Origin of the sequence: Aestuariimicrobium kwangyangense DSM 21549, from assembly GCF_000421525.1 — a bacterium.
GTDB lineage: Bacteria > Actinomycetota > Actinomycetes > Propionibacteriales > Propionibacteriaceae > Aestuariimicrobium > Aestuariimicrobium kwangyangense.
The window spans coordinates 340,446-397,683 of the sequence record NZ_ATXE01000002.1 but is presented as its reverse complement, the minus strand read 5'-3'; the positions used below and the strand labels follow the sequence as shown (position 1 = coordinate 397,683).

At 68.3% G+C, this 57,238-nt stretch carries 55 protein-coding genes and 1 tRNA gene (2 of these 56 only partly in view); 40 read left to right on the top strand and 16 right to left on the bottom strand.

The window, feature by feature from the left end:
- Both H507_RS0108500 and aroB read left to right on the top strand, forming a co-directional pair.
- Positions 1 to 190 carry the end of a shikimate kinase gene (locus H507_RS0108500; RefSeq protein ID WP_022910293.1) on the top strand. It extends 326 nt beyond the left edge of the window, so the window shows 190 of its 516 coding nt (coding positions 327-516); its start codon lies off the left edge, out of view; the stop codon is at positions 188 to 190.
- Complete coding sequence (gene aroB, locus H507_RS0108495; protein ID WP_022910292.1) at positions 187 to 1,296, top strand: 3-dehydroquinate synthase; 1,110 nt, start codon at positions 187 to 189, stop codon at positions 1,294 to 1,296. Before H507_RS0108500 ends, aroB begins: the two co-directional genes overlap by 4 nt.
- Here aroB and H507_RS17325 read toward each other — a convergent pair.
- The 4 genes from H507_RS17325 to H507_RS0108475 are packed head-to-tail and all read right to left on the bottom strand — an operon-like array spanning position 1,280 to position 5,024.
- Positions 1,280 to 1,948 (bottom strand): pentapeptide repeat-containing protein, encoded by a 669-nt coding sequence (locus H507_RS17325; RefSeq protein ID WP_022910291.1) that lies wholly within the window; start codon positions 1,946 to 1,948, stop codon positions 1,280 to 1,282. The genes aroB and H507_RS17325 overlap by 17 nt on opposite strands.
- Positions 1,949 to 1,952: 4 nt before the next feature.
- On the bottom strand, positions 1,953 to 2,831 hold the full coding sequence (locus H507_RS15715) for an amidohydrolase family protein (protein WP_022910290.1): 879 nt from the start codon (positions 2,829 to 2,831) through the stop codon (positions 1,953 to 1,955).
- Complete coding sequence (locus H507_RS0108480) at positions 2,828 to 3,754, bottom strand: aldo/keto reductase (RefSeq protein WP_026377988.1); 927 nt, start codon at positions 3,752 to 3,754, stop codon at positions 2,828 to 2,830. Before H507_RS0108480 ends, H507_RS15715 begins: the two co-directional genes overlap by 4 nt.
- On the bottom strand, positions 3,747 to 5,024 hold the full coding sequence (locus tag H507_RS0108475; RefSeq protein WP_022910288.1) for an enolase C-terminal domain-like protein: 1,278 nt from the start codon (positions 5,022 to 5,024) through the stop codon (positions 3,747 to 3,749). The genes H507_RS0108480 and H507_RS0108475 overlap by 8 nt, the downstream gene beginning before the upstream one ends.
- A 72-nt stretch (positions 5,025 to 5,096) precedes the next feature.
- On the opposite strand from H507_RS0108475, the gene H507_RS0108470 reads away from it, so the two are divergent.
- The 5 genes from H507_RS0108470 (at position 5,097) to H507_RS0108450 (ending at position 8,599) form a co-directional block, all read left to right on the top strand.
- Entirely contained in the window at positions 5,097 to 5,852 is a 756-nt protein-coding gene (locus H507_RS0108470) for an SDR family NAD(P)-dependent oxidoreductase (protein WP_026377986.1), read from the top strand.
- 1 nt (position 5,853) lies between these two features.
- On the top strand, positions 5,854 to 6,555 hold the full coding sequence (locus tag H507_RS0108465; protein WP_022910286.1) for a FadR/GntR family transcriptional regulator: 702 nt from the start codon (positions 5,854 to 5,856) through the stop codon (positions 6,553 to 6,555).
- An 84-nt stretch (positions 6,556 to 6,639) separates the two neighbouring features.
- Complete coding sequence (gene efp, locus H507_RS0108460; RefSeq protein WP_040438193.1) at positions 6,640 to 7,176, top strand: elongation factor P; 537 nt, start codon at positions 6,640 to 6,642, stop codon at positions 7,174 to 7,176.
- Positions 7,173 to 7,685 (top strand): transcription antitermination factor NusB, encoded by a 513-nt coding sequence (nusB, locus tag H507_RS15710; protein ID WP_022910284.1) that lies wholly within the window; start codon positions 7,173 to 7,175, stop codon positions 7,683 to 7,685. Before efp ends, nusB begins: the two co-directional genes overlap by 4 nt.
- A complete protein-coding gene (locus H507_RS0108450) occupies positions 7,682 to 8,599 on the top strand; it encodes an ADP-ribosylglycohydrolase family protein (protein WP_022910283.1) in 918 nt (305 codons plus the stop codon). The genes nusB and H507_RS0108450 overlap by 4 nt, the downstream gene beginning before the upstream one ends.
- A 3-nt stretch (positions 8,600 to 8,602) precedes the next feature.
- Here the strand turns inward: H507_RS0108450 and H507_RS0108445 are convergent, their stop codons facing one another.
- Positions 8,603 to 10,075 (bottom strand): 13E12 repeat family protein, encoded by a 1,473-nt coding sequence (locus tag H507_RS0108445; protein WP_022910282.1) that lies wholly within the window; start codon positions 10,073 to 10,075, stop codon positions 8,603 to 8,605.
- Between the two features lie 142 nt (positions 10,076 to 10,217).
- On the opposite strand from H507_RS0108445, the gene H507_RS0108440 reads away from it, so the two are divergent.
- Positions 10,218 to 11,051: a class I SAM-dependent methyltransferase gene (locus tag H507_RS0108440; RefSeq protein WP_022910281.1), complete on the top strand. Its 834-nt coding sequence runs from the start codon at positions 10,218 to 10,220 to the stop codon at positions 11,049 to 11,051.
- Here H507_RS0108440 and H507_RS0108435 read toward each other — a convergent pair.
- Entirely contained in the window at positions 11,021 to 12,757 is a 1,737-nt protein-coding gene (locus tag H507_RS0108435) for a heparinase II/III domain-containing protein (RefSeq protein ID WP_022910280.1), read from the bottom strand. The genes H507_RS0108440 and H507_RS0108435 overlap by 31 nt on opposite strands.
- Positions 12,758 to 12,873: 116 nt before the next feature.
- Between H507_RS0108435 and carA the strand changes: the two genes are divergently transcribed.
- From carA to H507_RS15700, 11 genes are all read left to right on the top strand, one after another.
- A complete protein-coding gene (gene carA, locus H507_RS0108430; protein ID WP_022910279.1) occupies positions 12,874 to 13,986 on the top strand; it encodes a glutamine-hydrolyzing carbamoyl-phosphate synthase small subunit in 1,113 nt (370 codons plus the stop codon).
- On the top strand, positions 13,987 to 17,319 hold the full coding sequence (gene carB, locus H507_RS0108425) for a carbamoyl-phosphate synthase large subunit (protein WP_022910278.1): 3,333 nt from the start codon (positions 13,987 to 13,989) through the stop codon (positions 17,317 to 17,319).
- Positions 17,306 to 18,400: a quinone-dependent dihydroorotate dehydrogenase gene (locus tag H507_RS0108420; RefSeq protein ID WP_022910277.1), complete on the top strand. Its 1,095-nt coding sequence runs from the start codon at positions 17,306 to 17,308 to the stop codon at positions 18,398 to 18,400. Before carB ends, H507_RS0108420 begins: the two co-directional genes overlap by 14 nt.
- Positions 18,400 to 19,212, top strand: coding sequence for an orotidine-5'-phosphate decarboxylase (gene pyrF, locus H507_RS0108415; RefSeq protein ID WP_022910276.1), 813 nt, complete (start codon positions 18,400 to 18,402; stop codon positions 19,210 to 19,212). Before H507_RS0108420 ends, pyrF begins: the two co-directional genes overlap by 1 nt.
- An 88-nt stretch (positions 19,213 to 19,300) precedes the next feature.
- On the top strand, positions 19,301 to 19,612 hold the full coding sequence (gene mihF / locus H507_RS0108410; protein ID WP_022910275.1) for an integration host factor, actinobacterial type: 312 nt from the start codon (positions 19,301 to 19,303) through the stop codon (positions 19,610 to 19,612).
- Between the two features lie 42 nt (positions 19,613 to 19,654).
- Positions 19,655 to 20,251 carry a guanylate kinase gene (gene gmk / locus H507_RS17860; RefSeq protein WP_051139724.1) on the top strand — a complete coding sequence of 199 codons (597 nt, stop codon included), beginning with the start codon at positions 19,655 to 19,657 and terminating at the stop codon, positions 20,249 to 20,251.
- 9 nt (positions 20,252 to 20,260) lie between these two features.
- Entirely contained in the window at positions 20,261 to 20,605 is a 345-nt protein-coding gene (rpoZ, locus tag H507_RS17855; RefSeq protein ID WP_026377984.1) for a DNA-directed RNA polymerase subunit omega, read from the top strand.
- Positions 20,606 to 20,749: 144 nt separating this feature from the next.
- Positions 20,750 to 21,940, top strand: a complete 1,191-nt coding sequence (metK, locus tag H507_RS0108395) for a methionine adenosyltransferase (protein WP_022910274.1) — start codon at positions 20,750 to 20,752, stop codon at positions 21,938 to 21,940.
- 33 nt (positions 21,941 to 21,973) lie between these two features.
- Entirely contained in the window at positions 21,974 to 24,004 is a 2,031-nt protein-coding gene (locus H507_RS0108390) for a primosomal protein N' (protein WP_022910273.1), read from the top strand.
- 6 nt (positions 24,005 to 24,010) lie between these two features.
- Positions 24,011 to 24,952, top strand: a complete 942-nt coding sequence (fmt, locus tag H507_RS0108385) for a methionyl-tRNA formyltransferase (protein WP_022910272.1) — start codon at positions 24,011 to 24,013, stop codon at positions 24,950 to 24,952.
- Positions 24,949 to 26,310: an RsmB/NOP family class I SAM-dependent RNA methyltransferase gene (locus tag H507_RS15700; RefSeq protein ID WP_040438041.1), complete on the top strand. Its 1,362-nt coding sequence runs from the start codon at positions 24,949 to 24,951 to the stop codon at positions 26,308 to 26,310. Before fmt ends, H507_RS15700 begins: the two co-directional genes overlap by 4 nt.
- Here the strand turns inward: H507_RS15700 and H507_RS0108375 are convergent.
- The 3 genes from H507_RS0108375 to H507_RS17845 are packed head-to-tail and all read right to left on the bottom strand — an operon-like array spanning position 26,302 to position 28,291.
- On the bottom strand, positions 26,302 to 26,832 hold the full coding sequence (locus H507_RS0108375) for a hypothetical protein (protein WP_022910270.1): 531 nt from the start codon (positions 26,830 to 26,832) through the stop codon (positions 26,302 to 26,304). The genes H507_RS15700 and H507_RS0108375 overlap by 9 nt on opposite strands.
- 30 nt (positions 26,833 to 26,862) lie before the next feature.
- Positions 26,863 to 27,732: a chymotrypsin family serine protease gene (locus H507_RS17850; RefSeq protein WP_157438936.1), complete on the bottom strand. Its 870-nt coding sequence runs from the start codon at positions 27,730 to 27,732 to the stop codon at positions 26,863 to 26,865.
- Positions 27,623 to 28,291 (bottom strand): hypothetical protein, encoded by a 669-nt coding sequence (locus H507_RS17845; protein WP_157438935.1) that lies wholly within the window; start codon positions 28,289 to 28,291, stop codon positions 27,623 to 27,625. The genes H507_RS17850 and H507_RS17845 overlap by 110 nt, the downstream gene beginning before the upstream one ends.
- 67 nt (positions 28,292 to 28,358) lie before the next feature.
- Between H507_RS17845 and rpe the strand changes: the two genes are divergently transcribed.
- Positions 28,359 to 29,033 (top strand): ribulose-phosphate 3-epimerase, encoded by a 675-nt coding sequence (gene rpe / locus H507_RS0108365; RefSeq protein ID WP_022910269.1) that lies wholly within the window; start codon positions 28,359 to 28,361, stop codon positions 29,031 to 29,033.
- 62 nt (positions 29,034 to 29,095) lie between these two features.
- On the opposite strand, the gene H507_RS0108360 is transcribed toward rpe, so the two are convergent.
- Positions 29,096 to 29,968, bottom strand: coding sequence for a PAC2 family protein (locus H507_RS0108360; protein ID WP_022910268.1), 873 nt, complete (start codon positions 29,966 to 29,968; stop codon positions 29,096 to 29,098).
- Positions 29,969 to 30,043: 75 nt separating this feature from the next.
- Between H507_RS0108360 and metH the strand changes: the two genes are divergently transcribed.
- The 5 genes from metH to arc are packed head-to-tail and all read left to right on the top strand — an operon-like array spanning position 30,044 to position 38,550.
- Entirely contained in the window at positions 30,044 to 33,547 is a 3,504-nt protein-coding gene (metH, locus tag H507_RS0108355) for a methionine synthase (RefSeq protein WP_022910267.1), read from the top strand.
- Positions 33,548 to 33,562: 15 nt separating this feature from the next.
- Positions 33,563 to 35,269: a hypothetical protein gene (locus tag H507_RS0108350; RefSeq protein WP_022910266.1), complete on the top strand. Its 1,707-nt coding sequence runs from the start codon at positions 33,563 to 33,565 to the stop codon at positions 35,267 to 35,269.
- A gap of 58 nt (positions 35,270 to 35,327) precedes the next feature.
- The gene (locus H507_RS18285; protein WP_051139723.1) at positions 35,328 to 36,023 is read left to right on the top strand and encodes an HAD family hydrolase; all 696 of its coding nucleotides are present in this window, start codon (positions 35,328 to 35,330) and stop codon (positions 36,021 to 36,023) included.
- A gap of 5 nt (positions 36,024 to 36,028) precedes the next feature.
- The gene (locus tag H507_RS0108340) at positions 36,029 to 36,970 is read left to right on the top strand and encodes a tRNA (adenine-N1)-methyltransferase (RefSeq protein ID WP_026377978.1); all 942 of its coding nucleotides are present in this window, start codon (positions 36,029 to 36,031) and stop codon (positions 36,968 to 36,970) included.
- Positions 36,970 to 38,550: a proteasome ATPase gene (arc, locus tag H507_RS15695; RefSeq protein WP_022910265.1), complete on the top strand. Its 1,581-nt coding sequence runs from the start codon at positions 36,970 to 36,972 to the stop codon at positions 38,548 to 38,550. Before H507_RS0108340 ends, arc begins: the two co-directional genes overlap by 1 nt.
- Here the strand turns inward: arc and H507_RS0108330 are convergent.
- Positions 38,519 to 38,881, bottom strand: a complete 363-nt coding sequence (locus tag H507_RS0108330) for a DUF3054 domain-containing protein (protein ID WP_022910264.1) — start codon at positions 38,879 to 38,881, stop codon at positions 38,519 to 38,521. The genes arc and H507_RS0108330 overlap by 32 nt on opposite strands.
- Positions 38,882 to 38,918: 37 nt before the next feature.
- Here H507_RS0108330 and dop point away from each other — a divergent pair, with 37 nt between their 5' ends.
- From dop to H507_RS0108295, 7 genes are all read left to right on the top strand, one after another.
- A complete protein-coding gene (dop, locus tag H507_RS0108325) occupies positions 38,919 to 40,415 on the top strand; it encodes a depupylase/deamidase Dop (RefSeq protein WP_022910263.1) in 1,497 nt (498 codons plus the stop codon).
- On the top strand, positions 40,412 to 40,639 hold the full coding sequence (locus H507_RS0108320; RefSeq protein ID WP_022910262.1) for a ubiquitin-like protein Pup: 228 nt from the start codon (positions 40,412 to 40,414) through the stop codon (positions 40,637 to 40,639). Before dop ends, H507_RS0108320 begins: the two co-directional genes overlap by 4 nt.
- On the top strand, positions 40,636 to 41,706 hold the full coding sequence (locus tag H507_RS0108315; protein ID WP_022910261.1) for a prephenate dehydrogenase: 1,071 nt from the start codon (positions 40,636 to 40,638) through the stop codon (positions 41,704 to 41,706). Before H507_RS0108320 ends, H507_RS0108315 begins: the two co-directional genes overlap by 4 nt.
- 100 nt (positions 41,707 to 41,806) lie before the next feature.
- Positions 41,807 to 42,538 (top strand): (d)CMP kinase, encoded by a 732-nt coding sequence (gene cmk, locus H507_RS15690; RefSeq protein WP_022910260.1) that lies wholly within the window; start codon positions 41,807 to 41,809, stop codon positions 42,536 to 42,538.
- Positions 42,539 to 42,549: 11 nt separating this feature from the next.
- Complete coding sequence (locus tag H507_RS15685) at positions 42,550 to 43,269, top strand: lysophospholipid acyltransferase family protein (protein ID WP_022910259.1); 720 nt, start codon at positions 42,550 to 42,552, stop codon at positions 43,267 to 43,269.
- Positions 43,270 to 43,307: 38 nt separating this feature from the next.
- Positions 43,308 to 44,807, top strand: a complete 1,500-nt coding sequence (der, locus tag H507_RS0108300; RefSeq protein WP_022910258.1) for a ribosome biogenesis GTPase Der — start codon at positions 43,308 to 43,310, stop codon at positions 44,805 to 44,807.
- 140 nt (positions 44,808 to 44,947) lie between these two features.
- Positions 44,948 to 45,021 (top strand) — tRNA-Pro (locus tag H507_RS0108295).
- Between the two features lie 149 nt (positions 45,022 to 45,170).
- Here H507_RS0108295 and H507_RS0108290 read toward each other — a convergent pair.
- Positions 45,171 to 45,992 carry an oxidoreductase gene (locus H507_RS0108290; RefSeq protein WP_022910257.1) on the bottom strand — a complete coding sequence of 274 codons (822 nt, stop codon included), beginning with the start codon at positions 45,990 to 45,992 and terminating at the stop codon, positions 45,171 to 45,173.
- 157 nt (positions 45,993 to 46,149) lie between these two features.
- On the opposite strand from H507_RS0108290, the gene H507_RS0108285 reads away from it, so the two are divergent.
- Positions 46,150 to 47,130 (top strand): aldo/keto reductase, encoded by a 981-nt coding sequence (locus tag H507_RS0108285; protein WP_022910256.1) that lies wholly within the window; start codon positions 46,150 to 46,152, stop codon positions 47,128 to 47,130.
- Positions 47,131 to 47,155: 25 nt separating this feature from the next.
- Here the strand turns inward: H507_RS0108285 and H507_RS0108280 are convergent, their stop codons facing one another.
- Positions 47,156 to 48,013 (bottom strand): helix-turn-helix transcriptional regulator, encoded by an 858-nt coding sequence (locus H507_RS0108280; RefSeq protein WP_022910255.1) that lies wholly within the window; start codon positions 48,011 to 48,013, stop codon positions 47,156 to 47,158.
- Positions 48,014 to 48,148: 135 nt separating this feature from the next.
- Between H507_RS0108280 and H507_RS0108275 the strand changes: the two genes are divergently transcribed.
- From H507_RS0108275 to H507_RS0108255, 5 genes are all read left to right on the top strand, one after another.
- Complete coding sequence (locus H507_RS0108275) at positions 48,149 to 49,000, top strand: aldo/keto reductase (protein ID WP_022910254.1); 852 nt, start codon at positions 48,149 to 48,151, stop codon at positions 48,998 to 49,000.
- Between the two features lie 13 nt (positions 49,001 to 49,013).
- Positions 49,014 to 49,391 (top strand): aldo/keto reductase, encoded by a 378-nt coding sequence (locus tag H507_RS18385; RefSeq protein ID WP_281166933.1) that lies wholly within the window; start codon positions 49,014 to 49,016, stop codon positions 49,389 to 49,391.
- Positions 49,340 to 49,990: an aldo/keto reductase gene (locus H507_RS15680; RefSeq protein WP_281166932.1), complete on the top strand. Its 651-nt coding sequence runs from the start codon at positions 49,340 to 49,342 to the stop codon at positions 49,988 to 49,990. Before H507_RS18385 ends, H507_RS15680 begins: the two co-directional genes overlap by 52 nt.
- 158 nt (positions 49,991 to 50,148) lie before the next feature.
- The gene (gene eda / locus H507_RS0108260; protein WP_022910252.1) at positions 50,149 to 50,778 is read left to right on the top strand and encodes a bifunctional 4-hydroxy-2-oxoglutarate aldolase/2-dehydro-3-deoxy-phosphogluconate aldolase; all 630 of its coding nucleotides are present in this window, start codon (positions 50,149 to 50,151) and stop codon (positions 50,776 to 50,778) included.
- Positions 50,779 to 50,791: 13 nt separating this feature from the next.
- Positions 50,792 to 51,895 (top strand): sugar kinase, encoded by a 1,104-nt coding sequence (locus tag H507_RS0108255; RefSeq protein WP_022910251.1) that lies wholly within the window; start codon positions 50,792 to 50,794, stop codon positions 51,893 to 51,895.
- Between the two features lie 9 nt (positions 51,896 to 51,904).
- Here the strand turns inward: H507_RS0108255 and H507_RS18460 are convergent, their stop codons facing one another.
- The 3 genes from H507_RS18460 to H507_RS17320 form a co-directional block, all read right to left on the bottom strand.
- A complete protein-coding gene (locus H507_RS18460; RefSeq protein WP_084707723.1) occupies positions 51,905 to 53,230 on the bottom strand; it encodes a GmrSD restriction endonuclease domain-containing protein in 1,326 nt (441 codons plus the stop codon).
- Between the two features lie 162 nt (positions 53,231 to 53,392).
- Positions 53,393 to 53,869, bottom strand: a complete 477-nt coding sequence (locus H507_RS15675) for a hypothetical protein (RefSeq protein WP_022910249.1) — start codon at positions 53,867 to 53,869, stop codon at positions 53,393 to 53,395.
- Positions 53,870 to 54,030: 161 nt separating this feature from the next.
- A complete protein-coding gene (locus H507_RS17320) occupies positions 54,031 to 54,717 on the bottom strand; it encodes a hypothetical protein (RefSeq protein WP_157438933.1) in 687 nt (228 codons plus the stop codon).
- Between the two features lie 618 nt (positions 54,718 to 55,335).
- Between H507_RS17320 and H507_RS15665 the strand changes: the two genes are divergently transcribed.
- Both H507_RS15665 and H507_RS0108230 read left to right on the top strand, forming a co-directional pair.
- Positions 55,336 to 56,163, top strand: coding sequence for an ABC transporter ATP-binding protein (locus H507_RS15665; RefSeq protein ID WP_051139722.1), 828 nt, complete (start codon positions 55,336 to 55,338; stop codon positions 56,161 to 56,163).
- A 1-nt stretch (position 56,164) separates the two neighbouring features.
- Positions 56,165 to 57,238 carry the 5' portion of an ABC transporter permease gene (locus H507_RS0108230; protein ID WP_022910245.1) on the top strand. The gene runs 1,527 nt beyond the window's last position, so only the first 1,074 of its 2,601 coding nucleotides appear in the window; the start codon lies at positions 56,165 to 56,167; its stop codon lies beyond the right edge, outside the window.

Below are 57,238 nucleotides of genomic sequence, written 5' to 3'. Positions count from 1 at the left end.
CACCCGGCGGGTGGGCATGAACGTGATGCGACCGCTGGTGCTGGGTGACGTTCGGGCCAATCTGGAGCGATTGCAGGCCGAGCGCGAACCCCTCTACCGGGAGGTCGCCCGCCATGAGATCGACACCACCGACCGTCGGCCCGAGGCACTGGTCGACGCGATCCTCGAGCTGCTGGGCGGGTCCCGGTGACCCGGAGCCTCGAGGTCAATGCCGAGCGGCCCTACCGGGTCGAGATCGGCCCTGGTGTCTCGGCTCGCCTGGCCGAACTCGTCGGATCGGCGGCTCGGGTGGCCATCGTCCACCCCGAATCACTGACGACACGTACCGCAACGCTGACCCGTGACCTGGAAGCCGGCGGGAGGCGCGTCCTGCCGCTGCTGGTCCCCACCGGCGAACAGGCCAAGTTCGCCGACGTCCTGGTCTCGTGCTGGGAACAGCTGGCCGAGGCCGGGTTCACCCGCAGCGATGTCGTGGTCGGTCTGGGTGGGGGAGCGACAACCGATCTGGCAGGTTTCGTCGCCGCCAGTTGGCTGCGTGGGGTGGGCTACGTCGCCATGCCCACCTCGGTGCTCGGGATGGTGGACGCCGCCGTCGGCGGGAAGACCGGTATCAACCTGCCCGCCGGCAAGAACCTGGTCGGTGCCTTCTGGGAGCCGCTCGGGGTGATCTGCGACCTCGACACTCTGGTCGACCTGCCGCCGGCCGAGGTGGTCAACGGGCTCGCCGAGGTGATCAAGTGCGGGTTCATCGCCGACCCCGGCATCCTCGACCTGGTCGAGGCCGATCCCCGCGAAGCGCTCGACCCCACCTCGGAGGTGCTGGCCGAGCTGATCACCCGCGGGATCGCGGTGAAGGCGCGCACCGTGTCGTCCGACCTGCGTGAGCAGACCTCCGTCGGTGCCAGCGTCGGGCGGGAGGCGCTCAACTACGGCCACACCCTGGGACATGCCATCGAGAAGGCCGAACACTTCGGCTGGCGACATGGCGAGGCGATCAGTGTGGGCATGGTCTTCGCTGCCGAACTGTCGGCCCGCACCCTCGGGTTGGACGAATCCACCCTCGCCCGACACCGGGCAGTGCTGGCCTCGGTGGGGCTGCCGATCGGCTACACCGGTGCCGACTGGGCGGAGCTCCGGGCTGCCATGAGCCTGGACAAGAAGACCCGAGGCTCGGCCCTGCGCTTCGTCGGCCTGCCCGAGGTCGGTCGGGTGCAGATCATCGACGCCCCCGACGAGGCCCTGCTGGCAGAGTGCTTCGGCCACCTGCTGACGAGCGGGGTCAATCCTCGGGATTGAGCAGGATTCCCAGCTCGGCGGCCAATTGGTGGCTCAACTCGACGATGTCGAGCGGGTCGATGGCCATGCCTCGTAGACCAGAGATCGTCTTCGCACCGGCGAGTTGACTGGCGCGGATGCGACCCCTGGTGGTGCGCAGACCATGGAACTGCACCTCGGAGAGGTCGCAGCCCTCGAAGCTGACATCGATCAGTTGCGCGGACGAGAGGTCGGCACCCCGAAGTCGGCAGTCGACGAAACGCACCCGGGAGAGCTTGGCGAAGCGGAGGTTCGCCAAGTCGAGCAGACACCCGGTGAACAGTGCGTCCTGCACCACGGCCTGGGACAGGTCGAACCCGGTCATGCGGCAGTCGGTGAAGACGACGCGTCGCAACCCCGCCTCGGTGAGTCGGGCGTTGGCGAGGTCGGCGTTGGCCACCGTCAGGTCGTACCAGCTTGGTTTGAACCACTCGGAGTTGGCGGCGGTGCCACCGTCCACCGTGCTCGTACCCCACTCGACGAATTCGCAGGCGTGCCATTCGAGGGCCAGTGCCTGCACGGCCAGGCCTTCGACGAGGGAGTCGTCGGCCAAGTCGGAGCCGGAGAGTTCGGCCCGCCCGGTGAGGTTGTCGTGGCGAGGGGGGAAGGGTGCCCGAGGCGCGGTGGAGGCCATGGCTTCAGCCGAGCCGGTAGACCCGGCAGGCGGTTGCGTGCCACAGGTCGTCCTGCTGGGCGGACGAGAGCGTGCCGGCCCAGCCCCTGATCGCCTCCAGGTGGGGTGCGTATCCGCCGTCGAAGCGGGTGGTCATCGGCCAGTCGCTGCCGTACATCAGCCGGTTCGAGCCGAACAGTTCCAAGGCGGTGTCGAGCACCGGGGTGAGGTCATCGGTGGTGAGCGGGGCACGGGTGCCCGGGCTGGCGCCGGCAGCCTGCAGCCCCGACACCTTGGCCACCACATTGGGCAGGGCCGCGGCCGTGGCGAGGAATTCCTGCCACGACGCCATCGCCCGCCGGGCATCGGCCACAGACCGCGGCGGCTTGGCGAGGTGGTCGACCACCACCGTCAGCGCGGGCAGGTCGCTGGCCAGACGGGTGAGCTGGTCGAGGTGCCGGGGCCACGCATCGGGCACGTCCAAGGGGAGACCCGCCGCGGCCACCAGCGACAACGACGCGCGGACCTGGTCGTGGTCGAGGAACTCGGCGTCGGGGTCGTCGTGCACCAGATGGCGCACGCCCACCAGGGGGCGGTGGGCGAGTCGGGCCAGTTCCTCCGCAGTGGCGGCCGGGTCGAGCAGGGGCAGCCAGCCGACCACCCCCACGATCCACGGGTGCTGGTCGGCCCACTCGAGCAACAGGTCGGTCTCCGCCGTGGAGTCCTCCGCCTGCACCAGCACCACCTGGTCGACACCGGCCGCGTCGAGCACGGTGCGTGCCTCGTCCGGCAGGTGGTCGCGGTGCAGGTCAGCCCAGTCGGGGGTGAGCCACGGGTAGGCGTGTGGGTCGGTCGTCCGACGTCCGAGGTCCCACAGGTGCAGGTGACTGTCGACGACCCTCATGCCCCGACGGCCCGCCAGAACTCGTCGGGGATGGGCGCACGGAGTTGGTCGAGGTTCCGCGCGATGTGGTCGACGCTGGCACCACCGACGACGAGTCGGACGACCGCAGGGTGGCGCAGTGGGAACTGCAGCGCCGCGGCCGCCAACTCCACCCCGTACTCCCGGCAGGCAGCTTCGAGTGCCTGCACCCGGTCCTTCTTCTCGGCAGTGATCGGCACGTAGTCGAACAGGTCGTCACCACGCAGACCGGTCGCCAGCACCCCGCCGTTGAGCACGGCCGCAGCCGCCACCGCGATGCCCTGGGCGAGGGCCCGGTCGAGGATGCGGGTGCCATCGGTGGCCAGCGTGTGGGCGCCGGCGACCATCAGTTCGTCCCAGCCTCCGCGATCGGCCGCTTCGTACAGCGCCGTGGCGTCCATCGACGCGAACCCGATGGCCCCGACCAACCCCTCGTCCTTGAGAGCGAGCAGTCCCTCCTGGGCCGTGGTCAGGCCGGCCTCCAGGTCGTAGCGCTCGGCATCGTGCACGTAGGCGACGTCGACCCGCTCGAGCCCGAGCCGGTCGAGGGACGACAGCAGGCTGGCGCGCACGCCCGCTGCGCTGAAGTCGGGTTGGCGTCGGTGGTCGGCAGGCACCAGGAAGTCCTCGTCGTCCAGCCTGCCGCCGGCCTCCTGGCGCACCAGTAGGCGGCCCACCTTGGTCGTGACCAGCACCTGGTCGCGGGGCACCTCGGTGAGCAGGTCGGCCAGGAATCGCCCGAGCCTGCGCTCGGACAGGCCCAGGCCGTAGTGGGGGGCCGTGTCGAAGCCGCGCAGTCCCAGCCGCCAGGCGCCGGTGAGCACCTCAGCGGCCTGGTCGTCGGTGAAGGAACGCAGGTGGTTGCCGATGGTCGAGCAGCCCAGCGCCAGCATCGGTTCAGACATGGCGATACCTCTCGATCGAGGTGGCCAGCATCTCGGCGCCGGCCCCGGGGGCGGTGGGGGCGTGATAGCGGCCGCCGGTGACGACGACGGGGGTGACGAAGTGTTCGTGCAGGTGGTCCACGTACTCGATCATGCGCCCCTGCATGGTTCCCGAGAGCGCGACGAAGTCGAACATGGCCAGGTGCTGCACGGCTTCGCACAGCCCGACCCCGCCGGCGTGGGGGCAGACGGGCACCCCGAACTCGGCGGCCAACAACAGCATGGCGATGTTCTCGTTGACGCCCGCGACCCGGCTGGCGTCGATCTGCAACACGTCGAGGGCCTCGGCCTGCAGGAACTGCTTGGCCAGCACCCGGTTCATCATGTGCTCGCCCGTGGCCACCGGGGTGGGGGAGACCCCGCGGCGGATGGCCGCATGACCCAACACGTCGTCTGGACTGGTGGGTTCCTCGATCCAGGCGATCTCGGTGACCTCGGCCAATCGGTTCACCCAGGCGATGGCCTCAGCCACGTCCCAGTGCTGGTTGGCGTCGATGGCGATCGGGATGTCGGGCCCCACGGCCTCGCGGGCCAGCCGCAGTCGGCGCAGGTCGTCGTCCAGCGAGGCCCCCACCTTGAGCTTGATCTGGCAGAACCCGTCGGCGACCGCCTCCCGGGCCAGCCGGACGAGCTTCTCGTCGGAGTAGCCCAGCCATCCCGGGGTGGTGGTGTAGGCGGGGTAGCCGGAGGCGAGCAGTTCGGCCTCGCGTGCGGCCCGGCCGGGTTCGGCTTCGCGCAACAGTTCCAGGGCTCGCTCAGGGGTGAGCGCATCGGTGAGGTAACGGAAGTCGACGAGGTCGACGAGTTCCTCGGGGCTCATCCGCGCCAGCACCTGCCACAGGGGCAGTCGGGCGCGCTTGGCCTTGAGGTCCCACAGGGCGTTGATGACGGCCCCGAGGGCCATGTGCATCACGCCCTTCTCGGGGCCGAGCCAGCGCAGTTGGGAGTCCCCGTTGAGTTCTCGCCAGACCCCGCCGAGGTCGTCGAGCAGGCTGAGGTCGCGGCCGATCAGGTGCTGGGCGACCAGTGCGTTCGCGGCTGCCTGCACGTCATTGCCTCGTCCGATGGTGAACACGAAACCGTGGCCCGAACCACCGTCGGAGGTGTCGAGACGTAGATAGGCTGCGGAGTAGTCCGGATCGGGGTTCATGGCATCGGAGCCGTCCAGGAATTGTGAGGTCGGGAACCGCACGTCCTCCGCATGACATCCGATGATTGTTGCCGCGCCCACGCTTGTCTCCCTTGACCGATTGCCTGCTGGCCACGCTAGACATCGGATGTCTTCACCGTCAAGATGGTGCCCATGACGGAATTCGACGGACTGGTGGCCATCGTCACCGGAGGCGCCAGCGGCATCGGGCTGGCGGTCGTGGAGCAATTGCTGGCCAAGGGCGCGCGGGTGGCAGCCTTCGACGTCAGCCCGGTAGGGCTACCCGAGGGGGTGCTCGCCGTGCGTGCCGACGTCACCGATGACGCCTCGGTCGTCGCGGGCGTGGATCAGGTCGTGTCGCAGTTCGGTGGGGTCGACATCGTCGTCAACAACGCCGGTATCGGCTCGCAGGGCGATGTGGCGGCCAATGACGACGCCGAGTGGGCGCGCGGGTTCGACGTCAACGTGATCGGGATGGCGCGGGTGACCCGGGCGGCGTTGCCGCACCTGCGGGCCAGCCGTCATGCCGCCGTGGTCAACACCGGCTCCATCGCCGGAGACGCCGGCCTGCCGCAGCGCGCGGTGTACAGCGCCACCAAGGGTGCCGTGCACGCGCTCACCCGGGCGATGGCGGCCGACCACGTGCGGGAGGGCATCCGGGTCAACGCCGTCGCCCCGGGCACGGCCGACACGCCCTGGGTGAAGCGCCTGCTCGCCAAGGCGGACGACCCCGCCGCCGAGCGGGCCGCGCTGGAGGCCAGGCAGCCGCACGGACGCCTGGTCAGTGCCGACGAGGTCGCCCATGCCATCGTCCATCTGGCGAGCCCGCTGTCGGGTTCGACGACGGGCACCGTGTTCGCGGTCGACGGAGGCATGGCCGCGCTGAGGTTGCGCCCGGTGCAGGACTGAGGTGGCCGTCACCGACGATGCCATCGAGGCGATCAAGCAGATGATCGCCGCTGGCTCGCTCAGGCCCGGCGACCGCCTGCCGAGGGAGGCCGACCTGGCCGCCACGCTGGGGCTGTCGCGTAGTTCCCTGCGGGAGGCGGTCAAGGCCTTGGCGCTGATCAGGGTGCTCGACGTCAGGCAGGGCGACGGCACCTACGTGGCCAGTCTCAGCCCGTCCTCGCTGGTCGACGTGATGGGGTTCGTCGCCGAGTTGGCCCAAGACGCCACCGTGCTGCAGTACATGCAGCTGAGGCGGCTGCTCGAGCCCGAGGTGACGGCGCTGGCCGCCCAGACGATGACCGCGGACGAGGCCCGTGCCCTCGGAGACCTGTTGGACGAGCTGCCGTCTGATCCCGACATCGAGTCACTGGTGGCCAACGACGCCGCCTTCCACTCCCGGATCGCGGAGGCCGCGGACAATCCGCTGATCGGTTCGCTGTTGCACGCCGTCTCGGGACGAACCCAACGCGCCCGGGTCTGGCGCGGGCTGACCCAGTCGGGGGCGGTGCACCGGACGATCGACGAGCACCGCGCGATCCAGCAGGCGATCGCTCGCGGTGACAGTCAGGCGGCCAGGGCATGGGCCACCGTGCACATCTGCGGGGTGGAGGACTGGCTGCGGGCCTCGCTGGCCGATTCTGCCGCGGAGGGTGCGCGCGGCTAGAATCTTCCGCGGTGCGGGCCCTGGTGCCCGCTGACAACTTCGAAAGGCGATGACGTGGCTTCAACCAACGATCTGAAGAACGGCATGGTGCTCGACCTCGATGGTCAGCTCTGGCAGGTGCTGTGGTTCCAGCACCACAAGCCGGGCAAGGGCAACACCGTCGTCCGCACCAAGCTGAAGCACGTGCTGTCGGGCAAGGTCGTCGACAAGACCTTCAACTCCGACACCAAGGTCGACACCGCAACGGTCGATCGTCGCGACATGCAGTACCTGTACCACGATGGCGACGCGTTCGTCTTCATGGACACCACCACCTATGACCAGGTGGCCATTCCCGACGCGACCGTCGGCGAGGCCAGCGACTACATGCTCGAGAACCAGATGGCCACCGTGGCACTGCACGAGGGCAACCCCCTCTACATCGACCTGCCCGCCTCGGTCGAGCTCGAGATCACCTACACCGAGCCCGGCCTGCAGGGCGATCGTTCGACCGGTGGCACCAAGCCCGCCACCCTCGAGACCGGCAAGCAGATCCAGGTGCCGCTGTTCATCACCACCGGCGAGAAGGTCAAGGTGGACACCCGTGACGGTTCCTACCTGGGCCGCATCACCGACAAGTGACCGGTACCGGGGGCCGTCCGCACTTCTCGGCGCGGACGAAGGCGCGCAAGGCCGCCCTTGACGTGCTGTTCGAGGCCGACCTGCGTGGCGAGCCGGCGCTGGCCATCCTGCACGACCACGTGCTGCTGGCCGACCCGCCGTTGCGGGAGTACACGGCCGAACTCGTCGAGGGCGTGATGGCGAACCTCCGTTCCATCGACGCGCGGCTCAGTCAGGCGCTGGACGAGGGATGGTCGCTGCCGCGCATGCCGCGGGTCGACCGTGCACTGGCCCGGATCGCCGTCTATGAGATCGACCACGGCGGCATCGACCACCGGGTCGCCATCGCGGAGGCCCTCGTGCTGGCCGGCGAGTTGTCGACCGACGAGTCACCCAGCTTTCTCAACGGGGTGCTGTCGGGTGTCGTCCGGGCACCCATGATGGACGAGGACCAGGTCGCCCAGGTGCACGCCGAAGTGGTGGCCGAGGCCGAGCAGACCGGCGAGCCCACGACCGACGAGTTGGAATGACCCCCAGCCGCTTCGACCTGGAGACCTACCGATCACGCGTTCGGGGTTCCCTGCTCGGAGGGGCCATCGGGGACGCCTTGGGTGGGCCGGTGGAGTTCTGGAAGACCGAGAAGATCCTCGCCAGATGCGGCGAGGGTGGGGTGCGGGAGTACGTCCCGTGGCGGGTCGACGGACGAGACCCCTGCCTGACGGCCCTGCGATCGGCCCGGGCCGGTGCTCGTCGCCCCAAGCAGTTCGGTGCCGCGGCCGACAATGACTCCAAGGGGTGCGGGGGAGTGATGCGCAGCGCCCCGTTCGGGTTGCTGCCGTCGTGGGGGTGGGCGGGGCTCGACTTCTGCTACTCCGGGGCCGCCGAGGCTGCCGGTCACGCCCACGGCCATCCCACGGGTCAGATCGCATCCGGCGCCTTGGCGGTGCTGGTGGGCGCCATCGTCCGCGGTCAGGGTCTGCGTGAGGCGACCCGGACCATGATCGAGGTTCTGCGGGAGCGCGACAGCAACGGCGAGACGCTGCGAGCGGTGCAGGCGGCGATCGATCTGGGCGAGTCCGTCGGGGGAGTGGCTTCGACGACCACGATGGAGTCGCTGGGGGGCGGCTGGATCGCCGAGGAGGCGTTGGCCATGGCGCTGCACGCAGCGCTGGTGTTCCCGGAGCCCGACCAGATGCTCGACGCCCTGGCCTACGCGGTGACCCACTCGGGGGACAGCGATTCGACCGGCGCCATCTGCGGCAACATCCTGGGCGCCCTGCACGGGGAGACGGCGTTGCCACCCTCGCTCGTCTTCGAGGTCGAGGGCCGGGGGACGATCCTCGAACTGGCCGACGACTTCGTCCTCGAGTTCACGGGTGGGGAGCACCCGCACGGGGACTGGGGTCCGCACACCCGGTGGACGGACCGCTATCCGGGCTGGTGAGGCTCAGGCGACGTCGGGCAGTGCGATGAAGTCCTCGTGGTCGAGCACCACAGTGCAGGAGGGCGTCACCAGATAGCGATGGTTCCGTGGTGAGGTCCACAGGAAGCATCCCGGAATGGGTTGATCCAGCTTCCAGCCACCGTGGGTCTTCGCGCGATGGGCTCGTCGATCGAGCGGTCCGAGATTGTTGGTTGCCGTTTGACCCGGGGGACCATTCCTCGCGAACGACAACGTGTGGTCGACGTCGCAGGATTCGCTCTGCTTCTTGCTGAAGGGAAAGACCGAAAGCGGATTCCTGACCTGAATCGCTTCGCGCAAATGGGTTGGCACTTCGTAGCTGTCGGAGGGCCGCAGGGAGTCGACCGTGAGAACCGGACGAAGAGCGATCCGGGTGTGACCGACGAGATCGGCCAACCACGACACGAGCTGGGGTCCCAGCGCCTCGACCCTGACGAGGGCATCGGGCTCGATGTCGGCGTCGCGCAGGGTCGCATCGGACAGATGCACCCGGATCTCAGCCTTGGGGAGCAGCCGGTCGGGGTGGACCGTGATGGTTCCGCACGTGTGCCCGCGCTGCCCCAGCGCTGGGCAGTCAAGGTCGAGCCCGTCCTCGTCGACCAGGGCGGGCAGCTCGTCCAGGAGCGAGGCCTGGATCAGTTGCAGGGCTCGGGCAGGTGTACCCAGCACGCCGAGCGCCTTGGCCCGCCGCACCTCGAGGGTGTCGCTGTCGCCGGCCCGCTTGAAGATCTCTGCCAGCCGGTCCACCTGGGCGTCGAGGCCGATGGCGTCGGCGGCATCGAGCGTGGCCGTGAGGCCAGTGGTGTGACCGTTCTCTGACGAGGTGAACTCGACGCGCCGTCTGGCCCGGTCTCGGTCACGCTCATCGTTGGCCTCGTCGGACCGGAGTTGGCGGACCAGCGCACGGGCATGGGCCTCGAGCCGGGTCGGGCTCATTCCAGCAGCGCGGGGCGAGAGCTCTGAGTCGAGCCAGGCTGCTTGTTCGGCGTCAAGCCCCCGGATGAGATCGGCCAGTGTGCGGGCCTGCCACACCTCGAGACGATCCGCCTTGAGCAACGCCCAGATGCCCGGCAGGCGGTACTTCGCCGCAAGGGCGTCGCGCATCAGGGCCCACGCGGCGTCGGGAGTGAGGCGCAGGCGAGGACCCAGTTCGAGGGACGCGAACTCCGCGACCAGAGGGGTTCCGTCTCCGGCCATGCGCGACAGTCGTTCTCCGTGCATCACGGGCGCCATGCCCGAGGCGGCGCGAGCGCCCTCGCGGATCATGGCCTCGCGGCCGGACAGTTCGGCGTACTCGGCGGCCAACTGGAACTCGGCGAGAGTGGCACGACGGCGAAGGGCGCGCATCTTCGTGATCTCCTCGAGAGCATCGGACGCACTGGACGAGAAGACGGCATCGGGCCGCGAGACATCGGGCAGCTCGTGCCACCAGTCGAGGTTAGACGTCGATTCGTACATGTGTACCATTCTACGTCACCCGACTGACAATTCCCAGTGCTGCAGAGCATCTCTCCGGGATTCCGAGGGGTACCCACAAACGTCCTCAGCACTGTGCGTCAGGGACCCGTGACAAGTCTTCCGCCCGGTGCCACCATGACTCATGACCTCCGAACACGTGGCCGCCGTCGCGAAGGTCTTCGACAGCCTTGCCGGGGACTACGACCGCATGGGCTTCGACTTCTTCGTCCCGCTGGCGCAGGGGCTGGTCGACGCGCTCGACCCACGACCCGGCGAGGTCTGTGCCGACCTGGGCTGTGGGCCGGGCACCGCCACAGCGATGCTCGCCCGCCGCGTGGCTCCCCAAGGACGGGTGACGGGCGTCGACATCAGCACCGCCATGATCGATCGGGCCAGATCCGAGTGCGGCGCCGGTGAGTCCAGCCTCGACACGGTCACCTTCGTTCAGGGCGATGCCCAGCAACCCGACCTTCCTGAGGGCAGTCACGACCTCGTCGCCTCGGCCCTCGTCCTGTTCTTCCTGCCCGACCCGCAAGCCGCCCTCTCCCACTGGGTGCGACTGTTGAAACCCGGCGGACGACTGGGCATCTCCACCTTCGGTCCGGCCGGCGAGGGATGGGACGCCTTGAGCGCCCTGCTCCGCCCATGGATGCCGGCTGCCGACCCGAAAGCTGCCGAGTTGTCGTCCCTGTTCGGCAGCGACGAGCAACTCGAGCGAGCATTCCAGCGCGCTGGCGCCACCACGGTCTCGACCAGCCACCGACGTATCTCGCTGCCCTTCGACGGAGTGCCCGCCTGGGAACGGTTCAGTCGGTCCGTCGGGCAACGGGCGGCCTGGATGCGGCTCAGCCCTGACGAACTCAGCCAGGTTCGGTCAGCGGCGGAGCAGGTGTTGGCCCAGCACGGCCCGGACGCCTACTGGCAGGACGTCCGCTACACCATCGGTCACCGGCCACCCGCATCCACGGACAACTGACAGGTCCACACCAGCGAACCGTCGAGCTCGGCTGTCACCTGGGCGATCCACAGGGTCCGTGGTGCCCCGTGGTGCGATCGAGTGTCGAGCCGACACACCTCGACCCGTCCCGTCGACAGGGCCGCGGTCAACGTCCCTCTGGACGCCTGCCAGCGCAACCCACCCGCCAGCACCTCCGGTTCTACCTCACTGACCAGGTGCCATCCGACGGTGCTCCCGTCGGCCACGACGGTGTCGGTCAGGGTGACGCTGGCCCCGGCATCCGCCCACTCCACCCGCCGCTCGACCCGCCCCTGATTTCGGAGCCCATCGGGTAGGGCACTGGAGAGGTCGAGTGAGATCCAACCCCGTTCGAGCCCCAGTTCGTGGCCCGTGACGACGGCCCGGGCCTCGGCGCCGAGTCGTTGTTGTCGTCCGTCGACAAGCGGGGCGTTGTGGGCGAAGCTCGAGGGTTCGAAGAAGTCGTAGCGGGTCTCGTCCGCGAAGTACTCGCGGGTGTAGACCCCCGACCCCGGGTCGAGCAGCACCTGTTCTGACCCCACCCACACGCTCAGCTGCCCGAGATCGAGCTGGTTGTGGGACTCCCCGTTGTCGCCGGCCTTCACCGCCAACGCCCGGTCGTCGTTCGAGACCACCAGCCACCCGGTGTCATCCAACAGGTCGACGTGCGGACGACCCGGCGTCTCGGGCGGCAGCCACACCGGTGCCCGAGATATCGACAGCCAACGCGCGCAGGGGTCCTGTCCGATCACCTCGACCGGAACCGTGGGCAGCTCGATGCCGCGGCCGTGCCACCAGCCGACAGCGCTCGAGGCGACCGGGTCGTCGGTGGTGTCGGAGAAGGTGATGCCCGCGCCACCGGGCAACGAGACCTTGGCCGGGAACTCCGCAGCGGCCAGGGCCCTCGGATCGTCCGCCAGTCTCACGGCACCCGAGGTGAGCCGCTCCACCAGGTCGGCGAACCCGATGAAGTGCACCATGCCGTACGACCAGTAGCCCAGCCCTTCGGCGCAGCCACCGTCGGAGCCGAAGCCCGACAGATACCAGTCCAGCGCCGACAGCACGCGGGCGAGGATGCGTACCAGTCGCTCGCGGTCATGCTCCAGCAGCAGCGCTGCCGATCCGACCGCACCCGCGCAGACCGCCGACCAGTTGTTCTCGGCCGTCTCCCACCAGAACGAGGTGTCCGGGTCGGCCAACGGGTCGAGCACCCGGCGGCTGACCTGCTCGGTCACCAGGTCGTGCACCCGCGGGTCGAGTTCGCCCGACAGCAGGGTCACCAGCTCGGCGAGGGTGTTGGCGGTCTCCGCAGCGAACAGGTCCACCTGTCGCTGCCCACCCGGTTCCCAGCCGCCGTGGGCCGGCAATGCCCAACTCGGCTCCTCGCAGACGGCCGCGATCCGATCGGGCAGCGCGTGCAGGGCGTCGCGGCGTCCGGCCATCGATGACAGCCCGATCGCCGCCAGCCTGCGACGACGGGCGAAGTAGGCGTCCTCGTAGGGGAGCCGTGCACCCGTGTCGAGGTACTCCCAGACGGCCGTCCGCGGCAGGGTCGGTTCGGGAGCGGCCAGCGCCTCGTCGGTGGCAGCGGCCAGCGTGCGCCAGAAGTCGTCGAGCCGCGGCTCGTCGCGCACCGGCTCCCAAACGAGGGTGACCTCGTCGGGCAGTGCGGCCACCAGATCGTCGGCGGTGAAGGTCCACGTCATGGGTCCAGCCTGTCATCCGTCCAGCGTCCGCAGTGTGGGCGGTGGGCGTCGGGCTCGCTGCTAAAGTTCTGCAGACACTTCCACGCTTGACCTGCCTTGGCAGGGGAAGGACGGCCATGCCCGAAGCAATCCTGGTTCTGGAGGATGGCCGCCGTTTCCGCGGTGAGGCCTACGGTGCGATCGGTGAGACGTTCGGGGAGGCCGTGTTCGCCACCGCGATGACCGGCTACCAGGAGACGCTCACCGACCCGAGCTACCACCGGCAGGTGGTCGTGATGACCGCCCCCCACGTCGGCAACACGGGCTGGAACGACGAGGACGACGAGTCCAGCCGCATCTGGGTGGCCGGCTACGTCGTCCGTGACCCCGCCCGGCTCGCCTCGAACTGGAGGGCCCGGCGCAGCCTCGACGACGAACTCAAGGCCCAGGGCATCGTGGGCATCTCGGGCATCGACACCCGTGCCCTCACGCGCCACCTGCGCGACAAGGGCGCGATGAGGGTCGGCATCAGTTCCGAGGGCACCGACCCCGAGGCGCTGCTCGCCAAGGTGCTCGAGCAACCCTCGATGGCGGGCGCCAACCTGGTCGACGACGTCACCACCGACCACCCCTACGTGGTGCCGGCCGAGGGCGAGAAACTCTTCACCGTCGCCGCCGTCGATCTCGGCATCAAGGCGATGACCCCCCAGCGGATGGCCCAGCGGGGCATCGAGGTGCACGTGCTGCCGGCCTCGTCCTCCCTCGACGACATTCGCGCCACCGGCGCAGACGGCGTGTTCTTCTCCAACGGCCCGGGCGACCCGGCTGCGGCCGAGCATTCGGTCCAGTTGCTCCAGCAGGTGCTCACCGCGGGCATGCCCTACTTCGGCATCTGCTTCGGCAACCAGATCTTCGGACGAGCCCTCGGCCTGGGCACCTACAAGCTGCCGTTCGGCCACCGCGGGGTGAACCAGCCCGTGATGGACCTGGGCACCCGCAAGGTCGAGATCACCAGCCAGAACCACGGGTTCGCGGTCGACGCCCCCGTCGGGGACGACCTCGACACCCCCTATGGCACCGCGCGGGTGAGCCACATCGGACTCAACGACCACGTGGTCGAGGGACTGGAACTGCGCAAGGACGGCAAGCTGATCGCCTTCTCGGTGCAGTACCACCCCGAGGCCGCTGCCGGACCGCACGACGCCGCCTACCTCTTCGACCGCTTCGTCGACCTGCTGAAGGACAACTGAATGCCCAAGCGCACCGACATCTCGTCGATCCTGGTGATCGGCTCCGGACCCATCGTCATCGGCCAAGCGGCCGAGTTCGACTACTCGGGCACCCAGGCCTGCCGGGTGCTGCGTGAGGAGGGGTTCCGGGTCATCCTGGTCAACTCGAACCCGGCCACGATCATGACCGACCCCGAGTTCGCCGACGCCACCTACGTCGAGCCGATCACCCCGGAGTTCGTCGAGCGGGTGATCGCCAAGGAGCGTCCCGATGCCGTGCTGGCCACCCTCGGCGGCCAGACCGCGCTGAACACCGCCATCGCGCTGCACGACAACGGGGTGCTCGAGAAGTACGGTGCCGAACTGATCGGCGCCTCGGTCGAGGCGATCCAGCGCGGTGAGGACCGCGAGCAGTTCAAGCAGATCGTGCTCGCGCTGACCGGCATCACCGGAGGCACCGCCGAGGTGGCCAAGTCGGCCATCTGCCACACCATGGACGAGGTGGTCGCCGCCGCCGACGACCTCGGCTACCCCGTCGTGGTGCGCCCCAGCTTCACCATGGGCGGGCTCGGGTCGGGGTTCGCCCACGACGAGACCGAACTGCGCCGCATCGCCGGCACCGGTCTCGACGCCAGCCCCACCACCGAGGTGCTGATCGAGGAGTCGATCACGGGCTGGAAGGAGTACGAGCTCGAGGTGATGCGCGACAAGGCCGACAACGTCGTCATCATCTGCTCGATCGAGAACTTCGACCCCATGGGCATCCACACCGGTGACTCGATCACCGTCGCCCCGGCGATGACCCTGACCGACCGCGAGTACCAGCGGATGCGCGACATCGCCATCGGCGTCATCCGCGCCGTCGGCGTCGACACCGGCGGCTGCAACATCCAGTTCGCGGTCAATCCTGCCGACGGTCGCATGATCGTGATCGAGATGAACCCGCGGGTCTCCCGGTCCTCGGCGCTTGCCTCGAAGGCCACCGGCTTCCCGATCGCCAAGATCGCTGCCAAGGTCGCCGTCGGGTACACCCTCGACGAGATCGACAACGACATCACCCTGAAGACCCCGGCGAGCTTCGAGCCGACCCTCGACTACGTCGTGGTGAAGGTGCCCCGGTTCGCCTTCGAGAAGTTCCCTTCGGCCGACAAGACCCTCACCACCCACATGAAGTCGGTGGGCGAGTCGATGGCCATCGGGCGCAACTTCACCGAGGCCCTGAACAAGGCACTGCGCTCCCTCGAGGCCGGACACCACGGGTTCTGGACCGACACCGAGGACGCCGAGCCGTTCGCCGAGCAGGACGGCGGAGACGTCGACGAGATCCTCGAGCGGCTGCGCCAGCCCCACGACGGACGCATCCTGTTGATGGAGCGGGCCCTGCGCTGGGGCGCCACCCCCGAGCAGGTGATCGAGGCCACCGGGCTCGACCCGTGGTTCATGGACCAACTGGTGCTGATCCACGAGATCGGCAAGCAGGTGCACGACGCACCGGAACTGACCCCCGAACTGCTCCGCCGGGCCAAGCGGCACGGGCTGGGTGACGCCCAGGTCGCGAAGCTGCGCGGTATGCCCGAGGACGTCGTCCGGGGTCTGCGCTGGGCGCTGGGGATTCGTCCGGTCTACAAGACCGTCGACACCTGCGCCGCCGAATTCGAGGCGCACACGCCGTACCACTACTCCTCCTACGACGAGGAGACCGAGGTCGAGCCCCGCGAGAAGCCGGCCGTGCTCATCCTCGGGTCGGGACCCAACCGCATCGGCCAGGGCATCGAGTTCGACTACTCCTGTGTGCATGCCGCCATGGCGCTGTCGGAGGCCGGCTACGAGTCGGTGATGGTCAACTGCAACCCCGAGACGGTCTCGACCGACTACGACACCGCCGACCGGCTCTACTTCGAACCGCTCACCCTCGAAGACGTGCTCGAGGTCTACCACGCCGAGCTCGCAGCGGGCCCGGTGGCCGGGGTGATGGTGCAGTTGGGCGGGCAGACCCCGCTCAAGCTGGCCGCCGCCCTCAAGGCCGCTGGGGTGCCCATCGTGGGCACCAGCCCCGAGGCGATCCACCTGGCCGAGGAGCGCGGCGCCTTCGGGGCCGTGCTCGCCCGGGCCGACCTGCCCGCACCCAAGCACGGCATGGCGGAGTCGTTCGAACAGGCCCGCGCCGTTGCCGCCGAGATCGGCTACCCGGTGCTGGTTCGTCCGAGCTACGTGCTGGGTGGGCGCGGCATGGAGATCGTCTACGACGAGACCTCCCTGGCTCGCTACATCGAACAGTCAACCCTGATCTCGTCGGCCTCACCGGTGCTGGTCGACCGGTTCCTGGACGACGCGGTCGAGATCGACGTCGACGCCCTCTACGACGGCCGGGAGCTCTACCTGGGCGGCGTCATGGAGCACATCGAGGAGGCCGGGATCCACTCCGGTGACTCGGCCTGCGCCCTGCCGCCGATCACCCTCGGTGAGGAGGTCGTCGACCGGATCCGCACCTCGACCGAGGCGATCGCCCGCGGAGTGGGGGTGCGAGGACTGATCAACATCCAGTTCGCGCTCGCCAGCGACACCCTCTACGTGCTCGAGGCCAACCCGCGCGCCTCCCGCACCGTGCCGTTCGTCTCGAAGGCCACCGGCACCCAGCTCGCCAAGGCCGCCGCCCTGGTGATGGTCGGTCGGACGATCGCCGAACTGCGTGAGCAGGGCATGCTCCGCGCCGAGGGCGATGGCGCGATCGTCCGCGAGGGGGCACCGCTGGCGGTGAAGGAGGCGGTGATGCCGTTCAACCGGTTCCGCACCCCCGAGGGCTTCGGTGTCGACACGGTGCTCGGACCTGAGATGCGCTCCACCGGGGAGGTGATGGGGCTCGACACCACCTTCGGTACGGCCTTCGCGAAGGCCCAGGCCGGGGTCGGGCAGGGACTGCCCACTTCGGGCACGGCCTTCGTCGCTGTCGCGAACCGTGACAAGCGGCACGCCATCTTCCCGGTGAAGCGGCTGGCCGACCTCGGCTTCACCCTGTACGCCACGGCCGGCACCGCCACGGTGCTGCGCCGCCACGGCGTGCAGGTCACGACGGTGCGCAAGTTCTCCGAGGGACGAGGACCCGAGGGCGAACCCACCATCGTCGACCTGATCCACGACGACAAGATCGACCTGATCTTCAACACCCCCCAGGGCCAGACCCCCGGCGGCTCGCCGCGTGCCGACGGCTACGAGATCAGGACGGCCGCCATCCGCCAGGGTGTGCCGTGCGTGACCACGGTGCAGGGACTGTCCGCCGCGGTCCAGGGCATCGAGGCGATCCGCGCGGGTGCGGTCGAGGTGAAGAGCCTGCAGGAGTGGAATGATCCGTCCTGACCCCGCCAAACTGGCCGACGGCTGGACCCACTTGTTGGGTGCCGGCTACCAGCGGGTGGCTCGTCCGGTGCTGTTCACCCGCGACCCCGAACAGATCCACGAGGCGATGATCGCCGGCCTCGAGCGGAGTCCTCGGGTGTTCGACCGGGTGCTGCGGTCGACGGTGGCGGGGGAGCGGTCACCGGTCACCCTCGCGGGCGTCAGGTTCCCCGGCCGGGTCGGCCTCGCTGCAGGGCTCGACAAGGACGGTCGCGCAGCCCACGCGTGGGCCGGTTTCGGGTTCGGTTTCGCCGAACTGGGCACCGTCACCCCGGTGGCCCAACCGGGCAACGACCGTCCCCGGCTGTTCCGGCTGCCGGAGTCGAAGGCGATCATCAACCGGATGGGGTTCAACAACTCCGGCTCGGGCGCCTTGGCCGCCAGGTTGCGTCGGGCCGGGGTCCATCGCGGAAACCAGGCCCTCGGACTGGCGGTCGGCATCAGTCTCGGCAAGAACAAGGTCACCCCCAACGAGCGGGCCATCGACGACTACCGGGCCGCCCTGGCCGACGTGGTCGACGTGGCCGACTACGTCGCCATCAACGTCTCCAGCCCCAACACCCCGGGGTTGCGGGCCCTTCAGACCGGCCGTGACCTCGAGGCGTTGGTCGGTGCCGTCGTGAGGGCCGCCCATGAGCACGACCCGGCTCGTCCCCTGCCCGTCTTCGTCAAACTCGCCCCTGATCTCGATCCGGACGACCTGGCCGCGGCCGTCTCTGCTGCCGACCTGGCCGGCGCCGCCGCCCTGGTGGCGACCAACACGACGCTGGCTCGCGACGGGCTCGCCGCCTCGGACCGCGCCACCGGCGAACAGGCGGGCGGACTCTCTGGTGCCCCGCTGAGCGCCCGGGCGCTCGCCGTCGTCGAGCAGGTCGTCGCGCGCACCCAGCTCCCCGTCGTCGGGGTCGGCGGGTTGATGGACGAAGGCGACGTGCGCCGCATGTTCGCCGCCGGCGCCCAGCTGGTGCAGCTCTACACCGGATTCATCTACTCGGGCCCGGCGCTGGTGCGATCTGCCAACCGGGTCTCGAAGGAGCACTGATGACAGCCCCTGCCTACGCCGAACGACTGCGTGCAGCCATCGACCTACGCGGGGGACTGGCCCTGTGTGTCGGCATCGACCCCCACCCGGCCCTGCTCGACGCATGGGGGCTGCCCCTCGACGGCGACGGGGCCGAGCGGTTCGGTCGTCGGGTGGTCGAGTCGCTGGCCGACCGGGTGCCGGTCTTCAAGCCCCAGTCGGGACTGTTCGAACCCTTCGGGTCCCGGGGGGTACTGGCGCTCGAGCGCATCCTGGCCGACCTGCGTGAGGCGAATGCGCTCAGCATCATGGACGCCAAGCGAGGCGACATCGGCTCGACCATGGACGGCTACGCGCGCGCCTACCTCTCGGACGAGTCGCCGCTTCGCTCCGACGCCCTCACCGTCTCCCCGTACCTGGGTTACGAGTCATTGCGTCCGGCCATCGACCTGGCCGCCGCCACCGGGCGTGGTCTTCACGTGCTCTGCCGCACCAGCAATCCCGAGGGTCATGAGGTGCAACTGGCAGCCACCGGCGACGGCTCGGTGGCCCAGACAATCGTGCGCCACGCCCAGCGGGACAATTCGTCCGAGGGCCGAAACCATGTCGGTCTCGTGGTCGGTGGCACGCATGCTGACCTGGGGATCGACCTGACCGGGTTCTCGGGCGTCGTGCTGGTACCCGGGATCGGTGCGCAGGGGGGCACCCTTTCGGGTGTGGCGAGCCAATTCGGCAACACCGACGGGATAGTTTTGCCGAGTGCGTCCCGAGAAGTGCTGGCGGGTGGACCCTCACTGGCCGGGATGCAGGAACGGGTCGAAGGGCTGCGCTGAACCGGCGTGCCGGAACGCCTGATCCACTACGTTGTTTGACTGTCGCGGACGCCCTCACGCCGCGAGTTCGAGATGGAAAGAAGGGGACATGGCCATTCCGACGCTGACGCCGGAGCAGCTGCAGGCTGCCCGCGCCGCCGCCACGAAGGCACGCCGCGAGCGGGCCGACCTGAAGGAGAGGATCCGCACCGGCCAGCTGTCGTTGTCCGACGCCCTCGACCAGGCCGCCTCGAACGAGGTGCTGGCCCATCTCAAGGTGGTCGACCTGCTGAAGTCGCTGCCGCGCGTCGGCGAGAAGCGTGCCGCAGAGATCATGGAACGCCTCGAGATCGCCCAGAACCGTCGCCTGCGTGGTCTCGGTCGCCACCAGATCGCCGGCCTCAAGGCCGAGTTCAACTGACCGGTGCCCCACGACGTCGCCCATTCTGTGTCGCCGCCCGAGATGCCGCACAGCAGCTCGTTCGACTCACTCCCCGAGAACCATTCCGGGGTGATGGTCGTCTCGGGGCCTACGGCAGTGGGCAAGGGCACCGTTGTCGCCCGACTGCGGCACGCCCACCCCGAGGTCTTCGTCTCGGTGAGCGCCACCACCCGTCCACCCCGACCGGGTGAGGTCGACGGCCGCCACTACCACTTCGTCAGCGAGGCCGAGTTCGACCGGCTCGTCGCCGAGGACGGCCTGCTCGAGTGGGCGGTCGTGCACGGCAGGCATCGCTACGGAACCCCGCGTCGGCCCGTGGTCGAGGCCGTGGCGGCACGTCGTCCGGTGATCCTGGAGATCGACCTGCAGGGTGCCCGACAGGTCAGGACCACCTACCCGGACGCCCGTCAGGTCTTCCTGTCACCCCCCAGTTGGGACGAGTTGGTGCGCCGCCTGATCGGGCGTGGCACCGAGTCCCCGGAGCAACAGCAACGACGTCTCGCGACCGCCGTCGACGAGTTGGCGGCCGCCGACGAGTTCGACTGCGTGGTGGTCAACGGCCAGATCGATGAAACCGTGGCCCGTTTGGTAGAGTTGCTCAGTCTGACCAGCCAGTGAGAGGTATCCGTGAGCGTCAACGAAGCCCAAGGCATCATCAACCCACCGATCGACGACCTGCTCGACAAGGTGGACTCGAAGTACCGTCTGGTGCTTTTCGCCGCCAAGCGGGCCCGTCAGATCAACGCGTACTACAGCCAGCTCGGTGAGGGCCTGCTCGAGAACGTCGGGCCGCTCGTCGACTCCGGCGTGACCGAGAAGCCCCTGTCGATCGCCATGCGCGAGATCCAGGCGGGCGTGCTCGAGTGCAACCCGATCGACCCCGAGGCCGAGGCCGCCGCGCGTGCGGAAGCCGCTGCCGAGACCCCCGACCTGAACTTCGGCGACCCGTTCGCCGACCTGGACCCCGCCTGATCGCTGGGTCCTCCCTCGAGGGGCAAGCTTTTTGCCCCGCTCCGGCCTGATCGCTGTACGGGTCAGGTCGGAACCGAGGTCCCGACCCGCAGAGTGCCGGTCGGAGAGAGCTGGGCTCGTTGCCCGGCAGACAAGGAATGACACGTGACTCGTCTGTTCACGTCAGAGTCCGTCACCGAGGGCCACCCCGACAAGATCGCGGACGCCATCTCGGACGGAGTGCTTGATGCCCTCCTGACCGACGACCCCAGCAGCAGGGTGGCGGTCGAGACCCTCGTCACCACGGGCTTGGTCGTGGTGGCCGGTGAGGTCACCACGGAGGCCTATGCCGATGTCGCCCGCATCGCCCGTGACACCATCCTCAGGATCGGCTACGACTCGTCCCGCAAGGGTTTCGACGGTGCCTCCTGTGGTGTCTCGGTTGCGCTCGGCGCCCAGTCACCTGACATCGCCCAAGGGGTCAACGCGGCCGTGGAGGCCCGCGGTGGCTCGGTCGATGCCTTCGACCTGCAGGGCGCCGGCGACCAGGGACTGATGTTCGGCTATGCCTGCACCGAGACCCCCTCGCTGATGCCGCTGCCGATCGACCTCGCCCACCGCCTCGCCGAGCGGCTGACCGCGGTCCGCATGGACGGCACCCTCGACTACCTGCGACCCGACGGCAAGACCCAGGTGACCATCGAGTACGACGAGGACTTCCGCCCCGTCGGCCTCGACACCGTGGTGCTGTCGACCCAGCACGCCGAAGGGGTCGATCTCGCGGCGACGCTGGAGCCCGACGTGGTCAGGCACGTGATCGAGCCGGTGCTCGAGCGCTACGAGCTCAGGCACTCCGACTACCGCGTGCACGTGAACCCGACCGGCAAGTTCGTGATCGGCGGCCCGATGGGTGACGCGGGGGTCACCGGCCGCAAGATCATCGTCGACACCTACGGCGGCATGGCTCGCCACGGCGGTGGCGCGTTCTCGGGCAAGGACCCCTCGAAGGTCGACAGGTCGGCGGCGTACGCCATGCGCTGGGTCGCCAAGAACGTGGTGGCCGCCGGGCTCGCGACCCGCTGTGAGGTGCAGGTGGCCTACGCCATCGGCAAGGCACAGCCCGTGGGCTTCTACGTCGACACCTACGGCACCTCGGTGGTGCCCGAGGAGCAGATCAAGGCCGCGGTGCGTGAGGTGTTCGACCTGCGTCCGGCGGCGATCGTCCGCGACCTCGACCTGCTGCGACCGATCTACTCGCAGCTGACCGCCTACGGTCACTTCGGACGAGAACTCGAGTCGATGACCTGGGAGCGCACGGATCGGGCCGAGGCCCTGGCGAGGGCGGTCAAGGGCTGAGGGACTGTCGGTGGGTGTCCCTAGAGTGGCGACGTGGACCAAGACCAACTGATCGAGGCACCCGGGGTGACCGCGCCGCAGGCGGGGATCGCCTCGGTCATGCTCGATGTGCCGTTGGCCAACGTCGATCGTCCCTTCGACTACGCCGTACCCGCCGACCTGGACGAGACCGCGGTCGTCGGCGCTCGGGTGCGGGCCAGGTTCGCGGGTCGGCTGGTCGACGGGTTCGTGGTGGGACGGCCCACCTCGTCCAGCTTCTCCGGTCAGTTGGCGCACCTCGACAAGGTGGTCTCGGGCGAGCCGGTGATCACGCCCGCCCAGGTGCAGCTGATCCGCGCCACCGCCGACCACTACGCAGGGACGTTCGCCGATGTCATGAGGATGGCCGTCCCGCCCCGGCACGCGGCCACCGAACGGGCAGACCAGGCGACGTGGCCAGTGCCCGACCCCGCCGGTGCGCCCCCCTCCGGCGGGTTGTCCGACACCACGACCGGCGCGCGTTTCCTCGCTGCCCTCGAGCGCGGCGAGGCGGTGCGCGGATTCTGGCAGGTGCCGACCGTTCACCATCCCGCGGGCGACATCGCCCGCGGTGTCGCCCAGGCGGTGGCGGCCGCGCTGCGGGCCGGACGGGGAGCGTTGGTGCTCGTCCCCGACCTGAAGGACATCGCCCGGGTGCAGCCGGCGCTCGAGGCGGCGCTGGGCCCCCGGACCGTCGCGGTGCTGCAGTCCGAATCGGGTCCCGCGGCCCGCTACCGCAACTATCTCTCCGTGGTGCGGGGACAGGCCCGGGTGGTGCTGGGCACCCGTTCGGCGATGTTCGCCCCGGTGCGTGACCTGGGTCTGGTGGTGGTGCTCGACGACGGGGACGACCTTCATGCCGAACCTCGCACCCCGTACCCGCACACGCGACAGGTGGCCGCCATGCGGGTGCCCATCGACGGCTGCGCGCTGCTGCTGGCATCCCGGGCCCGCAGCTGTGAAGCGCAGGCGTGGGTCGAGGCAGGCTGGATGCACCCCCTGGAGCTGCCCCGGGGCGAACTTCGACGGATGCTCCCGTTGGTCAAGGTCGCGGCCGACTCCGATCGCGCCATCGCCCGTGACCCGTTGGCGGCACAGGTTCGGCTGCCCCAGGTGGTCTTCGAGACGATCAGGGTCGGGCTCACCCAAGGACCCGTGCTCGTCCAGGTGCCCAGGGGTGGCCATCTGCTGGCGCTGCGCTGCGAGCGATGCCGCGAACCTGCCCGCTGCCAGCACTGCCACGGACCCCTGCAGACCCGACGGGAACCGGGCGCCGCGGAGCAGCAGGTGTCGTGCCAGTGGTGTGCTCGGCCGGTGGGTCAGTGGCGCTGCCTCGTGTGCGGAGGCGACCACCTGCGGGCGCCCCTGGTGGGGGCCTCCCAGACGGCGGCCGACTTCGCGCGTGCCTTCCCCGGTGCGGCCGTCGTCGACTCCTCACGGGACCACGTCGTCGACGAGGTCGGTGACAAGCCCGTCCTGGTGGTGGCCACACCCGGGGCCGAGCCCCGGGCATCGTCGGGGTACGCAGCCGCGGTGCTGCTGGATGCCCCCCAACTCCTGGCCCGCGCCGACCTGCGTGCCGGTGAGGAGGCGCTCAGGCGCTGGCAGGTGGTGGCGGGGCACGTTCGTCCGGGAGGCGACGGCGGCACCGTGTGCATGGTGGGACCCATCGACGACCCGGCCGTGCAGGCCTTCGTCCGGCAGGACCCGGCAGCCTACGCGGCTCGTCTGCTGGGTGAACGTCTCGAGGCGGGGTTCCCTCCCGCCGTCAGCTTCGTCACCCTCGAGGGCACCGCTCAGGCGGTCGATGAACTGATCGTCTGGGCGGCGCTGGCGGAACTGGAGTCGGTCGAACTGCTGGGGCCCGTGCCGATCGAGGGCCCCGGTGTGGGCGGTGAGGTCGACGGGCTGGTGCGGATGATCGTGCGTGCCCCGCGGGCGCAGGGACGACAGGTGGTGGGGGCGATCGCGGCGGGGCTGGACCAGCGTGCCGCCCGCAAGGCGACACCGGTGCGGGTGCGCGTCGATCCCCAACAGTTAGGGTGAACAGTTGTGACAGCACTGAAGATCGGATTCGCCGGCACTCCCGAGGTGGCCCTGCCCGCGCTGGCCGCCCTGGCCGAGTCCGAGCATGAGGTCGCAGTGGTGATCACCCGCCCCGACGCCCCCGCCGGACGAGGGAAGAAGCTCACCGCCTCATCGGTCGCGCAACTGGCCGCGGAGTTGGGCATCCCGGTGCTGAAGCCCTCTCACCCGCGCGACCCCGAGTTCCAGGCCGCGCTGGTCGCGTTCGGGCTCGATGCCGTCGCGGTCGTGGCCTACGGTGCGTTGCTGCCGCAGTCAGCGCTCGACCTGGTGCCGCACGGGTGGGTGAACCTGCACTTCTCGTTGCTGCCTCGATGGCGTGGAGCGGCCCCGGTGCAGCGGGCCATCTGGGAGGGCGACCAGGTCACCGGCGCCACCACGTTCCGCATCGTCAGGGCCCTCGACGCCGGTCCTGTGTTCGGCACGATCGAGACGCCCGTCAGGTCTGGGCAGACAGCTGGGGAGTTGCTGGACGAGCTTTCCCAGTCCGGAGCCCAGTTGCTGGTCAAGACAATGTCGGCCATCGCTGACGGTGCTGAGCCGACCGAACAGGCCGACGAGGGCCTCACCGTTGCCGCGAAGATCACCGTGGACGACGCCCACGTCGACTTCGGCGTGCCGACTGACGCGGTGGACCGTCAGATCAGGGCCGTGACCCCCGCGCCCGGTGCGTGGGCCCAGTTCACGAGCAATGGGGTCGAGGAGAGGTTCAAGATCGTCTCGGCGACGCCGGTTCACCTCGACGAACCCTTGGGACCCGGTGAGTTGCGCGCCACCAAGCGGGCACTGTTGGTCGGCACCGTCGATGGTGGGCTGGAGTTGGTTCGGGTGCAGCCGCACGGCAAGAAGCAGATGGCGGGTGCCGACTGGGCCAGGGGCGTACAGGTGACGGGAGCACGGCTGTCATGAGTGATGTGTTGTGGTTGGCGACTCAGGTGATGACCCGGGTGACCCGCGACCAGGCCTATGCGAATCTGGCGCTGGACGAGGTGCTGCGCCAACACCCCGATCACCGCCGCAGTGTGGCCGAGGTGACCGAACTGGTCTACGGCACCTGCCGCCTGATGGGCACCCACGACCGCGTCATCGAAGCGGCCTCGCGTCGCCGCCTGACGGACCTGCAGCCCCAGGTGGTCGACCTGCTCCGGCTCACCAGTCACCGGATGCTGGCCATGCGCACGCCCAACCACGTCGCCGCCCAGCAGGCCGTCGACCAGGCCCGCACGCGCATTCACCCGAAGGTGGCGGGCCTGGTCAATGCCGTCTCGCGGCGAATCAGCGAGAGGAGCCTCGACGAGTGGGTGCAGACGCTGTCGAATGGGCTCGACTCGATCGACGCTCTCGCGCTGCGTACCCATCACCCCCGTTGGATAGCCGAGTCGTACCGTGACCTGCTCGGTGACGAGGCCGAAGCCGCGCTGCTTGCCAACAACCTGCCGGCCCAACCCGTGCTTGTCGTGCGGCCGGGGCTGATGCGGCTCGACGACTTGCCGGGCGACGACATCACTCCCACGCGGTGGTCGCCGTTCGGCTTCACCTCCCGACAGCGTCCCGCCGACATTGCCGCCGTGCGTGACGGACGGGCCGGCGTGCAGGACGAAGGATCACAACTTGTGGCGACCGCGCTGGCCACGGCCGTCGACGCCACCGGCCCGTGGCTCGACCTGTGTGCTGGGCCCGGCGGCAAGGCCGCCCTGCTGGTGGGTCTCGCCCGCCGCAGACACACGTGGCTGCTGGCCAACGAGGTCGCCCCCCACCGTGCCGACCTGGTGGCCCAGGGAACGAGGGCTTATCCGGACGGTGTGCAGGTGATCTGCGCCGACGGTCGAGCGCCCGCGTGGCTTCCCGATGAGTTCGCGGCCGTCATGGCCGATGTTCCGTGCTCGGGGCTGGGGGCGCTGCGTCGTCGACCCGACGCCCGCTGGCGCAAGGACACCGCCGACGTGGCTGGGTTGACCGGCCTGCAACTCGACCTCGCCCACATGGGCGCCGATTCGCTGGCCGGCGGGGGAGTGATGGCCTACGTCACCTGCTCTCCGGATCGACGCGAGACGACCGACGTGATCGACGCGCTGCTCGCCGAGCGCGACGACCTTGACCTGCTGGACGCACCCGCTGTGCTCCAAGCAGTCGCGGGGGGCGCGACGTCGGGTGAAGCACTGCCCGATGTCTCGGTGCCCGGGCATCCGTTGGTGGCTCAGTTGTGGCCCCATCGCCACGGCACCGACGCCATGTTCCTGGCGCTTCTGCGCCGTCGCTCAGCGTGACCGGAGTGGGCGGCCACGAGCGGCGACCCACGCCAAGGCCAAGATGCATGCGGCGTTGAGCGCCCCAAAGGCGATGTAGACCAACAAACCGTGTTTGTAAGGGAAATATGCGTGGCACTGCCCGTCCAATACGGCGCAGCTCGCTGACAAGTGGATAGTGGTCAGCCAAGAAAAATACAGCGCGGCCCCCGCTGTCATCACCACCAGCTGGACCATGAAAAGAACCCGGATCTTTGACACGACGATCAGGGGGGCGTGGCTGTTCCGCCGAAGAGCGATCCAACCAAGTATTATGGAAAAGGCGGTGGCCACGGTGGTGGTTCCGACATGAACCTGTGCCGCGTGGCGAGTGCGATCCATCGTGTCGCACAGCCCAGTCCCGAAGCATCCGGCGATTGAGTAGATGTAGGTCATTCCTACGAAGACCGACACGGCTCCTAGGTCGATGAGCGCTAGGAAAACAATGAGAAGCGCCCACAGCGCCCTCAACGGGCGGAAACGTGTGTGGTCGACAAAAGTCACGTCAGTCGATCATGATCGCGTGCGGTATGCTCATTGGAGTTTTGGCGTGAGGGACGGGAAGTAGATCCGTGCGTCGGCCCACGTGGCGAAGGCGAGCGAGGTTCCGCACAGCTCTGAGGTAGCGCTTGAGATCACGCCTGCCGTTGCCCATTTGCCGTCGTTGGCCACGAACCACACGATCCCTCCGCTATCGCCCCCACCCACGCATCCTCCCTGGGTAGAGGTCATCCGCCAGCCGTAAGTGTAGATGTATTGGGTTGTACCACCGGTGGCCGAACCCTTTACCGTCGCAACCGTGAGGTCTCGACCGGTGACCTTCCATCCGCAAGATCTGAAATTCGTGGCTCCGGAGACGCACATCGTCAGGCCAGTGTAATCAGTCGAAGGAGATGGGTAGGTATCCTGCGCGTGATTGATCACATCCCCCGAACTGGTCCCAGTATAGTAGGAAGCACCGTAGTTGTTCGCGGCAGGAGTGGTGTGGAGAAATACCCACGCCATGTCCACCACCGATGAGTTCCCAACAGCTTGTGTCTGTGTCGAATACGTCTTGGCCATGGTTTTCCACACGGAGCCCACCTCGCGATGGCGACAGCCGGCGAGAGCGCAGAGAATTCCCCCTTCAGTGAGAGACTTCCCATTCCACGCCCAGCGCGGTGTGGAGGCGGCGCCGTACGGGGCACAGTGCCCTGCGGTCGCCATCACCTCGTACCCTTCGCTGATCGCTGGGAAGCCGGCGGTACAGATCACGGGCTCCTTCAATTTGTCGAGCGAGTTCGGATCATTGAGGTCACTCCCTGGCCAGTAGAGCTTGATTCTGGTACCACCCCATCGCGGAGGATTGTCCTCGAAACGGCCGTAGAGGGCTTGCATTGGCCCCTCCACGACGGTGGTGACCACGCGAACCCCTAGGAAACGCTCCAAGTCGGTTGCGTTGCCCGCCCAAGAACTGGACCCGCAACTCCAAGGCATTCTCTCGGTATTCGAGTCCAACGCCCATCAGGCCCGCCAGCCATTCCTGTGGAACGCCGCGGTCTTTCCAGCGTGACGACTCCAGCTGCGCCCCAAGCTGCTCGCTGGAGTAGGTGACGCGCACCACGGCTACGTCGAAGCCTGATGAGTCGATCTCTTCCTGCCATTGCCTGCGCGCGCCGTCGGCATCGCCAGCCACGTAGAGGGTGACGGTGTTGTTCTCATCGACCCAATAGCCAGCGCGTTGATCGGTGGGCAGGGTCTGCACAAGACCTTGGGCCCATAGGGCACGTCGGGTGCTGTCCGCAGGCTCTTCAGGCGGGGCGGTGTCCTGGTGGCCGACCTCAGCACGCTTGGAGGCTTCGGCCTGGGAAACCGGCGGGGTTGGTTCCCCCACCGCCGTGGAAGCCAAGCCTCCTGCCACGAGCACCATCAGCACGACGTACGCAACCAGGCGATGTCTCGAATCTGCCGCCTGAATCTTCATGGAAGGACGCTAACTCCATGGCACCTAGGTAGCAAGGGTTTCCAGTTCTGCTCGGTAGTCTGATGACATGTCGCTCCCCGCCATGCAGATCACCCCGAGCGTCCTCAACGCCAACTTCGCCGAGCTGGGCGCCGAGATCGCGCGGATTCCGTCGGCGGACATGGTCCACGTCGACGTGATGGACGGGCACTTCGTCCCCAATCTGACCATCGGTCTGCCCGTCGTGGAGTCGATCCGCAAGGCGACCGACAAGCTTCTCGACATCCACCTGATGATCGAGGACCCCGATCGCTGGGCCCCCGATTACGCGGCCGCGGGCGCTGACTCGGTCACCTTCCACGTCGAGGCTGCCCGCGCGCCCATCCGGCTCGCCCGCGAACTCCGCAAACTCGGCGCGCGCGCGTCCATGGCCCTGAAGCCGGCCACACCCATCGACGGCTTCGCCGACATGCTCACCGAGGTCGACATGGTGTTGCTGATGACCGTCGAGCCGGGTTTTGGCGGGCAGAGCTTCCTCGACCTGGTGTTGCCCAAGATCCGGCGCACCCGAGAACTGGTGCGCCGGACGGGTGCGCAGATCCTCGTCCAGGTCGACGGGGGAGTGTCGGTCGACACCATCGGACGAGCCGCCGAGGCGGGTGCGGACGTGTTCGTGGCGGGGTCGGCTGTCTATCGAGCGGACGACCCCGACGCCATGGTCAACGAACTGCGCGACGCTGCGGTCAAGGGGTGCCAACACTGAGATCTCGACACGTCACTGGTGCCTCGCTCCTGCTGGAATGACGCCGAAGGCGGTCTTGTCCGTCAGCCGCGTCGCTCGGGCCCGGGGTGGTCGCGACCGGGGCGCGAGCGTCCCAGCCAGCGCTGGAACTGGGCCGCGATGTCGTCGCCGGTGGTCTCCTTGAGGTCGGCGTCCTGGGCCGCTTCGAGCTCGGCGATGTAGCGGGCCACGTCGGGATCGTTCTCGGCCAGCTGGTTGATCGTCTGCTCCCACTCGGCCACCTCGTCGTCGAGGTCACCCTCATCGATGTCGAGATCGAGCACGTCGCTGAGTCGGCGCAGCAGGGCCTGTTTGGCCTTCGGGCACTCGCGCTGGGGTGAGTAGTGCGGGCTGGACCCCCACAGTGATGCGGTGGGGATGCCCAGGTCGGAACAGGCCCGGTGCACCAACCCGGTCATCCCGGTGGGACCCACGTAGGTCTCGGGATCGACCCCCAACGCGGAGGCCAACTCGGGGGTGCTGGCGTGACCCGAGACCGGCAGCGGTCGTGAGTGCGGGTCGTCGGTGACCATGCAGCCGACCGTGATCACCATCGCGGGTTCGAATCCCTTGATCAGGCCCGTCAGTTCGGCGAGGAAACTGCGCCACCTCAACGCCGGCTCCGGGCCGAGCACGCAGATGACGTCCCGTTCGGGATGTTCAACCCTCCACACCTTCACCTGTGGCCAGTCGATGAACCGTTCGCCCGATTCCTCCTTGCGGATCTCGGGCCGCTGCTCGGTGTAGTCCCAGTAGGCCTCGTCGTCCAGGATGGCGACCTCCTCAGCCGGGTCATACATGTCGACGAACTGTCCCACTGCCCCGGTCGCTGCCTCGCCCGCGTCGTTCCACCCCGAGAAGGCGACCAGCACCACCGGGGTGGAGGGCCGTGGATCGGCGGGTGTGAGACGCGACATGGATCGAGACTAGCGCCGTCCGCCGAGACTGAACACCGTCGTCGCCGCGCGTGTGCCACGCCTAGAGTGGCCCCCATGACATCTGCCATTCGTGACGTCCTGGGCCGCCGTGTGCTGATCGCAGACGGAGCCATGGGCACGATGCTGCAGACCTACGACCTCGACATCGAGGCCGACTTCCAAGGCCATGAGGGCTGCAACGAGGTGTTGTCGGTCACCCGCCCCGACATCATCGCCGACATCCACCGCGCCTACTTCGACGCCGGTGTCGACATGGTCGAGACCAACACCTTCGGGACGAACCTGGCGGCCCTGGCCGAGTACGGCATCACCGATCGCCTCGACGAGTTGGCCGAGGCGGCCGCCCGGATCGCCCGTGAGGTCGCCGACGAGGTCACGGCCCTGACCCCTGAGAAGCCACGCTTCGTGCTGGGCTCCATCGGCCCCGGCACGAAGCTGCCCACCTTGGGGCACATCGGCTTCCGTGAGATCCGTGACGCCTACCAGGCCCAGACCACCGCGATGATCCGTGGCGGCATCGACGCCGTGCAGATCGAGACCGCCCAGGACCTGCTGCAGGCCAAGGCCGCCGTGATCGGTGCCAAGCGGGCCCGCGCCGAGGCCGGCGTCGACCTGCCCATCTTCGTCAACGTCACCGTCGAGACCACGGGCACCATGCTGCTCGGTTCCGAGATCGGGGCGGCGTTGACCGCCTTGGAGCCCTTGGGGATCGATGTGATCGGGCTCAACTGTGCGACCGGTCCCGCCGAGATGACCGAACACCTGCGCCACCTCTCCCAGCACGCCCGCATCGGCATCGGGACGATGCCCAACGCCGGCCTCCCCGAGCTGACCACAGACGGTGCGCGCTACCCGCTCACCCCCGAGCAGTTGGCCGAGGCCGCCACCCGTTTCGTCCGCGACTACGGGTTGAGCGTGTTCGGCGGATGCTGTGGCACCACCCCTGAGCATCTGCGCCACGTCGTCGAGGCCCTCCGGGAGCACCCGGTCGAGCCCCGCAGCCCGCGTCACCAGAACTCCGTCAGCTCGCTGTACCACGAGGTCCCGTTCGCCCAGGACGCCAGCTACCTCGCCATCGGTGAGCGCACCAACGCCAACGGTTCGAAGGCATTCCGGGAGGCGATGCTGGCCGACAACATCTCCGAATGTGTCGACATCGCGCGCGCGCAGACCCGCGACGGGGCCCACGTGCTCGACCTGTGTGTCGACTACGTGGGACGCGCCGGGGCCGACGACATGCGGCGGATCGGCCGCGAGTTCGCGACCGCCGTGACGTTGCCCGTCGTGCTCGACTCGACCGAACCCGAGGTGGTCGAGGCAGGGCTCGAGACCTTCGCCGGTCGCTCGATCATCAACTCGGTGAACTTCGAGGACGGTGACGGTCCCGGGTCACGGTTCGCCCGGGTGATGCCCGTCGTCGCCGAACACGGGGCCGCCGTGGTCGCCCTCACCATCGACGAGGAGGGCCAGGCGCGCACCGCGGAGTGGAAGGTGAGGGTGGCCAGCCGGCTGATCGATGACCTCACCCAGAAGTGGGGCATGGAGGTCGGCGACATCCTGGTGGACTGCCTCACCTTCCCCATCGGCACCGGCCAGGAGGAGACCCGTAAGGACGGCCTCGAGACGATCCAGGCCATCCGCGAGCTGAAGGCCAAGTACCCCGGCGTGCACACGACGCTGGGCGTGTCGAACATCAGCTTCGGCCTCAACCCGGCCGCCCGTATCGTCCTCAACTCCGTCTTCCTGCACGAGTGCGTGGAGGCGGGCCTCGACTCGGCCATCGTGCACGCCGCCAAGATCGTGCCGATGGACCGGGTCCCCGAGGAGCAGCGACAGGTCGCGCTCGACATGGTCTATGACCGTCGTCGTGAGGGATATGACCCGCTGACCCGCTTCCTGGAACTGTTCGAGGGTGTCACCACCGCCTCGATGAAGGCCGAGCGCGAGGCAGAGCTGGCCAGCCTGCCGCTGAACGAGCGGCTGCAGCGGCGCATCGTCGACGGCAACTCCAAGGGGCTCACCGTCGACCTCGACGAGGCCCTTGCCACCAAACCGGCCCTCGAGATCATCAACGAAGACCTGCTCGCCGGCATGAAGACGGTGGGCGAGTTGTTCGGTTCCGGGCAGATGCAGCTTCCCTTCGTGCTGCAGTCCGCCGAGACGATGAAGGCGGCCGTGGCCCACCTCGAACCGCACATCGAGAAGGTCGAGGGAGACGAAGGGGGCAAGGGCACCATCGTGCTCGCCACCGTCAAGGGTGATGTGCACGACATCGGCAAGAACCTGGTCGACATCATCGTGTCGAACAACGGCTACACGGTGGTCAACCTCGGCATCAAGCAGTCGATCACCGACATCATCGCCGCCGCCGAGGCCGCACGCGCCGACGCCATCGGCATGTCGGGGCTGTTGGTGAAGTCGACGATGGTGATGAAGGACAACCTGGCCGAACTCAACGCCCGCGGTCTCGCCTCGCGGTACCCGGTGCTGCTGGGCGGCGCTGCCCTGACCCGCGCCTACGTCGAGCACGACCTCAACGAGATGTTCGAGGGAGAGGTGCGCTACGCCAAGGATGCCTTCGAAGGGCTGACCCTGATGGACTCCGTGATGGCCGTCAAGCGTGGCGTCCCCGGTGCCACGCTTCCCCCGATCCGCCAACGTCGGGTGGCCCCGAAGGTCACCGTCGAGATCCTGGAGCCGGAGCTTGGGGTGCGCTCCGAGGTCGCCCGCCCGACGCCCGAGGGTGGTGTGGACGTGCCGACCCCACCGTTCTGGGGTTCGCGGGTCACCAAGGGCATCGCGCTCAACGAGATCATCGGCTGGTTGGACGAGCGCGCCACCCTGATGGGCCGCTGGGGTCTGCGCGGCTCCCGCGACGGGGCGTCCTACGAGGAACTCGCTGCCACCGAGGGCCGCCCGCGGTTGCGGGCCTGGTTCGAACGCATCCGCTCCGAGGGGCTGGGGGAGTTCGGAGTGGTGCACGGCTACTGGCCGGTGGTCAGCCGTGACGAGACCCTGATCGTGCTCGACCCCGACGACCACTCCCGCGAACTCACCTCGTTCACCTTCCCGAGGCAGCGTCGAGACCGTCGCCTGTGCCTGGCGGACTTCTTCAGGGACGAGACGGAGGCGGCCGAACTCGGCCCGGACGTGCTCGGCATGCAGCTGGTCACCATGGGTGGCGCCGTGGCGCGTGCGACGTCGCAGCTGTTCGCCGCCAACTCCTACCGGGACTACCTCGAGCTGCACGGACTGTCGGTACAGCTCACCGAGGCCTTGGCGGAGTACTGGCACCACCGGGTGCGCGGCGAGTTGGGGTTCGTGGCCGAGGACGGTGACATCGAGTCCGCCATCGCCGACCAGGCCTATCGCGGGTCGCGGTACTCCTTCGGGTACGCCGCCTGCCCTGACCTGACCGACCGCATCAAGCTGGTGGAGTTGCTCGACCCGAGCCGGATCGGCGTCGAGTTGTCGGAGGAACTGCAGTTGCACCCGGAGCAGTCGACCGACGCGATCGTCGTGCACCACCCGGAGGCGAAGTACTTCAACGCCCGCTGAGGTACGTTTCCTGTCGTGAACGAGGGTTTCACCGATGAGCGGGTGCGGAAATGGCTCGCCGCGCGCCCTCGTAGGTGGCTGCGGTGGGTGCTGACAGGGCTGTGGCTGGCTGCTTTTGTCGTCTCGGCGGCAAGCGAACCCACCGTCTGCACGCTCGATCAACCGTGTGGCCCTGACCTGACCTTCTCGGTCGCGATGGTGTTGTGTTTCGTCACCGTGGTGCTGGTGTGGTGGCGTCCGCTCGTGGCGGCCGTGAGCGCCGTCGGCTTCGCCCTCACCGACCTGACCTGGGACCCCCTGTGGCAGGCCAATCTTGCGTGGACACTGGTGGCCTTCCCGTTTGTGGGTTACGCCGGTCACGTGCTCCATTGCGCACGACGACAGCGCGAGGTCGCCAGCGAGGGTGCCGTGGCCTCGTGGCGGCACTTGTCCTCCGCTCGCGTAGGGGAGACCGTCGACCCCGATCGCCGGCTCGTCGTCGGACTTGTCGTGGTGCTGTGCCTGATCGCCGGTGGTGGGTGGTTCGCGTACGAGCGGGCCGTGCATCGCGATGCCATGCTCGAAGCGCGCAGCATCGTCGTCGCGGGACTGGTGACCAGCGCAGCCGATGAAGACGACAGACAGACGATCCGGCTCGAGCAGGTTCCAACGGGTGTTCCGGAGGAGGTGCGTGTCGTCTTCATCGATGTTCCCCAAGTGGGGGACGAGGTGAGGCTTCGGCTTGATCCTCAGGACTCCTCGTGGGTACATCCGGTCGCCGAGCCCCCTGATCGCACGTGGTGGGTGACCATCTCCGGCGGAGCGGCCCTGCTGGCTTCGCTCCTGATGGTGGGTCGTGCCGAGAGGTTGCTGAGGCTGCGGCGTCTGGAGCGTGACCCGCCGAAACGGGGCGTGCTCGTGCGAGCCGTGAGCAATCCCTGGGAGCACAGGACCCACCTGATGGCGCTCAACAGCACCCGCGGGTTGGCCAGTTTGGTGCACGACGAGTCAAACCACGACGCTCCGGACGATCAGCCCCGCGAACCGATGTCGGGGTATCTGGCCGGTGACGTCCGCGTGGGCGGATGGGTGAACCTTCACTTCGTCGACGGCTCGGTAGCGTCCTACGGTCGCTTGGTCGATCTGCCCCAGGGAACGACGATCGACACCCTCGCGCTCGACGAGAACGACGAGGACGAACTTCTGGCCGATTCCGATCCCGTACCGTCCAGTGCCGTCCCCGCGCAGTTGCCCGTTGTGGTCGCCGAGCCGTGGACCCTACGGGTGCTCGGACTGCTGGTGGCCATGGCCGCATCGGCGCTGCCGGTTTGGTTGGTGCCCGGCTCGGGCCTGCGCTGGGGTGTGATCGTGGTCCCACTGTGGGTGGGCATGGCTCTGAACTGGGGCATCGGGCGGGTCCTCGACCGCGTTCGGGTGACCGACAAGGAGTTCGTGGAGATGTCGGGTTTCTCCGTCGTGCGAACTTCGATGGGCATGGTCGATGACGTGCGGGTGTGGGGCGACAGCGTCCTTGTGGTCCTTGCTGACGGACGGATCCTTGGCATCAAGCCTCGGGGCGTCACCGCCCAGAGTGTGGGCGCAGCCATTCAACGAGCGGTCGAGGTCGTGCCCGAGTCGGACGACGGGACAGCCGGGTCATTCCGACTTCGCTGGACTGCGCTGATCCTGGTGGTCGGCATGATCCCTACGGTCGTCACGGTGATCACCCATCTGTTCCACTGACCACCTGATCCGCTGAAGGGTTTGCCATGCGTCCCGTGCGGACGAGACTCTAGAGAACATGAGTGCTGAGTCGTCCTACCCCGTGACCGAGGCGAATACGGTCGAGGCCGTGCTGTGGGACTTCGACGGCACCCTCGTCGACTCCGAACCCTTCTGGATCGAGGCCGAGTTCGCGCTGGTGGCCGAGCACGGCGGCACCTGGACGATGGAACAGGCGCTCAGCTGCGTCGGCGAGTCCCTGCCGTCCTCGGCCGACAAGATGCTCGCCGTGATCGAGCCGGGGCACGGCTACACCACGTGGGACTGGGTGGGCCTGTTGGTCGAGCGTGCCGGGGGAGTGATGGCCCAGCACGAGATCAACTGGCGTCCCGGTGCCGAGCGGCTGCTGCGTGAACTGTCCGCCACCGGCGTCCGGCAGGCGCTGGTCACCTCGTCGCCCAACGACTTCATCCGCGGCGTCATCGAGCGGCTCGACCCGATGCCCTTCGAGACCATCGTCACCGCCGAGACGGTGTCGCGGCACAAGCCCGACCCCGAGCCCTACCTGCACGCCGCCAGTGCACTGGGGGTCGACGTGACCCGCTGCGTGGTGCTCGAGGACTCCCGCGCCGGCACCGCCGCCGCCCTGGCCGCCGGTGCCCGCGTGGTGACCGCGCCCAGCGTCGACGGAACCACCTACGAACAGACCGACATCCTGTTGGACTCCCTGGCCGACGTCACCGCCGACCACCTGCTCGACACCTTCTGGAAGTGAGTCCCGTGACCGACATCTCCCCCGAACCCAACTGGTCGGGCGTCCGCACCGGGCCGCTGCGAGCCGGTGAGCGGGTCACCCTCACCGACCCCAAGGGACGACGCCACAGTCTGCTGCTGGGTGAGGGCAAGGAGTTCCACACCACCAAGGGGGCCATCAGCCATGACGAGCTGATCGGCGGCCCCGAGGGAGTGGTGGTCACCTCCACCGGGGGCATGAAGTTCCTGGCCCTTCGTCCGATCATGAACGAGTTCATGGTGTCGATGCCCCGCGAGGCTGCCGTGATCTACCCCAAGGACGCCGGCCAGATCCTGATGTGGGCCGACATCTTCCCCGGCGCCCGGGTGATCGAGGCCGGGGTGGGGTCCGGTGCGCTCAGCATCGCCCTGCTGCGCGCCATCGGCCCGACCGGACGACTGAACTCCTACGAGCGTCGCGCCGACTTCGCCGAGGTGGCCCGCAAGAACGTGGAGTGGTTCATCCAAGGCAAGCACCCCGGTTGGACGCTGACCGTCGGCGACCTGCAGGACACGATCCGCGACGAACCCGTCGACCGGGTCGTGCTCGACATGTTGGCCCCCTGGGAGTGCGTGGACGCGGTCGCGAACGTGCTCGTCGCCGGCGGGGTGCTGTGCTGCTACGTGGCCACGGCCACCCAGTTGGGTCGCACGATGGACACCATCCGCGCCCATGGCGAGTTCACCGAACCCAAGGCCTCCGAGACCACGGTGCGCGACTGGCACGCCGAGGGGCTGGCGATCCGTCCCGGCCACGGCACCACCGGCCACACCGGGTTCCTGGTGTTCGCCCGTCGGCTCGCCCCGGGTGTGCAGGCACCCATGCGCAAGCGGCGACCGGCCCCGGGTGCCTACGGTCCCGACTACTCCGGCCCGAGGCCCGCGAACGTGCCGATGGAGAACCAGCAGGTTCCCGAGGCAGGTGCCTGATGGTCGACGAACTCGAACTGGCTCAGCGTCGGCTCGCCGACGCCCGCACCGACGCCCGCCAACTGGCTGCCCAGAACGAGACGTTGAACCGCACCCTCAAGGAGGCGCGCGGCCAGTTGGTGTCGCTGCGCTCCCAGCTCGATGCGTTGCAGCAGCCCCCGCTCGGCCGCGCCCGGGTGGTGGGTCGCGCGGGTGACCTGCTCGACGTGCTGCACCTGGGGCGCGCCCTGCGCGTGGCGACCGCCCCCGAGGTGGGCGCCGAGAACTTCGAGTTGGGTGACCTGGTGCTGCTCAACGACGCCATGATCGTCGTCGGCAGCCTGGACGACCCGATCGCCGCCGAGTTGGGCGAACTGGCCAACGTGATCGAGGTGAGAGGCGAGTTCGCCGTCGTCTCGGCCGGCAACGACGAAGCCAGGGTGCGGCTGGTGCCCCGGCTTCTCGCCGCCGCCGTTGAGGCCGGCGACTCGGTGCTGGTCGACCGGTCGGCCCTGCTGGCGCTGAGTGTGGTGGCCCGTCGTCCGGTCGACGAACTGGTGCTGGGCGAGGTGCCCGACATCAGCTACTCCGACATCGGCGGACTGTCCGACCAGATCGAGCGGATCCGTGACGCGGTCGAACTGCCCTTCCTGCACCAGTCGCTGTTCGCCACCTACCAGTTGAAGGCTCCCAAGGGGGTGCTGCTCTACGGGCCGCCTGGGTGCGGCAAGACGATGATCGCCAAAGCCGTCGCCAAGTCGCTCACCGACCAGCTGGGCGTGGCCACCGCCACCTCGGAGAGCTGCTTCATTTCCGTCAAGGGTCCCGAACTGTTGTCGAAGTACGTCGGCGAGACCGAGCGGCAACTGCGGCGGGTGTTCGAACGGGCCCGCGAGCAGGCGACCATGGGTCTGCCGGTGATCGTCTTCTTCGACGAGATGGACTCGCTGTTCCGTACCCGCGGGTCGGGTGTCTCCTCCGATGTGGAGTCGACGATCGTGCCCCAGTTGCTGGCCGAGATCGACGGGGTGCAGGAACTCGAGAACGTCATCATCATCGGCGCCTCGAACCGTGAGGACATGATCGACCCGGCCATCCTTCGTCCGGGTCGTCTCGACGTGAAGATCAAGCTCGACCGGCCCTCGCGCGCCGGGGCAGACGAGATCATGGCCAAGTACCTGGTGCCCACGGTGCCGCTGCACGCCGACGATGTGCGGCTCGCGGGCGGGCAACCCGAGCGGGCCGCCTCGGAGTTGATCGACGCGGCGGTCACCCGCATCTACGACCGTGGCCCCGACAGCGAGTACATCCGGGTCACCTACGCCTCGGGTGACACCGAGGTGTTGCACTACGCCGACTTCGTCTCCGGAGCCATGCTGCGCAACATCGTCGACCGTGCCAAGAAGTATGCGATCAAGGAGGAACTCGCCGGACGAGCCGGTGGCGTGAGCCGCGGCGGTCTGCTGCAGGCCGTCAACGACGAGTTCCGCGAGAACGAGGAACTGCCGAACACGTCGAACCCCGACGACTGGGCCCGCATCTCGGGCCGGAAGGGCGAGCGGATCGTGTTCATCCAGCCGTTGACCGGCGATCGAGCCTGACCCACAGCAGGCGCCAGCCGATCAGGAACACCGCCAGCACCACCGTGGCGACCACGATGAAAGGGACTGCGGTGCCCTCGCCGGTCCAGCGGCGCAGCAGCATGCCCCCGACCACCGTCACCAGCCACACGAAGACCCCGGCACCCAGGGTGGTGGTCGGCCGCTTGCGCACCAGCAGCACCACCCACGCCACCAGCAGGGCCGTCATGAACGGCCAAGCGGTGTGCACGATGCCGGCGGGCACCAGCGACTCGCCGTGACTGACCCGGCCGATGGTCGCGAAGATCGCGACCAGGATCAGGTCGATGATGATGAAGTGCTGCTTCTGCATGGTTCCCTGAGCCTATCGGCCCGATAGCGTCTCGTTCGTGAGCGTGGTGGGCATCGAGAACGAGTACGGCGTGGCCGTCGAGGGCGTGCACGGCGACCGCGTCGACCCGATCACGCTGTCGGCCGCCGTGGTCACGGCCGGCACCTCGTTGGCCTCCCGCTGGGACTACGCCACCGAGTCCCCGTTGCGCGATGCCCGCGGCTACCACCTGCCCCGGCACGAGGCGCTGCCCGACCAACTCACCGACGAGACCCGTTACGCCAACCGGTTGCTGGGCAACGGCGCCCGGTTCTACGTCGACCACGCCCATCCGGAGTACTCCGGGCCTGAGGTCACCTCGGCCCGTGACGCCGTCGCCTGGGACCGGGCCGGTGACCTGATCGTGCAGGCCGCCGCCGAGCAGGCCTCAGCGACGCTGGGGGAGCGGGTGCGGGTGTTCAAGAACACCACCGACGGCAAGGGCTCGTCCTACGGCTGCCACGAGAACCACCTGGTGCCGCGAGGGGTCCCGTTCGACGCGATCGTCGAGGGATTCACGACCCACCTGGTCAGCCGGGTGCCGTTCACCGGTGCCGGACGGGTCGGGATCGGCCAACACGGAGAGGTGACGGGGTTCCAGATCGCCCAACGTCCCGACTTCTTCGAGGCCCGGGTGGGACTCGAGACCACCGTCCGCCGGCCGTTGATCAACACCCGGGACGAACCCCACGCCGACGTGCTGCGCTGGCGACGGCTGCACGTCATCACCGGCGACGCGCTGGTGGGGCAGTGGGGCACCTGGCTCAAGGTGGGGGCGGCGTCATTGGTGTTGCAGGCCATCGCCGCCGGCCTCACCTGGCCGAGTGTGCTCAACCCGGTCGCGGCCTTCCGCGCCTACTCCCATGACCCGTCGCTGCAGCAGCGCTGGACCTGCAGCGACGGCGTCGACCGCACCGCCGTCGAGGTGCAGCGGATGCTGTGGGAACGGGTGTCGCCCGTGGTCGCCGGCGCGGTCGGCGAGTGGTGGCTGGACGATGCCGGCGCTGTGCATGCCGCCTGGGGTCAGGCGCTGGACGATGCCTCCCGTGGGGCCGACGCTCTGGCCGACAGACTCGACTGGGCCGCGAAGTACCGGCTGTTGCAGGGCCTGTCGCAGCGCGGCGGGCTGGACTGGTCGAGCCCCAGACTGGCGGCGCTCGACCTGCAGTGGGCCGACCTCGACCCCGACAAGGGCATCGGGTTGACCCTGGAGCGGCAGGGGGCGCTGCGCACCGTGGTCACCCCCGCCGAGGTCGAGCACGCCCGTACCGAACCCCCGGCCACCACCCGCGCCTGGCTGCGCGGGTGGGTGCTGCACCACTTCGCCGGGCACGTGGTGCAGGCCACCTGGGACCAGTTCACCGTGCAGGTCGGCGGACGAGTGGTCACCGTGCGCCTGCCCGAACCCCTTGACCACACGGCCGCCCGCTGGGACCACGCCCTCGACGAGGTCACCGACGCCGCTGAAATGTTGAGGGTGCTCGAGACCGGCGGCGCTAGGCTGGAGCGATCATGAGCGAGCAGGAGCGGTCCCAGGAACGGGCGCAGCAGCAGTCCCAGAACACGGGCCGAGGATTCGGCAGCGGTGCCGGAGGCCCCCACGCCGGTCAGGAACAGGTGCAGCGCCAGACCCAGGAGTCCGACGCAGCCTTCGATGCGCTGCTCGACCAGATCGACGCGGTGCTCGAGACCAACGCCGAGGAGTACGTGCGCTCGTTCGTCCAGAAGGGTGGGCAGTGACCGCCCCCGAGGCGGATCACGCAGTCGTCGTCATCATCGGCGCCGGGCTCGTGGGCGCCAGCATCGGACGAGCCCTCGTGACCGCCGGCCGCACGGTGCACGTCGAGGACCGGGTGCCCAGCCACGCCATGGTCGCCGCCTCCCGCGGTTCGGGCAGCGTCGAGCCCGCCGCCGCCGACGAGGTGGGGCTGGTGGTCGTGGCCGTGCCGCCCGATGCCACCCCCGCGGCCGTCGCCGACGCACTCGAACGCTTCCCCCACGCCGTGGTCACCGATGTGGCCAGCGTGAAGACCCGGGTGCTGAGCGAACTCATCGCCGCCGGGGTCGACGTCTCGCGTTACTGCGGCTCGCACCCGATGGCAGGCTCCCAACACACCGGGCCGCTGACCGCTGACGGCGACCTGTTCGTCGACCGCACCTGGGTCGTCACCCCGCACCGGCGGATGGAACCCCGCGCCCAGACCGTCGTCGAGCAGTTGGTCGCCGACTGCCGCGCCCGCGCGGTCGAGATGCTGTGCGAGAACCACGACGAGGCCGTCGCCCAGGTCTCGCACCTGCCCCAGCTGATGAGCTCCCTGACCGCCGGGCACCTGCGCAGCGTGCCCGCCACCCACCTGGCGCTCGCCGGGCAGGGGATCCGCGACGTCACCCGCATCGCCGGGTCGGACCCGGTGCTGTGGCGACAGATCATCGCCGCCAACCGGGAGGCCGTGCAGCACGAACTACGGGCCGTCCGCGACGACCTCGACGCACTGATCGAGCACTTCGACGACCCCCAGGCGGTCGAGGACTTCATCGCCCGCGGCCGGATCGGGGCGCTGTCGCTGCCCGGCAAGCACGGCGCACCGTCACGTGCGACGGTGCCCGTCGTCATCGTCATCCCGGACGAACCCGGTGCCCTGGCCCGGCTGTTCAGCGACATCGAGGCGGCCGGCGTCAACGTCGAGGACCTGCAGATCGAGCACGACCCCGAACGCCAGATCGGCTACCTCGCGGTGCAGGTGGTGCCCGAGTTGGCCGAGCAGCTGACCGCCCAGATGGTGGCCGCGGGACGACAGTTGCGCTGAGCACCGCTCGGTAGTGTTCGTGCAAAGTTAACCGGGGCGCCCGCAGATGTCGGGTGTCGGCAAGGTGTCGTTCGGCAAGCCGAAAGATGGGAAACCTAACGTGACCAGTGTGACCGCAACGTCCGTCGAAGTCCTGCCCCCGCTGGTGGTGGCCATCGACGGACCCTCGGGATCGGGCAAGTCGTCGACGGCGAGGGGTGTGGCCCAACGACTGGGGCTCGCCTACCTCGACACCGGGTCGATGTACCGCGCCGTGGCCGTGGCCTTCCTCGACGACCACGTTGACGCCGATGACGAGGCCGCCATCGAGGCCCTCGTCGACGCCCATGACTACAGCATCGGCACCGACCCGACCGCACCCACCATCGCCGTCGACGGACGCGACGTCACCGACGCCATCCGTGACCCCCGGGTGACGGCCCAGGTGTCGACGATCGCCACCAACCTCGGGGTGCGTCGCGCCCTGAGCCAGCGGATGCGCGGCCTGGTCGTCGAGCACGCCGAGCGCATGGTCGTCGAGGGACGAGACATCACCACCAAGGTGTGCCCCGACGCCCACGTGCGGGTGCTGCTGGTGGCCGATCCGCAGGCTCGCATCCAGCGGCGCGAGGCCGAGTTGGCGGGACTGGCCGACACCGCCACCGTCACCGACCAGATCGTCCGCCGTGACCGCGACGACGCCACCGTCAGCGAGTTCGAGCAGCCCGCGGACGGGGTCACCCTGATCGACTCGACGCACCTGACCCTGGCCGAGGTGATCGACCGGATCGTCGCCTTGGTGCCCCTGTCGGAGTCGCCCGAGCAGGCCCACCACCAGAACAGTCCCACCTGAGCAGGAGCACCATGACCCTCGAACTCTCCGGCGCGGCCCCCCTCGAGACCCAGCTCGACCTGATCCGCACCGATGTGTTGCCGCCCCTGAGGACGAGGACCATCGACACCCTGCGCGGGCCCTTCGCGGCCGCCTTGCGCCGGCTCTACTCCATCCACGTGCACGGCGCGTCCAACGTTCCCGCCGGCGGACCGGTCATCCTGGCTTCGAACCACATCGGCACCCTCGACGGGCCGCTGTTGGTGGCGTTGAACCGGCGTTCGCTGGCGCTGGCGAAGTCGGAACTGTTCGAGTCGAGGGTGGGGCCACTGCTGCACCTGGCCGGGCAGATCCCCGTCACCCGCACCCACCACGACGTGAGGGCCGTCCGTCGGTGCGTGCAGGTGCTGCAGCAGGGTCGTCCGTTGGCGATCTTCCCCGAGGGGCTGCGGGGGACCGGTGACCTGACCCGGATCAGGCCCGGGGTGGCGTACCTCGCGATGGTGACCGGGGCACCCATCGTGCCGGTGGCGATCCTCGGCACCCGGCTGCCGGGGGCGGGTGTGAAGGCCAGCCCTCCGGTGGGATCGCCGATCCACATCGTGTACGGTGACAAGGTTCACATTCCCGCACGGGAGTGGCCTCGACGCAAGACGGACGTTGCGCGGGCGACCCACGAACTGTCGGCCATCCTGGCCGACCACGTGCGCTGGGCCGAACTCAAGACGGGGATGCGCCTGCCGGCAGTGTGAGCGCGGCCCCGGCCCAATTTCACACACAGGAGACACTGATGAGCGAATCCACCCCGGGTTCGGAACTCAACGATCAGGTGCCCACCGCGAACGACCACGAGTCGTTCGACGACAGCGCCATCGAACTGAACGGCTTCGGCGACACCGACCTCGACCTGGACGAGTTCGACGTTGACGCCGGTGAGCTGGAGTTCACCGAGTACGAACGAGAACAACTCAAGCCCCGCCCGGTGCTGGCCGTGGTCGGACGACCCAACGTGGGCAAGTCGACGCTGGTCAACCGCATCCTCGGGCGCCGTGAGGCCGTCGTGCAGGACGTGCCCGGCGTCACCCGTGACCGGGTCAGCTATGACGCCGACTGGAACGGCCGCGACTTCGTGATCGTCGACACCGGCGGCTGGATGTCGGACGCCAAGGGCATGTCACAGCAGATCGCCGAGCAGGCCGAGATGGCCATCTCGCTGGCCGATGCCGTGTTGTTCGTGGTCGACGCGACCGTCGGCACCCTCGACGAGGATGAGGCCGTCGTGCAGGTGCTGCGTCGCTCGAAGAAGCCTGTCATCCTGGCCGCCAACAAGGTGGACGACCAGCGTCGCGAGGCCGAAGCCGCCTCGATGTGGAACCTCGGGCTCGGCATGCCGTGGCCCGTCTCTGGCATGCACGGACGAGGCACCGGTGACCTGCTCGACGCCATCCTCGAGGTGCTGCCCCAGGAGCCCGCCAACGGCGAGGTGCGGCCCACGGGGCCGCGGCGCGTGGCCATCGTGGGCAAGCCCAACGTCGGCAAGTCATCGCTGCTGAACAAGCTGTCGAACAGCAACCGCGCCGTCGTCTCCGATGTGTCGGGCACCACCGTCGACCCGGTCGACGAGCTGGTCGACGTGGCCGGGACGACCTACCGGTTCATCGACACCGCCGGCATCCGGCGACGCGTCAAGGAGGCCTCGGGGCACGAGTACTACGCCTCGCTGCGCACGCAGACGGCCATCGAGCGCGCCGAGGTGTGTGTGGTGGTGGTCGACGCCCACGAGGAGATCACCGAGCAGGACCTCAGGATCTTGTCGATGGTCGAGGAGACCGGCCGCGCCCTGGTGATCGCCTACAACAAGTGGGACCTCACCGACGAGGAGCGTCGCCACTACCTCAGCCGCGAGATCGAGCGCGACGTGTACGCGTTCCAGTGGGCCCCGCACGTCAACATCTCGGCGTTGACCGGACGAAACGTCGACCGCCTCGGCAAGGCCATCGAGGCCGCCCTGGAGGGCTGGGAGACCCGGATCTCGACCGGGAAGCTCAATGCCTTCCTGGGACGGATCACGGCCTCGCACCCCCACCCGGTGCGCTCGGGCAAGCAGCCCCGCATCCTGTTCGGGACGCAGGCCCAGAACTGCCCGCCCACCTTCGTGTTGTTCACCTCGGGGCAGTTGGACGCCCAGTACGAGCGCTTCGTGCAGCGTCGTCTGCGTGAGGAGTTCGGGTTCATGGGGACGCCGGTGCACGTGTCGGTGCGGGCGCGCGCCAAGCGCAAGGATCGCTGAGGTCCGACGGGTCGATCGCCCTGGTGCCCATTGAGTAGGGAGGGGAGCGACCGTGTGGAGATGCCTCGATTGGCACCCGCGGCTCGGGTTGGGCTAGAGTTCATCGTCGGATCGAGGGGCCAGTTCGGGCCTGGATCTGGCGGGCTGTAGCGCAGCTTGGTAGCGCACTTGACTGGGGGTCAAGGGGTCGCAGGTTCAAATCCTGTCAGCCCGACGTTGGTGAAGTACGTTGTCAGGGCCGGTCTGAGAGCTTCGCGAGAAGCCCCGCTCCGGCCCTGATCCAATTCGCGCCTGGTCAAGGTCGTCACGTTCCGCGATCGCAGAGCTGGCTGAGAAGACCCACGGATGACCCTTGGCGAAGGCCTACACGCTCGTGCTGCTGCTGACTTCGGCCCAAGCGTCCAACTCGGCGCGCCGCGCGTCGAGCTCAACACGGAACATGTCGACCGTGGGTGAGCCGAGGACGAGGATCGCCGGCGGGTTGTGGCTCTCGACAGCCGCGATCATCGCTTGGGCAGCCTTGGCGGGGTCGCCGCCGCGGTTCGGGTTGGACGTGTCGTTCTCCTTGCGCCTCTTGCCGGCCGTCTCGGCGTAGTCGTCGATGGGCTCCGACGACTGCTTGAGGGAACGTCCGCCGAAGTCCGTACGGAAACCTCCGGGCTCGACGACGATGACGGAGATCCCGAGCGGCTCGAGCTCCTTGCGCAGCGAGCCGGACAGGCCTTCGAGTGCACCCTTGACGGCCGCGTAGTAACCGGAACCGGCGGGCGTGATCCGCACCGCGATGGACGAGATGTTCACGATCGTGCCGGCGCGGCGCGCCCGCATTCCCGGCAGGACGGCCTTGATGAGGCTGACCGGCCCGAAGAAGTGGGCCGCGAACAGCGCGGCCACGTCGGCGGTCGGCGCCTCCTCGACGGACCGGTAGCCGTACCCGGCGTTGTTCACGAGGACGTCGATCTGGCTGAACCGCTCCATGCCCGACTGGACCGCGGAGTCGATCTGTGCCACCTCGGTGACGTCCAGGGAGATGCCGAAGGCGTTGCCCGGGTAGCGGCTGAGCAGGTCGTCGACATCGGCGAGGTTGCGTGCGGTGACGACGACCTGTTGGCCGGCGACGAGGACAGCCTCGGCGAGATGGCGCCCGAGACCTGTGGAGCACCCGGTGATGAACCAAGTGGACATGCGAGGGGTCCTGTCCATGGGAGATTCGACTGCGCGCGGGCCGGCCGCGACGACTCGAACCTAGCCGTGCTCTGATGCGGCTGGCAGGTACTGACAGTGCCTTCCCCGTCCGCGGCCAGCGGCGTTGGATGGTGTCAGTTCAGCGAAGGGAACGGTCATGGAACAGGTTCGTCTGGGGTCTTCGGGGCTTCGGGTCAGCCGGATCGCGTTGGGGTGCATGAGCTTCGGCGACGGTACACGGGCGACGTGGGCGCTGGGGGACGAGGCGGCCGAACCGATCTTCCGTCAGGCTCTCGAGCTGGGGATCACGTTCTGGGACACGGCCAACATCTACGGGATCGGCACCTCTGAGGAGATCGTCGGACGCGCGCTCAGGAAGTACACCTCGCGTAACGACATCGTGCTGGCGACGAAGCTGTTCCAGCCGATGTACGAGGGCCCGGGTGGGCGAGGCCTGTCCCGGCGGGCCGTCATGGAGCAGGTGGATGCATCGCTGCGGCGACTCGGCACTGACTACATCGACCTCTACCAGATCCACCGCTTCGATCCCGAGACTCCGATCGAGGAGACGATGGAGGCCCTGCACGACGTGGTCAAGGCGGGCAAGGTGCGCTACCTCGGCGCTTCATCGATGTGGGCCTGGCAGTTCGCGACCATGCAGCACGCGGCCGACCTGCACGGCTGGACGCGGTTCATCTCGATGCAGGACCAGTACAGCCTCCTCCACCGCGAGGAGGAGCGGGAAATGCTGCCGCTGCTCGCATACCAAGGCGTCGGCAGCATCCCGTGGAGCCCGCTGGCCGGCGGCAAGGTGGCTCGCCCCTGGGGGGACGTCTCCACCCGACGCTCCTCGGAGAACCGCCAGACCGACCAGCACGGCAACCTGCTCCACCTCGACAGCGACAAGGACATCGTCGACGCCGTCGAGAAGGTCGCCCAGGCCCGTGGCGTGTCCATGGCGCAGATCGGGCTGGCATGGGTGCTCAAGCACCCGGTCGTCAGCGCCCCGATTGTCGGCGCGACGAAGCCCCAGCACCTCGCCGACGCGGTCGCCGCCCTCGACATAGCTCTGACCGACGACGAGATCAGCGCTCTCGAGGAGCACTATGTGACGCGCCGACCCACGTACTACCGGTGAGTCACTTCGGCATGAGGGTGGACCACTAGACGCTGGACGGTGCCGTGGTTCCCCGCCAGCTGGCAAGCAACCCGAGCTGCACCTCGGCAGCGCTGCGCGCGGCGGCGGTGTAGGCGACGATCGTCAGACCCTCGCCGGGCAGGTCGAGTGCGTCGCCGGTGAGTTCGATGTCCCCGACGACCGAGTTGTGCAGGTGTTTGGTGGCCGTGCGGTGCCGGCGGACGTTGTGTTGAGCCCACTTCGTGGCGAAGGGGTGGCTACGCGCAATCAGTTCGCCGATCAGGTCGGTGAGGGGCTTGTCCATGGGGTTGCGTCCGGCCTCGGTGCGCAGCGCACCGACGGTGCCGTCGGCGACGTCGTCCCAGTCGAGGAAGAAGCCATGCGCCCGGCCGTCGAGGAACACGAATCGCGCGAGGTTGAGCGGCAGCTCGTCCAGGATCCCGTCGTACAGCGCCAAGCAGAGGTCGTTTGCGGCCAGGATGTCGGACCGCTGGTTGCGTACGTAGGCAGGTACTTTCGTCATCCCGCTCAGCAGCGCGCGGATGCTGGGCCGCAGCGTGGGGGACTTGGGGACGCGGGTGCGCAGCCTGCGTTCGGGTTCGGCGGCCGCGGCGGCCAGGTCGCGCAGGTGCTGACGCTCCGCCTCGTCGAGCTTCAGGGCGTCGGAGATCCCGTCCAGCACGGACATGGAAACACCGCTGAGCAGGCCGCGCTCGAGGCGCGCGTAATAGTCGACACTGACCCCGGCAAGCAGAGACACCTCTTCGCGCTTGAGCCCCGGGACTCGGCGTCGGTCGTCATGCGCCGGAAGACCTGAGTCCTCCGGGCGCACCCGCGCCCGGCGGCTGGTCAGGAACTCGCTGATCTCGCGACGGTTGTCCACTCCTCGAGGCTAATCGCGAAGGGTTGCGTGGAACAGGTACTGCTGGTGCGTGGTGTGCCAGACCCTTCCCCGCACGCGCGGGGAAGGGTCGAATGGGAGTTGCATCCATTCCGTACAGGACGAAGGACACCCAGCATGCGCACTGTCACCCTCAACAACGGCGTCGAGATGCCGATCCTCGGCTTCGGCGTCTTCCAGATCGCCGACCCGGCTGACTGCGAGAAGGCAGTCACCGATGCCCTCGCCGCGGGCTACCGGTCCCTGGACACGGCGGCGTCGTACCTGAACGAGGAGGCCGTCGGCCGCGCGATCGCCGCGAGCGGCATCCCGCGCGAGGAGTTGTTCATCACCACCAAGCTCTGGATCCAGGACGCTGGCGAGACCAAGACCCGCGCCGCCTTCGAGCGGTCACTCGCGCGGCTCGGCTTGGACTACGTCGACCTCTACCTCATCCACCAGCCCTACGGCGACGTGTACGGGGCGTGGCGTGACATGGAGAAGATCAACGCAGAGAAGTTGTCGCGCGCGATCGGCGTCTCCAATTTCCACCCCGACCGGCTCGTCGACCTCATCTCGCACAACGAGGTCGTACCCGCCGTCGATCAGGTCGAGACCCACCCGTTCCACCAGCGGGTCGCCGACCAAGAGCTGATGGCGTCCGTGGGCGTACAGATCGAGTCCTGGGGCCCGTTCGCCGAGGGCAAGAACGACCTGTTCACCAATCCGACGCTGGCCGCGATCGCCGAGGGGCACGGCAAGTCGGTCGGCCAGGTCGTGCTGCGCTGGCTCATCCAGCGAGGGGTCGTCGTGATCCCCAAGACAGTGCGTCCCGAACGCATGGCGGAGAACTTTGACGTGTTCGACTTCGAGCTCACCACCGACGAGATGGCCTCGATCGCCGCCCTCGACACCGGTGCGAGCCAGTTCTTCGACCACCGCGACCCGGCCATGGTCACGTGGTTGTCCGGCCGCACGCTCGACGTCTGAGAAGGGCATACACGTGAAGACACGCAGGCTGGGCCGCGTCGAGGTCTCCGCCATCGGCCTCGGCTGCATGGGGATGAGTACGAATTACGGCCCGTCGCCGGAGCGGACGGAGCTGATCGCTTTCACGCGGAAGGCGCACGAGTTGGGTGTCACGCTCTTCGACACCGCGCAGGTGTACGGAGCGTTCGCCAACGAGGACCTCGTTGGTGAGGCGCTCGAACCAATTCGCGACCAGGTCGTGATCGCGACCAAGTTCGGCTTTGACATCGACCCTGACGACCCGCGGCAACGGTCGATCAGCAGTAGCCCCGAACTCATCCGCAGCTCGACCGAGGGTCCTTGCGTCGGCTTCGTACCGACCACATCGACCTGCTGTACCAGCACCGGGTAGACCCGAACGTACCGATCGAAGAGGTGGCCGGCACCGTCAAGGAGCTCATCGACGAGGGCAAGGTGCTCGCGTTCGGGCTCTCCGAGGCCGGAGCAGAGACCATCCGCCGCGCCCACAGCGTGCAGCCGGTCGCCGCGGTCCAGAACGAGTACTCGTTGTGGGCCCGCGACCCGGAGCCGGAGGTGCTGCCGACCTGCATCGAGCTCGGCATCGGCTTCGTACCGTGGAGCCCTCTTGGCCAGGGCTTTCTCACCGGTACGGTCGCTTCGACCGCGACCTTCGTGGCCGACGACATCCGCAGCCGGTTCCCCCGGTTCACCCCGGAAGCCTTGGTGGCCAACCAGCCGATCGTCGATCTGGTCAACGAGGTCGCACGTGACGCCAAGGCGACTCCCGCACAGGTCGCGCTCGCTTGGCTCATGGCCCAGCACGAGTCGATCGTGCCGATCCCCGGGACCCGCAGGCTGCATCGTCTCGAGGAGAACCTCGCCGCTGCCGACGTCGTGCTGGGTGCGGACGCCGTCCGTCGGCTCGATGAGGCGACGGCGGGCTTCAGCGTCTTGGGTGCGCGGGGAAGCGGTCACGAGAACTACGGGTGACCGGTGTGAGCTCGGGCCGAACGGCTTCCCTTGCCCTGTCGGGCGGTCACTCCGCAGTCGGAGCGGTCATTGGCGACGACCATCTCCACCATGAGCCCACGGAGCTCCCGTAGGGTCTCAGTGATCGTCCACGCGCTTCACTGAGGAAGAGACACTTCATGCCCGATCTGGTCACCTTCCCCCAACGACTCGTACCGGTGGTCGTCCTCGAGGACGCCGCGCACGCGGAGCCACTGGCGGAGGCCCTCATCGCCGGAGGCCTCCCCGTCGCCGAAGTGACCCTGCGCACGAGCGCCGCCCTCGAAGCACTTCGCATGATGGCCCGCCGTGACGACATGCTCGTGGGCGCTGGCACCGTCGTCACCCCAGACCAAGTCGACGCCGCCGCCGATGCGGGCGCTGGCTACCTCGTCTCACCCGGACTCCTCGAATCGGTGGTCGTCCGGGCGCGAGAACGTGGATTGCCCATCTTCCCCGGCGTCGTGACCCCGTCGGAAGTGATGGCGGCGCTGGCTCTCGGTCTCACCACGCTCAAGTTCTTCCCCGCCGGCCAGTTCGGCGGCGTCGCCACGCTCAAGTCGTTCGCCTCGCCGTTCGGGGGCGTCCGGTTCGTCCCGACCGGGGGAGTCGACCAACACAATCTCCCCGACTACCTCGCGCTGCCGAACGTGGCAGCCGTCGGGGGCTCCTGGATGGTGAGCCCCAAGCTGATCGCCGCCGGTGACTTCGAGGCCATCTCACGCCTGACGGCAGAGGCCGTCGCCGTCGCATCGCCCGCCACGAACTGAGAGCCGAGCCACCATGAGCACGCTGACCCTTCGTCCTGCCGAGGACTGCCGCTACGACGCTGTCTCCCTCGGCGAGATCATGCTGCGACTCGACCCCGGTGAGGGCCGCATCCGCACCGCCCGCACCTTCACCGCGTGGGAGGGGGGCGGCGAGTACAACGTCGTCCGCGGGCTGTCGCGCGTGTTCGGCCTCCGCTCCGCCGCGCTCACCGCCCTGGTGGACGACGAGGTGGGTCACCTCGTCGAAGGACTCACGCTCGCCGGCGGGGTGGACACCTCCTTCATCCACTGGGTGCCCAGCGACGGCATCGGACGCCGCTCGCGCAACGGCCTCAACTTCACCGAACGCGGCTACGGCGTCCGCGCGGCCAAGGGTGTGTCCGATCGGGGCAACACGGCCGTCTCGCAGCTGAAGGCGTCCGATCTCGACCTCGACGAGTTGTTCGGACGCCGCGGCGTCCGGTGGCTGCACACCGGCGGCATCTTCGCCGCCCTGAGCGAGCAGAGCGCCGAGACCGCCGCAGCCGTACTGACGGCCGCCAAGAAACACGGCACGATCGTCTCCTACGACCTGAACTACCGGCCCAGCCTGTGGAGCAGCATCGGCGGCCAGGACCGCGCGCGGTCGGTGAACCGGGAACTCGCGACGTATGTCGACGTCATGATCGGCAACGAGGAGGACTTCACTGCCTCCCTGGGATTCGAGATCGAGGGCGTCGACGAGCACCTCACCGAGCTGCCCATCGAGGGGTTCGCGACGATGATCGAGGCCGCGGCCGCCGAGTACCCCAACTTCCAGGTGATCGCCACGACGCTTCGCAGCGTCACCAGCGCGTCCCGCAACGACTGGAGCGCCATCGCCTGGTCGCACGACTCGGGTCTGGTGCAGGCCGCCGACCGCAAGGACCTGGAGATCCTTGACCGGGTGGGCGGTGGGGACTCGTTCGCGTCCGGGCTGGTCTACGGACTGCTCACGGATGAGCCGCTGCAGACGTGCGTGGAGTACGGCGCCGCCCATGGGGCGCTGGCCATGACGACGCCGGGGGACACCTCGATGGTGACCAAGGCGGAGGTCATCAAGCTCGCCGGTGGGGGCAGCGCGCGCGTCGACCGCTGAGGTCCATCCTCACTCGCAGGCGACGCCGTCGTGGTCGCGGTCCAAGCCGGACCGGTAGCCCGGCTGACCCGCGTGGATCGGTGCCACCCCCGCCTCGCGGGCAGCGGTGCAGTTCTTGTAGTAGACGTCTGCCTGGGGCTCGGTGCTGGTCGGAGCCGGCTTGGGGGCCTGGGTGGTCACCCTCACCGTGGGCTTCGGGGCCGTGGGCTTCGGGGCCATGCTCGCGGTGATTGTGACCAAGGGTCGCAGCGTCGCGTTCGGGATGGGCTGGTTCGGGCAGCCAGCCAGAATCCGTGCAACCGCATCGTGCTCGGCCTGGGTCATCCAGAGCCCGTACTTGGCCTTGACCACGGTCTGCCGCGCCACATAGGCACACCGGAACGACTTGTTCGGCGGCAGCCACGTCGCAGCGTCCCCGTCACCCTTGGACTGGTTGGTCGGACCGTAGACCGCCAGCAGGTTGAGCGGGTCGTTGGCCAACGACACGCGCTTCTCGATGCTGAGCTGCTGGGCACCCTTCTGCCAGGCATCCCCCAGGGCGACGACGTGGTCGATCTGGACGATGGTGGAGGTTCCCTGACCCCGCACGAAGGGGATCGAGGTCGCCGTGTACGGGTCGGACAGGGTTCCGGTCAGGACGACACAATCGCGGGTGCCGTCCTTGAGCGTGACCTTGACCAAGTCGCGGCGCAGCATGTCGTTGCGGGTGTCACAGCCGTTGCGGTCGAGGTCGTACCAGGCCTGCCCGAACAGGTCCCTGTCGTAGTTGGTCCTGGGGGCCCGGCCCTTGATCGGGACGGTCGCGAGCACCTCCAAGGCGGTGCTCTGGCCCGTGACAGTGGTGGGCGCCGCCGTTGGTGTCGGCGTGGCTGAGGGGATCGGGGTGGGGGAGTCGCTGGAGGTGGGCGACAAGGAGCCACTCTCGGATGGGCCCGAGGACGAGGACTGACTCGGGGTCTGCGTGGACCCTGTCACCGAGGTCGAGTTCTGTGGGCTGGACGCCCTGGACGATGTCTGGGTGGTTGTCGGGACGTCGAGCGTGGTCTCACTCGCGGGCGCGGAAGCCATGCCCACCGCCATCAGCACCACGCTGATCGGGATCCCTATGAGGGCTTGCTTCCTCCGCAGAGGGAACAGGGCAGACAGCCAGGACTTCCCGACCACGAAGTGCCACAGGAGGGTCAGAGCAAGGAACGCGCTGGCGAACCCGACCGATCCGCCGACGCCGTCGATCAGTCCGAGCAAGGACACCAGCACCAAGACCCCGAGACCTATCCAGAAGCCAGTGCCGAAGCGTGGCCTCGTCGTGGTCGTGTCGCGATCCCGCCGCTTCATGGTTCCCCTTGCGATGGGCGGACCCGCCCCCTGAATGTGATGGATCACACGCTAGGCCCGGACGTTGCGGCGCTCGAAAGCGGGTGGGCCTATCAGCACGACACTGTGGTCGCACGATGTGCACCCCTGGGCGCGATGGGAGCCGGAATCCTTTCTCGGGCGCTACGCGCAAGCAATGGCGCGGAACTCGTCCTCGCCACTGATGGTCGTGAGGTCCTCGGTCGTGGAGGCGTTGGTGCCGCCCTCGTACATGACTTGACCGGGCTTGAGACGCGCCAGGTCCGCGGTGGTGAAGGTCACCCCAGACGCGGACGACGTGTTGTCGGTGGTCCAGCCATAGAAGGTGTAGTCCACACCAGGCTTGAGCCCGCCCAAGGCCCGATCGATCGTCCAACCGGGCCCTGGCGCGGACAGAGACCACCTGACGAAGTCCGTCACGGGAGATGAGGCCTGCCAACTCCCTGTCTGGTCCACGTCGCTGACGTACAGCGTGGCGCCGTCGACGTGATTCTCACACACCTGCAGGTAGCCGACCGGTGACCCATGGGCATCCACACCGATACCGGCAAGACCCACCGAGCGCACATTGCAGCCACCCAGCAACGAGGTCAGACCGACGACGAACGCAACCGTCAGCATCTTCGGGAGAGGCTGCGGCCGACGGCACGATGGTGCGGGCATACGACAGAGAGCCATTCGACCTCATTGGGTGTGTGGAGGCCCCAGTCTATTCGGCACGGTCCAACTGGGCCAGATGCGAGCCTGCCGCGTGTTCCTCATGATTCGATGGGCGTCTGCCCTCAGGCCCTCTTGATGGAGTTGAAATCCATCAGGAACTCGGGCCGAAGCACCGAGCCAGCCTCAGTGATGTTCATCGTTCGCAGCGTGGCGTCATCGTCCCTGAAGAGGGTTCCGCTGAAGGTGACCTTGTCACCCGGAGCGAGCGCCACCAGATCCTCGAAGAAGGGGCTTGATGTTGGGATCAGGGTCCCGTCAGAGGCGTCCGAAAACGCGTTGTTCCACGTGCCCATGACGACATCGTCTGCGATCTCGATGTCGACGTAAGCCTTGCCCTCGCCATTTGCGCCGACCCGCTTGATCGTCCCTGACCAGCGAGTCACCTCGCGTCCGCCAAGTGTCTTCACCAGGTTCTTGTTGCGTGTACGCATGGCCTGGGAACGCTGCAGATCCGTGGCCGCATCGGCATAGCGTTGCTTGGCGGCCTCGATCTCAGAGATGAAGGCTTGCTCGCCGGCTGGCAGCGCCGTGGCCGGCTTCTTCGTGGTTGCAGGCGCCTTCTCCGCTGCAGGCTTGGTCGTGGCCACCTTGGCAGCGCTGGTCGGGGCGCTGACGCTACTTGCGCTCGATGATGCAGTTTGGGTGACAGTGCTTGTCACCACGACAGTCTCGCCAGTCGCGGGGGTGCTCCCGCCCCCGTTGATGGCTTGGCCCATGATGACGAGGGCGACGAGGGCACCGGGGATCACGAACCTCTTCTTCTTGAACCACTGCCGCGGCGTCGGGGGCTGGAGCACGGACGCTTGGGGCGCATATGGCCCGGGATGCATCCCCATATTCGGCTGCTGGGGGAACTTCTGTTGCGGGCGAGGGAGGCCCGCGGCCGGGGGGTAGGTGGGGAACTGTTGCTGCGTTTGTCCCAGGGGGTTTGGCGCGTAACCCTGTGGCGGGCGCGGGGGCAATCCTCCCTGCGGCTGCTGGGGGGATTGCGGCGGCTGGCCACTGTGGGGAGTAGAGGGGCTCAAGGCCACTCCTTCACTGTCGGCATGGCACTCTGGCCACGTCAGGAATCGAACTGCCGAGTAAGTGCTCGGCAGTGTCGGATCAGTATCACGAAGAACTATGAATGGTGAAACTTCGTGGTCCAAACTGCGGACGGTTCCGCCACCCCTTGAACTGCTTTCGATGGTCATGTGTGTGGCACATTGCCTCGTGCAGGCGCGCACTGCCTCATCCGGTGCCCGGTACATGACCCTGCGGTGGTTCAGGGCGTTTGATGAGGGGTTCCTCACAACGTGAGCGGTGACGGTTGAGCGCATCGCTCAATGGGCATGGACGCACATTCGAACGCCGACGAGATTTGCGCCATGAGATCCAACGTCCCTGCCCCGCGGGGTACCACAGCCGCACCGGCCGCCTCCGTCGAACATCTCACCAAGATCTATGGAACAGGCGACGCACAAGTGGTCGCGCTGAACGACATCACCGTCAAGATCATGCCGGGCCAGCTGACCGCAGTCATGGGCCCTTCCGGCTCGGGGAAGTCAACACTGATGCACTGCATCGCTGGCCTCGATCGACCCACTTCAGGACGGGCACTCATCGGCCAGACCGACGTCGCCACCCTCAAGGACCGCGACCTCACCCGCCTGCGTCGCGAGCGGATCGGTTTCGTCTTCCAGCAGTTCAATCTCGTCCCCACCCTCACGGCCCGGGAGAACATCCTGTTGCCCCTCGCCATCGCGGGCCGTAAGCCCGACCCGGACTGGTACGACGAGGTTCTGCGAGTGGTCGACCTCGCCGATCGACTGACGCACAAGCCGTCACAACTGTCCGGTGGCCAGCAACAACGTGTCGCCTGCGCCCGAGCGCTGGTGGGTCGTCCCGACATCATCTTCGCCGACGAGCCCACCGGCAACCTGGACTCCGTCAGCGCGGTCGAGATCCTGCAGTTCCTACGCCGCGCGGTCGACGACCTGGGGCGAACCGTCGTGATGGTCACCCACGATCCCTACTCGGCCTCCTATGCCGACCGGGCGCTCTTCCTCGCCGACGGTCGCATCGTTGACGACGTCTCGCACCCGACCCACGAGATCGTCATGACGACCATGGCTCACCTTGACCCCCGCAGGATCGACCGGGCGAGCATTCCGCAGTCGCCCTCCGACCTCGATCCCACGCCGGTGAGTGTCTGACATGTGGAAGGCAACCTTCACCTCGTTGTGGGCCCGGAAATTGCGGCTCGCAATGTCGACCCTGGCCATCATTCTGGGAGTCGCGTTCGTGTCGGGCTCGTTCGTCTTCTCCGACATGATCATGAACTCGTTCAAGGGCATCATCTCGTCGACCATCTCCGACGTTGACGTCGCCAAGGATCCCGGTGCTTCGGTGCAAGGCGGAAATGCCGCCACCAGCGGCATCACCCCGGCTGTGATTGAGCGCGTCAAGCAGGTGGAGGGTGTCCAGGAGGCCCAAGGGTCGATCTACGGCACCGGTGTGATCGTGATCGCGACCTCCGGCAAGGCACTCGCCAGCGTGGGGCCACCGCAGATGGGTTTCAACTGGGGAACCCTCCCGGCCCTGGGCGGCCAGCCCGGCATCACCCTGCTCAGCGGCCGTGAGCCGCGGTCCGACGACGAGATCACCATGGATCCTGACACCCTGGCGAGGTCGGGCCACGGCCTCAGCGACGCGGTCAAGGTGATCACGCCCAATGCGGGCACCATCGAGGTCACGGTCGTGGGCACCGCCACCTTCGGCAATGGCTCGACGGCTGGAGCGACCTACGTCTTCTTCACCGGTCACCGCGCGCAACAGATCTTCCTGGACGGAGCCGACACCTATACCGGTATCTGGGTCGTCACCGCCCAGGACGCCGACCGCGCAGCCACCGCGGGACGGATCCAGAAGTTGCTGCCGACCGGGTACCTGGCCCGCGACGGTCAGGTGGCCGCCGACGCCCAGGAGTCGTCCATCCAAGCGGCCATGGGCTTCATCGGACCCTTCCTGCTGATCTTCGCCGGCGTAGCCCTGCTGGTGGCCAGCTTCCTGATCGTCAACACGTTCACCATCCTCGTCGCGCAGCGGTCCAAGGAGCTCGCTCTGTTCCGGGCCATGGGAGCCAGCAAGCGCCAGATCATGGGCACCGTCCTGGCGGAGGCGTTCGTCCTCGGGGTGATCGGCTCAGGCATCGGCCTGTTCGCCGGCGTGGGCCTCGCAATGGTCATCAAACAGGGCATGAAGGTGATGTGGGACATCGGTCCCGCCCGG

Excerpts from the sequence above, each read along its gene's own strand:
- carA (WP_022910279.1), top strand. The coding sequence starts at position 12,874 with ATGCCCGAAGCAATCCTGGTTCTGGAGGATGGCCGCCGTTTCCGCGGT.
- efp (WP_040438193.1), top strand. The coding sequence starts at position 6,640 with ATGGTGCTCGACCTCGATGGTCAGCTCTGGCAGGTGCTGTGGTTCCAG.
- H507_RS15715 (WP_022910290.1), bottom strand. The coding sequence starts at position 2,831 with ATGAGGGTCGTCGACAGTCACCTGCACCTGTGGGACCTCGGACGTCGG.
- H507_RS0108470 (WP_026377986.1), top strand. The coding sequence starts at position 5,097 with ATGACGGAATTCGACGGACTGGTGGCCATCGTCACCGGAGGCGCCAGC.
- mihF (WP_022910275.1), top strand. The coding sequence starts at position 19,301 with ATGGCCATTCCGACGCTGACGCCGGAGCAGCTGCAGGCTGCCCGCGCC.
- metH (WP_022910267.1), top strand. The coding sequence starts at position 30,044 with ATGACATCTGCCATTCGTGACGTCCTGGGCCGCCGTGTGCTGATCGCA.
- pyrF (WP_022910276.1), top strand. The coding sequence starts at position 18,400 with ATGACAGCCCCTGCCTACGCCGAACGACTGCGTGCAGCCATCGACCTA.
- H507_RS17325 (WP_022910291.1), bottom strand. The coding sequence starts at position 1,948 with ATGGCCTCCACCGCGCCTCGGGCACCCTTCCCCCCTCGCCACGACAAC.
- arc (WP_022910265.1), top strand. The coding sequence starts at position 36,970 with ATGGTCGACGAACTCGAACTGGCTCAGCGTCGGCTCGCCGACGCCCGC.
- H507_RS15685 (WP_022910259.1), top strand. The coding sequence starts at position 42,550 with ATGACCCTCGAACTCTCCGGCGCGGCCCCCCTCGAGACCCAGCTCGAC.
- H507_RS0108275 (WP_022910254.1), top strand. The coding sequence starts at position 48,149 with ATGCGCACTGTCACCCTCAACAACGGCGTCGAGATGCCGATCCTCGGC.
- H507_RS15700 (WP_040438041.1), top strand. The coding sequence starts at position 24,949 with ATGAGTGATGTGTTGTGGTTGGCGACTCAGGTGATGACCCGGGTGACC.
- H507_RS0108420 (WP_022910277.1), top strand. The coding sequence starts at position 17,306 with ATGATCCGTCCTGACCCCGCCAAACTGGCCGACGGCTGGACCCACTTG.
- H507_RS18460 (WP_084707723.1), bottom strand. The coding sequence starts at position 53,230 with ATGAAGCGGCGGGATCGCGACACGACCACGACGAGGCCACGCTTCGGC.
- H507_RS0108440 (WP_022910281.1), top strand. The coding sequence starts at position 10,218 with ATGACCTCCGAACACGTGGCCGCCGTCGCGAAGGTCTTCGACAGCCTT.
- H507_RS0108290 (WP_022910257.1), bottom strand. The coding sequence starts at position 45,992 with ATGTCCACTTGGTTCATCACCGGGTGCTCCACAGGTCTCGGGCGCCAT.
- der (WP_022910258.1), top strand. The coding sequence starts at position 43,308 with ATGAGCGAATCCACCCCGGGTTCGGAACTCAACGATCAGGTGCCCACC.
- H507_RS0108255 (WP_022910251.1), top strand. The coding sequence starts at position 50,792 with ATGAGCACGCTGACCCTTCGTCCTGCCGAGGACTGCCGCTACGACGCT.
- carB (WP_022910278.1), top strand. The coding sequence starts at position 13,987 with ATGCCCAAGCGCACCGACATCTCGTCGATCCTGGTGATCGGCTCCGGA.
- H507_RS15665 (WP_051139722.1), top strand. The coding sequence starts at position 55,336 with ATGAGATCCAACGTCCCTGCCCCGCGGGGTACCACAGCCGCACCGGCC.
- H507_RS0108480 (WP_026377988.1), bottom strand. The coding sequence starts at position 3,754 with ATGTCTGAACCGATGCTGGCGCTGGGCTGCTCGACCATCGGCAACCAC.
- H507_RS17845 (WP_157438935.1), bottom strand. The coding sequence starts at position 28,291 with ATGAAGATTCAGGCGGCAGATTCGAGACATCGCCTGGTTGCGTACGTC.
- H507_RS0108445 (WP_022910282.1), bottom strand. The coding sequence starts at position 10,075 with ATGTACGAATCGACGTCTAACCTCGACTGGTGGCACGAGCTGCCCGAT.
- H507_RS0108450 (WP_022910283.1), top strand. The coding sequence starts at position 7,682 with ATGACCCCCAGCCGCTTCGACCTGGAGACCTACCGATCACGCGTTCGG.
- H507_RS0108435 (WP_022910280.1), bottom strand. The coding sequence starts at position 12,757 with ATGACGTGGACCTTCACCGCCGACGATCTGGTGGCCGCACTGCCCGAC.
- H507_RS15675 (WP_022910249.1), bottom strand. The coding sequence starts at position 53,869 with ATGCTGACGGTTGCGTTCGTCGTCGGTCTGACCTCGTTGCTGGGTGGC.
- H507_RS0108285 (WP_022910256.1), top strand. The coding sequence starts at position 46,150 with ATGGAACAGGTTCGTCTGGGGTCTTCGGGGCTTCGGGTCAGCCGGATC.
- H507_RS0108330 (WP_022910264.1), bottom strand. The coding sequence starts at position 38,881 with ATGCAGAAGCAGCACTTCATCATCATCGACCTGATCCTGGTCGCGATC.
- H507_RS0108360 (WP_022910268.1), bottom strand. The coding sequence starts at position 29,968 with ATGTCGCGTCTCACACCCGCCGATCCACGGCCCTCCACCCCGGTGGTG.
- H507_RS18285 (WP_051139723.1), top strand. The coding sequence starts at position 35,328 with ATGAGTGCTGAGTCGTCCTACCCCGTGACCGAGGCGAATACGGTCGAG.
- rpe (WP_022910269.1), top strand. The coding sequence starts at position 28,359 with ATGTCGCTCCCCGCCATGCAGATCACCCCGAGCGTCCTCAACGCCAAC.
- gmk (WP_051139724.1), top strand. The coding sequence starts at position 19,655 with ATGCCGCACAGCAGCTCGTTCGACTCACTCCCCGAGAACCATTCCGGG.
- H507_RS0108320 (WP_022910262.1), top strand. The coding sequence starts at position 40,412 with ATGAGCGAGCAGGAGCGGTCCCAGGAACGGGCGCAGCAGCAGTCCCAG.
- eda (WP_022910252.1), top strand. The coding sequence starts at position 50,149 with ATGCCCGATCTGGTCACCTTCCCCCAACGACTCGTACCGGTGGTCGTC.